55 protein-coding genes (2 of these 55 running past the window's edge) are annotated in these 55191 nt (G+C 68.4%); 18 read left to right on the forward strand and 37 right to left on the reverse strand.

Features of this window, described 5'->3' with window-relative positions; translation table 11 throughout:
• The 9 genes from grxD to purB form a co-directional block, all read right to left on the reverse strand.
• Positions 1-321, reverse strand: partial view of a Grx4 family monothiol glutaredoxin gene (gene grxD, locus AAC691_RS02565; protein WP_176639990.1) — the 5' portion only. The gene continues 15 nt to the left of window position 1, outside the view; only the first 321 of its 336 coding nucleotides appear in the window; the start codon lies at positions 319-321; its stop codon lies beyond the left edge, outside the window.
• A 68-nt stretch (positions 322-389) separates the two neighbouring features.
• Positions 390-632: a BolA family transcriptional regulator gene (locus AAC691_RS02570; RefSeq protein ID WP_342628841.1), complete on the reverse strand. Its 243-nt coding sequence runs from the start codon at positions 630-632 to the stop codon at positions 390-392.
• A gap of 113 nt (positions 633-745) precedes the next feature.
• A complete protein-coding gene (gene purL / locus AAC691_RS02575; protein WP_408906090.1) occupies positions 746-2920 on the reverse strand; it encodes a phosphoribosylformylglycinamidine synthase subunit PurL in 2175 nt (724 codons plus the stop codon).
• A gap of 50 nt (positions 2921-2970) precedes the next feature.
• On the reverse strand, positions 2971-3672 hold the full coding sequence (gene purQ / locus AAC691_RS02580; RefSeq protein ID WP_342628843.1) for a phosphoribosylformylglycinamidine synthase subunit PurQ: 702 nt from the start codon (positions 3670-3672) through the stop codon (positions 2971-2973).
• Positions 3669-4046, reverse strand: coding sequence for a Rap1a/Tai family immunity protein (locus tag AAC691_RS02585; RefSeq protein ID WP_342628844.1), 378 nt, complete (start codon positions 4044-4046; stop codon positions 3669-3671). The genes purQ and AAC691_RS02585 overlap by 4 nt, the downstream gene beginning before the upstream one ends.
• Positions 4047-4054: 8 nt before the next feature.
• Entirely contained in the window at positions 4055-4297 is a 243-nt protein-coding gene (gene purS / locus AAC691_RS02590) for a phosphoribosylformylglycinamidine synthase subunit PurS (protein WP_176641344.1), read from the reverse strand.
• Positions 4294-5058 (reverse strand): phosphoribosylaminoimidazolesuccinocarboxamide synthase, encoded by a 765-nt coding sequence (gene purC / locus AAC691_RS02595; protein WP_176641343.1) that lies wholly within the window; start codon positions 5056-5058, stop codon positions 4294-4296. Before purC ends, purS begins: the two co-directional genes overlap by 4 nt.
• Before the next feature lie 185 nt (positions 5059-5243).
• A complete protein-coding gene (locus AAC691_RS02600; protein WP_342628845.1) occupies positions 5244-5987 on the reverse strand; it encodes an NRDE family protein in 744 nt (247 codons plus the stop codon).
• Between the two features lie 117 nt (positions 5988-6104).
• Complete coding sequence (gene purB, locus AAC691_RS02605) at positions 6105-7457, reverse strand: adenylosuccinate lyase (protein WP_176641212.1); 1353 nt, start codon at positions 7455-7457, stop codon at positions 6105-6107.
• Positions 7458-7710: 253 nt separating this feature from the next.
• Between purB and AAC691_RS02610 the strand changes: the two genes are divergently transcribed.
• The 4 genes from AAC691_RS02610 to AAC691_RS02625 all read left to right on the forward strand — a co-directional run bounded on the left by AAC691_RS02610 (position 7711) and on the right by AAC691_RS02625 (position 11528).
• Entirely contained in the window at positions 7711-8316 is a 606-nt protein-coding gene (locus tag AAC691_RS02610; protein WP_342628846.1) for a YjbE family putative metal transport protein, read from the forward strand.
• Positions 8298-10466, forward strand: a complete 2169-nt coding sequence (locus tag AAC691_RS02615; protein ID WP_342628847.1) for a lytic transglycosylase domain-containing protein — start codon at positions 8298-8300, stop codon at positions 10464-10466. Before AAC691_RS02610 ends, AAC691_RS02615 begins: the two co-directional genes overlap by 19 nt.
• Positions 10463-10939 carry a phosphatidylglycerophosphatase A gene (locus AAC691_RS02620; protein ID WP_176641518.1) on the forward strand — a complete coding sequence of 159 codons (477 nt, stop codon included), beginning with the start codon at positions 10463-10465 and terminating at the stop codon, positions 10937-10939. The genes AAC691_RS02615 and AAC691_RS02620 overlap by 4 nt, the downstream gene beginning before the upstream one ends.
• Before the next feature lie 61 nt (positions 10940-11000).
• The gene (locus AAC691_RS02625) at positions 11001-11528 is read left to right on the forward strand and encodes a CinA family protein (RefSeq protein WP_408904562.1); all 528 of its coding nucleotides are present in this window, start codon (positions 11001-11003) and stop codon (positions 11526-11528) included.
• Between the two features lie 205 nt (positions 11529-11733).
• Here the strand turns inward: AAC691_RS02625 and aqpZ are convergent, their stop codons facing one another.
• The 14 genes from aqpZ to AAC691_RS02695 all read right to left on the reverse strand — a co-directional run bounded on the left by aqpZ (position 11734) and on the right by AAC691_RS02695 (position 27228).
• Positions 11734-12465, reverse strand: a complete 732-nt coding sequence (aqpZ, locus tag AAC691_RS02630) for an aquaporin Z (RefSeq protein WP_342628848.1) — start codon at positions 12463-12465, stop codon at positions 11734-11736.
• A 353-nt stretch (positions 12466-12818) separates the two neighbouring features.
• On the reverse strand, positions 12819-13109 hold the full coding sequence (locus AAC691_RS02635; protein WP_342628849.1) for a hypothetical protein: 291 nt from the start codon (positions 13107-13109) through the stop codon (positions 12819-12821).
• A gap of 125 nt (positions 13110-13234) precedes the next feature.
• A complete protein-coding gene (locus tag AAC691_RS02640; protein ID WP_323991068.1) occupies positions 13235-13729 on the reverse strand; it encodes a type II toxin-antitoxin system RatA family toxin in 495 nt (164 codons plus the stop codon).
• Positions 13729-14733 (reverse strand): lipoyl synthase, encoded by a 1005-nt coding sequence (gene lipA / locus AAC691_RS02645; RefSeq protein WP_323991069.1) that lies wholly within the window; start codon positions 14731-14733, stop codon positions 13729-13731. Before lipA ends, AAC691_RS02640 begins: the two co-directional genes overlap by 1 nt.
• 229 nt (positions 14734-14962) lie before the next feature.
• Positions 14963-16372 carry a dihydrolipoyl dehydrogenase gene (gene lpdA, locus AAC691_RS02650; RefSeq protein WP_342628850.1) on the reverse strand — a complete coding sequence of 470 codons (1410 nt, stop codon included), beginning with the start codon at positions 16370-16372 and terminating at the stop codon, positions 14963-14965.
• Between the two features lie 225 nt (positions 16373-16597).
• Positions 16598-17878: a pyruvate dehydrogenase complex dihydrolipoamide acetyltransferase gene (locus tag AAC691_RS02655; RefSeq protein ID WP_342628851.1), complete on the reverse strand. Its 1281-nt coding sequence runs from the start codon at positions 17876-17878 to the stop codon at positions 16598-16600.
• A 15-nt stretch (positions 17879-17893) separates the two neighbouring features.
• Positions 17894-19237, reverse strand: a complete 1344-nt coding sequence (locus AAC691_RS02660) for a pyruvate dehydrogenase complex E1 component subunit beta (protein ID WP_342628852.1) — start codon at positions 19235-19237, stop codon at positions 17894-17896.
• Between the two features lie 4 nt (positions 19238-19241).
• The gene (pdhA, locus tag AAC691_RS02665; RefSeq protein WP_176641226.1) at positions 19242-20252 is read right to left on the reverse strand and encodes a pyruvate dehydrogenase (acetyl-transferring) E1 component subunit alpha; all 1011 of its coding nucleotides are present in this window, start codon (positions 20250-20252) and stop codon (positions 19242-19244) included.
• A 153-nt stretch (positions 20253-20405) separates the two neighbouring features.
• Positions 20406-20921 carry a cyclic pyranopterin monophosphate synthase MoaC gene (moaC, locus tag AAC691_RS02670; protein WP_342628853.1) on the reverse strand — a complete coding sequence of 172 codons (516 nt, stop codon included), beginning with the start codon at positions 20919-20921 and terminating at the stop codon, positions 20406-20408.
• 2 nt (positions 20922-20923) lie between these two features.
• Positions 20924-21775 carry an indole-3-glycerol phosphate synthase TrpC gene (gene trpC, locus AAC691_RS02675; protein ID WP_176641483.1) on the reverse strand — a complete coding sequence of 284 codons (852 nt, stop codon included), beginning with the start codon at positions 21773-21775 and terminating at the stop codon, positions 20924-20926.
• Positions 21776-21783: 8 nt separating this feature from the next.
• Positions 21784-22971, reverse strand: a complete 1188-nt coding sequence (gene trpD / locus AAC691_RS02680; RefSeq protein WP_342628854.1) for an anthranilate phosphoribosyltransferase — start codon at positions 22969-22971, stop codon at positions 21784-21786.
• 7 nt (positions 22972-22978) lie between these two features.
• Positions 22979-23575, reverse strand: a complete 597-nt coding sequence (locus AAC691_RS02685; RefSeq protein WP_342628855.1) for an aminodeoxychorismate/anthranilate synthase component II — start codon at positions 23573-23575, stop codon at positions 22979-22981.
• Positions 23576-23719: 144 nt separating this feature from the next.
• Complete coding sequence (gene trpE / locus AAC691_RS02690; protein WP_342628856.1) at positions 23720-25300, reverse strand: anthranilate synthase component I; 1581 nt, start codon at positions 25298-25300, stop codon at positions 23720-23722.
• The gene (locus AAC691_RS02695) at positions 25297-27228 is read right to left on the reverse strand and encodes a peptidyl-prolyl cis-trans isomerase (RefSeq protein WP_342628857.1); all 1932 of its coding nucleotides are present in this window, start codon (positions 27226-27228) and stop codon (positions 25297-25299) included. Before AAC691_RS02695 ends, trpE begins: the two co-directional genes overlap by 4 nt.
• Before the next feature lie 255 nt (positions 27229-27483).
• On the opposite strand from AAC691_RS02695, the gene tpiA reads away from it, so the two are divergent.
• The 4 genes from tpiA to kdsA all read left to right on the forward strand — a co-directional run bounded on the left by tpiA (position 27484) and on the right by kdsA (position 31210).
• Positions 27484-28227 carry a triose-phosphate isomerase gene (gene tpiA / locus AAC691_RS02700; RefSeq protein ID WP_176640278.1) on the forward strand — a complete coding sequence of 248 codons (744 nt, stop codon included), beginning with the start codon at positions 27484-27486 and terminating at the stop codon, positions 28225-28227.
• Between the two features lie 35 nt (positions 28228-28262).
• Positions 28263-28604 carry a preprotein translocase subunit SecG gene (gene secG, locus AAC691_RS02705; protein WP_342628858.1) on the forward strand — a complete coding sequence of 114 codons (342 nt, stop codon included), beginning with the start codon at positions 28263-28265 and terminating at the stop codon, positions 28602-28604.
• Between the two features lie 147 nt (positions 28605-28751).
• Complete coding sequence (locus tag AAC691_RS02710) at positions 28752-30383, forward strand: CTP synthase (RefSeq protein ID WP_176640276.1); 1632 nt, start codon at positions 28752-28754, stop codon at positions 30381-30383.
• Complete coding sequence (gene kdsA / locus AAC691_RS02715) at positions 30380-31210, forward strand: 3-deoxy-8-phosphooctulonate synthase (protein ID WP_176640275.1); 831 nt, start codon at positions 30380-30382, stop codon at positions 31208-31210. Before AAC691_RS02710 ends, kdsA begins: the two co-directional genes overlap by 4 nt.
• Positions 31211-31228: 18 nt before the next feature.
• Here kdsA and AAC691_RS02720 read toward each other — a convergent pair whose 3' ends face one another.
• Positions 31229-31729: a DUF3429 domain-containing protein gene (locus AAC691_RS02720; RefSeq protein ID WP_342628859.1), complete on the reverse strand. Its 501-nt coding sequence runs from the start codon at positions 31727-31729 to the stop codon at positions 31229-31231.
• Positions 31730-31916: 187 nt separating this feature from the next.
• On the opposite strand from AAC691_RS02720, the gene eno reads away from it, so the two are divergent.
• The gene (eno, locus tag AAC691_RS02725) at positions 31917-33197 is read left to right on the forward strand and encodes a phosphopyruvate hydratase (protein WP_342628860.1); all 1281 of its coding nucleotides are present in this window, start codon (positions 31917-31919) and stop codon (positions 33195-33197) included.
• A 114-nt stretch (positions 33198-33311) separates the two neighbouring features.
• Complete coding sequence (locus tag AAC691_RS02730; RefSeq protein ID WP_176640579.1) at positions 33312-33641, forward strand: septum formation initiator family protein; 330 nt, start codon at positions 33312-33314, stop codon at positions 33639-33641.
• Between the two features lie 106 nt (positions 33642-33747).
• On the opposite strand, the gene rpmG is transcribed toward AAC691_RS02730, so the two are convergent.
• Entirely contained in the window at positions 33748-33915 is a 168-nt protein-coding gene (gene rpmG, locus AAC691_RS02735) for a 50S ribosomal protein L33 (protein WP_176640578.1), read from the reverse strand.
• A 159-nt stretch (positions 33916-34074) separates the two neighbouring features.
• On the opposite strand from rpmG, the gene glp reads away from it, so the two are divergent.
• Both glp and lexA read left to right on the forward strand, forming a co-directional pair.
• A complete protein-coding gene (gene glp / locus AAC691_RS02740) occupies positions 34075-35304 on the forward strand; it encodes a gephyrin-like molybdotransferase Glp (protein WP_342628861.1) in 1230 nt (409 codons plus the stop codon).
• A gap of 229 nt (positions 35305-35533) precedes the next feature.
• Positions 35534-36328, forward strand: a complete 795-nt coding sequence (gene lexA / locus AAC691_RS02745; RefSeq protein ID WP_342628862.1) for a transcriptional repressor LexA — start codon at positions 35534-35536, stop codon at positions 36326-36328.
• A 254-nt stretch (positions 36329-36582) separates the two neighbouring features.
• On the opposite strand, the gene AAC691_RS02750 is transcribed toward lexA, so the two are convergent.
• Positions 36583-37335 (reverse strand): SDR family oxidoreductase, encoded by a 753-nt coding sequence (locus tag AAC691_RS02750; RefSeq protein ID WP_342628863.1) that lies wholly within the window; start codon positions 37333-37335, stop codon positions 36583-36585.
• Positions 37336-37450: 115 nt separating this feature from the next.
• Here AAC691_RS02750 and AAC691_RS02755 point away from each other — a divergent pair, with 115 nt between their 5' ends.
• The gene (locus AAC691_RS02755; protein ID WP_342628864.1) at positions 37451-38335 is read left to right on the forward strand and encodes a LysR family transcriptional regulator; all 885 of its coding nucleotides are present in this window, start codon (positions 37451-37453) and stop codon (positions 38333-38335) included.
• A 75-nt stretch (positions 38336-38410) separates the two neighbouring features.
• Here the strand turns inward: AAC691_RS02755 and AAC691_RS02760 are convergent, their stop codons facing one another.
• On the reverse strand, positions 38411-39871 hold the full coding sequence (locus AAC691_RS02760) for a multicopper oxidase domain-containing protein (RefSeq protein ID WP_342628865.1): 1461 nt from the start codon (positions 39869-39871) through the stop codon (positions 38411-38413).
• A 99-nt stretch (positions 39872-39970) separates the two neighbouring features.
• Positions 39971-40312, reverse strand: a complete 342-nt coding sequence (locus AAC691_RS02765; RefSeq protein ID WP_176639638.1) for a hypothetical protein — start codon at positions 40310-40312, stop codon at positions 39971-39973.
• A 175-nt stretch (positions 40313-40487) separates the two neighbouring features.
• Here AAC691_RS02765 and AAC691_RS02770 point away from each other — a divergent pair, with 175 nt between their 5' ends.
• The 3 genes from AAC691_RS02770 (at position 40488) to AAC691_RS02780 (ending at position 43812) form a co-directional block, all read left to right on the forward strand.
• The gene (locus AAC691_RS02770) at positions 40488-40712 is read left to right on the forward strand and encodes a hypothetical protein (protein WP_342628866.1); all 225 of its coding nucleotides are present in this window, start codon (positions 40488-40490) and stop codon (positions 40710-40712) included.
• Between the two features lie 33 nt (positions 40713-40745).
• A complete protein-coding gene (locus tag AAC691_RS02775; RefSeq protein ID WP_342628867.1) occupies positions 40746-41225 on the forward strand; it encodes a GNAT family N-acetyltransferase in 480 nt (159 codons plus the stop codon).
• Positions 41226-41469: 244 nt separating this feature from the next.
• Entirely contained in the window at positions 41470-43812 is a 2343-nt protein-coding gene (locus tag AAC691_RS02780) for a TonB-dependent receptor (protein WP_408906049.1), read from the forward strand.
• Between the two features lie 72 nt (positions 43813-43884).
• On the opposite strand, the gene bioD is transcribed toward AAC691_RS02780, so the two are convergent.
• Genes bioD through AAC691_RS02795 form a run of 3 tightly spaced genes read right to left on the reverse strand, consistent with a single transcriptional unit; the run spans position 43885 to position 47275 of the window.
• Positions 43885-45306: a dethiobiotin synthase gene (gene bioD, locus AAC691_RS02785; protein ID WP_342628868.1), complete on the reverse strand. Its 1422-nt coding sequence runs from the start codon at positions 45304-45306 to the stop codon at positions 43885-43887.
• Positions 45303-46049 (reverse strand): alpha/beta fold hydrolase, encoded by a 747-nt coding sequence (locus AAC691_RS02790; RefSeq protein ID WP_342628869.1) that lies wholly within the window; start codon positions 46047-46049, stop codon positions 45303-45305. Before AAC691_RS02790 ends, bioD begins: the two co-directional genes overlap by 4 nt.
• Positions 46046-47275, reverse strand: a complete 1230-nt coding sequence (locus AAC691_RS02795; RefSeq protein WP_342628870.1) for an 8-amino-7-oxononanoate synthase — start codon at positions 47273-47275, stop codon at positions 46046-46048. Before AAC691_RS02795 ends, AAC691_RS02790 begins: the two co-directional genes overlap by 4 nt.
• An 85-nt stretch (positions 47276-47360) precedes the next feature.
• Between AAC691_RS02795 and AAC691_RS02800 the strand changes: the two genes are divergently transcribed.
• A complete protein-coding gene (locus AAC691_RS02800; RefSeq protein ID WP_342628871.1) occupies positions 47361-48626 on the forward strand; it encodes an adenosylmethionine--8-amino-7-oxononanoate transaminase in 1266 nt (421 codons plus the stop codon).
• A gap of 87 nt (positions 48627-48713) precedes the next feature.
• Here AAC691_RS02800 and AAC691_RS02805 read toward each other — a convergent pair whose 3' ends face one another.
• Positions 48714-49163 carry a DUF4167 domain-containing protein gene (locus tag AAC691_RS02805; protein WP_342628872.1) on the reverse strand — a complete coding sequence of 150 codons (450 nt, stop codon included), beginning with the start codon at positions 49161-49163 and terminating at the stop codon, positions 48714-48716.
• A 277-nt stretch (positions 49164-49440) separates the two neighbouring features.
• Positions 49441-50367 (reverse strand): peptide chain release factor N(5)-glutamine methyltransferase, encoded by a 927-nt coding sequence (prmC, locus tag AAC691_RS02810; protein ID WP_342628873.1) that lies wholly within the window; start codon positions 50365-50367, stop codon positions 49441-49443.
• A 39-nt stretch (positions 50368-50406) separates the two neighbouring features.
• On the opposite strand from prmC, the gene AAC691_RS02815 reads away from it, so the two are divergent.
• Positions 50407-50883: a hypothetical protein gene (locus AAC691_RS02815; RefSeq protein ID WP_374729374.1), complete on the forward strand. Its 477-nt coding sequence runs from the start codon at positions 50407-50409 to the stop codon at positions 50881-50883.
• A gap of 151 nt (positions 50884-51034) precedes the next feature.
• Here AAC691_RS02815 and prfA read toward each other — a convergent pair whose 3' ends face one another.
• The 4 genes from prfA to AAC691_RS02835 all read right to left on the reverse strand — a co-directional run.
• Positions 51035-52105: a peptide chain release factor 1 gene (gene prfA, locus AAC691_RS02820; protein ID WP_342628874.1), complete on the reverse strand. Its 1071-nt coding sequence runs from the start codon at positions 52103-52105 to the stop codon at positions 51035-51037.
• Between the two features lie 14 nt (positions 52106-52119).
• Positions 52120-53367, reverse strand: a complete 1248-nt coding sequence (gene hisS, locus AAC691_RS02825; RefSeq protein WP_342628875.1) for a histidine--tRNA ligase — start codon at positions 53365-53367, stop codon at positions 52120-52122.
• A gap of 127 nt (positions 53368-53494) precedes the next feature.
• Positions 53495-54643 (reverse strand): flavodoxin-dependent (E)-4-hydroxy-3-methylbut-2-enyl-diphosphate synthase, encoded by a 1149-nt coding sequence (ispG, locus tag AAC691_RS02830; RefSeq protein WP_323991101.1) that lies wholly within the window; start codon positions 54641-54643, stop codon positions 53495-53497.
• A gap of 114 nt (positions 54644-54757) precedes the next feature.
• Positions 54758-55191, reverse strand: partial view of a RodZ domain-containing protein gene (locus AAC691_RS02835; protein ID WP_342628876.1) — the 3' end only. The gene runs 724 nt beyond the window's last position; 434 of the gene's 1158 nt are visible here — the last part of the coding sequence; its start codon lies beyond the right edge, outside the window — the gene reads right to left on this strand; its stop codon occupies positions 54758-54760.

Consider the following 55191-nt stretch of genomic DNA (forward strand, 5'->3'; position numbering starts at 1 on the left):
CACGATGCCCTTCTCGGCGAAGAGCTTTTCCAGCTCGCCGCTGAGGAACATTTCGGTCACGATGTCGCAGCCGCCGATGAACTCGCCCTTGACATAGAGCTGCGGCACGGTCGGCCAGTTGGTGAAATCCTTGATGCCCTGGCGCAGTTCGGGATCCGCCAGCACGTTGGCGGTCTGGAAGGGCACGCCCACATGGCCGAGGATCTGGACCACTTTGGCCGAGAAGCCGCATTGCGGGAACTGGGCCGTGCCCTTCATGTACAGCATGACCGGGTTGGCATCGATGTCTTGCTGGATACGCTGCGTGATTGTGTCAGCCATCGTTCGATCCTGATTGCGACGGGGTTATGATTCGGGTTTATGACCCGGACTTCTATGACTCGGACTTTTTATGATTCGGACTGGGGCACGCTGGTCTGCAGGGCCAGGGCGTGCAGCGTGCCGCCCATATGGCCCTGCAGCGCCGCGTAGACAACCTGGTGCTGGCGCACGCGCGAAAGGCCGCGAAAGGCCTCGCTGACGACCGTGCAGGCATAGTGATCGCCGTCCCCGGCCAGGTCCTCGATGCTGATCGAGGCGTCCGGCAGCGCGGTGCGGATATAGGCTTCGATTTCCTGCGCCGTCATCGGCATCGGCTATTGCTCCTGCGCGTCATGATGGACAAACCAGTCATGACGCACCCTAAAACGTTGTTTCGTAGAGCATCTTCGCGTGATCGGGTGAGGCCACCCGATCACGATCCGCTCTAACGGTCCATCAAGGCCGGGAAAAACGCCGAATTGACCGCGTTCAACCGTGCCGTCGATATTGTGGCGCCGCTGGGCAATGTCAAACCGTCGCCGCCGGAGCGGCCGAGGATGCGGGTTTCGACCCCCGCCGCCGCGGCCGACGCGGTGAAGGCGTCTTCGTCGCGGACGGCGACGACGTAGCGCGACTGGTCCTCGGCGAACCAGAAGGCTTCGGGGCGGATGCCGGAGGGCGGAGCGGCGAGCACGCAGCCCACATTTCCGGCCATGACCATTTCCGCCAGCGTGACCAGCAGCCCGCCATCGGCCACGTCGTGGCAGGCCAGCACGTGGCCGGCTTCGATCTGCCCGCGCACGAAATCGCCGTTGCGCCGTTCGGCCGCGAGGTCCAGCGCGGGCGGCGGCCCGTCCTCGCGCCCGTGGATTTCGCGCAGCCAGAGGGACTGGCCGAGTTCGCCCCGCGTCGCGCCGACCAGGACCAGTGCCGCGTCCGCCGGCATCGACAGCCCGACGGCGCGGGAGACGTCGTCGAGCACGCCGAGACCGCCGATCGCGGGGGTCGGCAGGATGGAGAGCGTGCTGCCGTCGGGGGCGCGGGTTTCGTTGTAGAGGGAGACGTTGCCGCTGACGACCGGGAAGTCGAGCGCGCGGCACGCCTCGCCCATGCCTTCGATCGCCGCGATGAACTGGCCCATGATCTCGGGCTTTTCGGGCGAGCCGAAATTGAGGTTGTCGGTGATCGCCAGCGGACGGGCGCCGGTGGCGACGATGTTGCGCCAGGCCTCGGCCACCGCCTGGGCGCCGCCGGTGCGGGGATCGGCCTTGCAGTAGCGCGGGGTGCAGTCGGTGGTGAGCGCGAGCCCGAGGGACGTGTCCTCGATCCTGACGATCGCGGCATCGGCGGCGCCGGGGCGCTTGACCGTCTGGCCGCCGACCGTGCTGTCGTACTGGTTCCAGACCCAGGCGCGCGAGGCGAGGTCCGGGCAGCCGATCAGCCGGATCAGCGCCTGTTCGATCCCGACCGGGTCGGTGAGCGGGCCCAGCGGCGCGGGGGCCGGCGTGGGGGACGTGGGACGGCGGTAGATGGGGGCCTGTTCGGCCAGCGGTTCGAGCGGGATGTCGGCTTCGACGCGGCCCTGGTGACGGACCACGATATGGCCGGTGTCGGTCAGGTGGCCGATGACCGCGAAATCCAGTTCCCATTTTTCGAAGATCGCGCGGGCCTGTTCGGTCCGGTCGGGCCGGATGACGATCAGCATGCGCTCCTGGCTTTCGGAGAGCATCATCTCATAGGCCGACATGCCGCGTTCGCGCTGGGGCACGGTATCGAGGTCGAGATCGATGCCCACCCCGCCCTTGCCGGCCATTTCGACCGAGGACGAGGTCAGGCCGGCGGCGCCCATGTCCTGGATGGCGACGATGGCGTCGGTGGCCATCAGTTCCAGGCACGCCTCGATCAGCAGCTTTTCGACGAACGGGTCGCCGACCTGCACCGTCGGGCGCTTGGCCAGCGCGTCCTCGTCGAATTCGGCCGAGGACATTGTGGCGCCGTGGATGCCGTCGCGGCCGGTTTTCGAGCCGACATAGACCACCGGGTTGCCCACCCCCGCCGCCGCGGAGAGGAAGATCCGGTCCTGGCGGGCGACGCCGACGGTCATGGCGTTGACCAGCGGGTTGCCGTCATAGGCCGGATGGAAATTGATCTCGCCCCCCACGGTGGGGACGCCGACGCAATTGCCGTAGCCGCCGATGCCGCGCACCACGCCATCGACGATGCGGCGGGTCTGCGGATTGTCGGGCGCGCCGAAGCGCAGCGCGTTGAGGTTGGCCACCGGGCGGGCGCCCATGGTGAAGACGTCGCGCAGGATGCCGCCCACGCCCGTCGCCGCGCCCTGGTAGGGTTCGATGAAGGAGGGGTGGTTGTGGCTTTCCATCTTGAAGATGGCGGCCAGGCCCTGGCCGATATCGACCACGCCGGCATTCTCGCCCGGGCCGTGGATTACCCACGGCGCGGTGGTGGGCAGGGTCTTGAGCCACACGCGCGAGGATTTGTAGGAACAATGTTCCGACCACATGACCGAGAAGATGCCCAGTTCGGTCAGGGTCGGGGTACGGCCCATGATCGAGAGCACGTTGCCCCATTCGTCGGCGGTCAGTCCGAATTCCCGGGCCATCGCCTGATCGACGGGTCGCTGCCCGGTTGCGCTGCTTGTCGTTGCGCTGCTCATCGGACCAGAGCCTCCACCAGCCCCTCGAACAGGGGTTTGCCGTCTTCGCCGCCCATCAGCGGGTCCACCAGGTCTTCGGGATGCGGCATCATGCCGCAGATGCGCAGGTTTTCGCTGAGCACCCCGGCGATCGCGTTCACGCTGCCGTTGGGGTTGGTCCGCAGATCGCCCGCATCGACGCGGCCGTCGGGCCGCGCGTAGCGGAACGCGACGCGGTTGCCGTCCTCGAGCGCGCGGATCGTGTCGGAATCGGCGATGTAGTTGCCGTCGCCGTGGGCCATCGGCGTGCGGAACACGTCGCCCACCCGCCATTTGCGGGTGAAGGGCGTGTCGTCGCGTTCGACGCGCAGGTAACAATCCTGCGACAGGAAGCGCAGGGCGGCGTTGCGCAGCAGCGCGCCCGGCAGCAGCCCGGCCTCGGTCAGGATCTGGAAGCCGTTGCATACGCCCAGGATATGGCCCCCGGCGGCGGCGAAGCGCCGGATGTCGGCCATGATCGGGGCATGGGCGGCCATGGCGCCGCAGCGCAGATAGTCGCCGTAGCTGAAGCCGCCGGCCAGGACCACCAGATCGAGGTCCGGCAGGGCGGTGTCATGGTGCCAGATCATGGCGGGCGCGCGGCCGGTGACCGTCCGCAGGGCGATCGCCATGTCCCGTTCCCGGTTCGTGCCGGGGAAGACGACGATGCCGGCCTTCATTTGCCGCCACCGCAGGGATAGGCGTCATGCAGGGCGGTGAAGACCAGGCCGCCGACCGGGCTGGAGAGCTGGGCGGAATGGCCGCGCAGCCAGGAGACGACACGGCCGCGCATGTCCTGCGTGGGGGTGCCGGCGGGGATGCAGAAGCCGGTCGGCGCGTTGGCGTCGCCCTGGTGGCGGTCATAGACGTGGGTGAGCGCCACCGAATCGGCCAGGCCGGCGATATAGGCGTCGCAGACCGCGGCGCCCTGGGGGCGGGCGCAGATTTCGAGGAAGCGGCCGCCGGGCAGCGTGGAGACGCGCTGGGCCATGGCGGTGCCGGCCGGCAGGGCGGCGAGGCACGCGGCGAGAAGGAGGAAGCGGGTACGGGTCATGTCGCGGGTCATGCTACGACCTCGGTCGTGAAATCCTCGATCACCAGGTTGGCCAGCAGGCCGCGGGCCATGGCGTCGGCCTTGTCACGCGCGGCGGCGGGATCGGTTTCGTCGAGGTCGAGTTCGATGACCCGGCCGATCCGGACCTCGCCCACGCCGGCGAAGCCGAGCACATGCAGCGCGTGGGCGACGGCCTTGCCCTGCGGGTCCAGCACGCCTTCCTTGAGCATGACGGTGACGCGTACTTTCATTGCATGACCTCCGGCCCCTTCATGTCGGAATTCGTGGCCTCGGGCAGGATGCCGAGCCGCCAGGCCACTTCCTGATAGGCTTCCTCGACGCGGCCCATGTCGCGGCGGAAGCGGTCCTTGTCCAGCTTCTCGCTGGTCTTGGCGTCCCACAGGCGGCAATTGTCGGGCGAGATCTCGTCGGCGAGGACGATGCGCATTTCCTCGCCTTCCCACAGCCGGCCGAATTCGAGCTTGAAATCGACCAGGGTGATGCCGATGCCGACGAACAGGCCGGTCAGGAAATCGTTGATCCGCATGGTCAGCGCCACCATGTCGTCCAGGTCGTGGGTGCAGGCCCAGCCGAAGGCGGTGATGTGCTCCTCGCTGACCATCGGGTCGTTCAGGCTGTCGTTCTTGTAGTAATATTCGACGATGGTGCGCGGCAGGCGGGTGCCTTCGGGGATGCCCAGGCGCTTGGCCAGGCTGCCGGCGGCGACGTTGCGGACCACGACTTCGAGCGGGATGATCTCGACCTCGCGGATCAATTGCTCGCGCATGTTCAGGCGGCGGATGAAATGGGTCGGGATGCCGATATCGTGCAGCCGCAGCATCAGATGTTCGCTGATCCGGTTGTTCAGCACACCCTTGCCGGTGATGACGCCCTTCTTCGCGCCGTTGCCGGCGGTGGCGTCGTCCTTGAAATACTGGACGAGCGTCCCGGGTTCCGGACCCTCGAAGAGGATCTTGGCTTTTCCTTCATAGAGCTGACGGCGGCGGGCCATACTCGTCCTTCATGCGGCTGGTGGAGGATGCCGGGGCATCCGTCCGATGAGGGGGCCTGCGAGGTCCCTGTAACGCGACTGCCTCATAGCAACGATTGGTCGCGGAAGATACCATTCCCTTTTCGGGGGCAGGCAGCACATGACGGCGTGCCAGGTTACGGTATGCCGGGCTACGGTATGCTGGGCTACGGTATGCTGGGCGCATCCAGCATGACGGGGGCGTAGCCGACGCGATCGGGCGCGCCGGCCGCGAAGTGCCACGAGGCGGGCGCGGCCGGGTCGGCGGCGATGCCGATGACCGAGGAACTGCAGGTGCCGAAGCCCGAGCGTGGCGGGATGTTGAGTTCGCTGCCGGCGGGCAGCGTGCGGTCGGAGAGCAGACGCGTCCAGGACGCCCAGTCGGGCGGGAGCGGCCGTGCGGCGTCGCAGAAGCGCGGCAGGTGGCGCCCGATCCGCGGGATGGACAGGTCGTCCGGCCCGGTGGTGGCGGCCATGTGTACCCCGGGTTCGAGTTGCGCGACGTCGGGCGTGCCGTAGCCGAGGCCCGATATGTAGTAGGCCGCCCGGCGATCGGCGACGATCATGTTGAACGAGCGCCAGGCCCCGGCATCGAGCGCGGCCAGGGCGCGCGCCGCCTGGGCCGCGGTGGGGTGGTCGAGGGCCAGCAGCGGCAATTCGCCGCGCGAGCGCTTGCCCGGCGTAGGGCCGAGGCTGCCGACGCGGTTCATCACCCCGGCGACGACGCCGGAATCGTTGATGGCCAGCCAGGAACCGCCTGCCAGCCGGTCACGGCCGCCGATGACCTGCGGGCGGTCCGGCCAGTGGCGGCCGGGCGCGTCCCATGGACGGTCGAGCCGTTCGTCGCGGTTGGCGCCGAACAGGAGCGGCCAGGCGGTGTCGGGGGCAAGGGACAGGACGATGGTGCACACGATATCAGTTTGTATACTGCATCACGCGCGCGGTCACGTGTCCCCGGGAAATATGCCCCTGGGAAATATGTCCCTGGGAAATATGCCCCCAGGAAACATGTCCCTCGCGCCCCCGATTTACCCCCGGGCCGGGCCGGGTTCGCCGAACACGCGGGTGAAGCTGCGGTCCAGGGCACCGAGATGGGCGTTGCTGTCCATGGCGGCGTCCAGCACGGCGGCGGGGACGCGGCCCGCGACCTCGGGGTCGGCGTCGAGATTGTCGCGGAAGCTGCGGCCGCCCGGCTTGCCGAGCATGGTCCAGGTGGCCATGGCGTTGCGCTGGACGATACGGTACGCGTCGTCGCGCAGGATGCCCGCGCGGGCCAGGGCCAGCAGCACCTCGCCGGAATGGACCACGCCGCCCAGGCTTTCGAGATTGGCCAGCATCTGGTCGGGATAGACGACCAGCTTGTCCATCATGCCGGCCAGGCGGGCCAGGGCGAAATCGAGCCCGATCGTGCCGTCGGGGCAGATATTGCGCTCGACCGAGGAATGGCTGATGTCGCGCTCATGCCACAGGGCGACGTTTTCCAGCGCCGGGATGACGTGGGCGCGTACCAGGCGGGCCAGGCCGGTGAGGTTTTCCGACAGCACCGGGTTGCGCTTGTGCGGCATGGCCGACGAGCCCTTCTGGCCCGGGTGGAAGAATTCCTCGGCCTCGCGCACTTCGGAGCGCTGGAGGTGGCGGACTTCGATCGCCAGGCGTTCGATGCCGCTGGCGATGACCGCGAGCGTGCAGAAATAGGCGGCGTGGCGGTCGCGGGGGATGACCTGGGTGGAGACCGGCTCGGGCGTCAGGCCGAGCTTTTCGGCCACGTATTCCTCGACCCGGGGATCGACATGGGCGTAGGTGCCGACGGCGCCCGAGATGGCGCAGGTGGCGATTTCGGCGCGGGCGCGCAGCAGGCGGTCGCGGTTGCGGGCGAATTCGGCGTAATGGCCGGCGAGCTTGAGGCCGAAGGATGTGGGCTCGGCATGGATGGCGTGGCTGCGGCCGATGGTGAGCGTGTATTTATGTTCGAAGGCGCGGCGCCTGAGCGCATCGAGCACGGCGTCGAGATCGGCCAGCAGCATGTCGGTGGCCTGGACCATCTGGACCGACAGGCAGGTGTCGAGCACGTCGGACGAGGTCATGCCCAGATGGACGAAGCGGCTTTCGGGGCCGATCTTCTCGGCCAGCCAGGTCAGGAAGGCGATGACGTCGTGGCGGGTCTCGGCCTCGATTTCATCGATGCGGTCGAGGTCGGCTTGAGAGAAGGCGGCCATGGCGGCGTCGCCCTTCTGCCGGACCGTCCGCGCGGCGTCGGCCGGCACGTCGCCGTATTGCGCCATGGCCTCGCACGCCAGGGCCTCGATCTCGAACCAGATGCGGTACCGGTTCTCGGGGGCCCAGATGGCGGCCATGGCGGGGCGGGTATAGCGGGGGACCATCGTGCTCGGCTTCCTGTTGTCGACGAATGAGGGCGGGCCGCCCCTTTAGCGGATTTCGCGCGCCGCGTCTTCCTTGGAAACCCCCTTGGAGAAACCTCCTTGGGGAAACCTCCTTGGAAGCCTCCATCCGGGGAAACCTCGATCCGGCGACGCGTGCCCCTTGCCGGGCCGCCGGGCGGATGGTCAAGTGCGCCGTGTCCGCCGCCGGAGCGGGGATATCGTCCATCGATCCCATCATCCCTACCATCGGAGCATGACCCTGAGCCTTTCCGTTCTTGCGGCGTTGTTGCAGGTCGTACTGATCGACGTGACGCTGGCCGGCGACAATGCCGTGGTGATCGGCCTGGCGGTGCGCGGCCTGCCGCGCGCCCAGCAGCGGCGGGCCATCCTGGCGGGGGTGGTCGCGGCGGCGCTGATTCGCGTTGCGCTGGCGCTGGTGGCCGTGCAGCTTCTTGCGATCATCGGCCTGACCCTGGCGGGGGGAATCCTGCTGTTGTGGGTCTGCTGGAAGATGTACCGCGAGCTGCGGCGACCGGAGCATGCGGACCATGGGGGGGACCATGGGCGGGCCGCGGGCCCGAAGGCGCTGCGGGCGGCGATCGTGCGGATCGTGGTGGCCGATTTGTCGATGAGCCTGGACAATGTGCTGGCGGTGGCCGGCGCGGCCGGCCGGCATATGGGCGTGCTGATCGCCGGGCTGGCGATTTCGGTGCTGATGATGGCGGTGGCGGCGTCGCTGATCGCGCGGCTGCTGGAACGCTATCGCTGGATTGCCTGGGTCGGGCTGCTGATCGTGCTGGGGGTCGCGGTGGAACTGATCGTCAAGGGTGGAGGCGAGGTATGGCGGTCGGTCGTCTGAAGCGGCTGGCATGGGGGGCGGCCTGGCTGGCGGGCCTGCTGTGCGTGCCGGCGGCGGGCCGGGCGGAGAGCGTGCAATCTGGTCACGCGGAAAGCGTGCAGTTCGATACCAGGCGGGCGGAGCCGGGGGACGCGTTGTCCGACGGGGTGCGGGCGGACGTGGCGGCGCGGCTGGAGACCTGGCTGCGGCTGGTTTCGCCCGAGGGGCGTGGCGAGAGCGGCGGCCCGGAGGGCGGCGATATCGGGGTGTATCTGTCATTCCTGGCGGACGCGCCGGACTGGCCGCGCCGGCAGGTCGTGATGAGCCGGCTGCAGCATGCGATGGCCGGCGCGCCGCCGGGCGATGCGGACATGCTCCGGGCCTGCGCGCTGCCGGGAGTGGTCTATGCCCCCGCCCTGGCGGCCTGCGCGCGGCAGGTCGGATCGGGCAGGAACCTGGCGGCGCGGGCGCGGCTGGCCTGGGTGAACGGGAACGACACGCTGGAGGACGAGGCGGCGCTGCTGTCCGTCTTCGGGCCGGCGCTGACGCCCGACGACCAGTGGCGGCGTTTCGAGCGGCAGGAGATGCAGGGGCGGCTGGAGGCGGCGCGGCGCCAGGCGTCGCGGCTGGATCCCGGACGGCAGACGCTGGCGGAGGCGCGGCTGGCGCTGCGGGCCGGCGCGCCCGACGCCCCTGCCCTGCTCGCCCGGGTGCCGGTGGCGCTGCGGGACGATCCGGGGCTGGTGCTGGACCGGATGCGCCGGCTGCGGCGGACGGGGGCGCTGGATGAGGCCTGCGCGCTGTGGCGCAGCGCGGGGGCGGCGGCGGAACGGGCCGGCGGGGCGGCGTCCCTTTTGCCGGAGGCTCTCTGGGCGGGGGCCTTCTGGAGCGAGCGGGATGCGCTGGCGCATGACCTGCTGCTGGCCGGGCGGGACCGCGATGCGCTGGCGGTGGCGCGCCCGACCGACGACCTGGCGCCGCCGGACCGCGATACGGCGCGGTTCCTGGCCGGGTGGATCCTGCTGCGGCGCCTGCATGACCCGTCGGGGGCCGAGGCCGCGTTCCGCGCCCTGTCCGGCGCGCGGGCGCTGATCATGCGCAGCCGGGGGCTGTACTGGACCGGCCGCGCCCAGGCGGATGCGGGCGACATGCGGGGCGCGCGGGCGAGCTGGATCGCGGCGGCGGCGTTTCCCGGCACCTTCTACGGACAGATGGCGGCGTCGCGGCTGGCGGGGGACACGGCCAGCCCGCTGCTGTTTCCCGACCGGTCGGGCCTGCTGCTGCGGGACTGGCTGAAGGCGGCGGAGACGCCGGCGTCGGGACTGGCTGAAGGCGGGAGCCGGGCGGAGGCGGCGCGATTCGCGGACAGCGACCTGGTGCAGGCGGCGCGCCTGCTGGCGGCGCGTCACGACCTGGTTCATGCGCGCGATTTCCTGCTGGCGCAGGACGCGCGGCCCGGCGGGGCGGCGGCGCATGCGCTGGGCGCGGCCCTGGCCTTGCGGCTGGGCATGCCCGATGTCGCGGTGATGATCGCCCGGCGGGCGGGGCGCGAGGGCGTGGCGTTGCTGACCCTTGGCTGGCCGGCGCCGCTGTCGCCGCCCGAGACCGACCTGCCGGCGGGTTTCCTGCTGGCGGTGATCCGGCAGGAAAGCGGGTTCGATCCCGCCATCGTCAGCCCGGCCGGCGCCTATGGGCTGATGCAGCTTCTGCCGGCGGCGGCGCGCGACGTGTCGCGCCAGGCGCGGCTGGCCACCGGCCCGCTGACCGGCGCCAGCCTGACCGATCCGGACCTGAACATGAAGATCGGCAGCGCGTATTTGGCGCGGCTGATGCAGAAATTCGGCGGGTCGGTGCCCTATGTGCTGGCGGCGTACAATGCGGGGCCGCACCGGACGGACCAGTGGCTGGACATGCTGGGCGATCCGGCGCGCGCGCGGCCGACGGCGGATGCGATGCTGGCCACGGATGCGATGCTGGACTGGATCGAGAGCATTCCGTACGCCGAGACCCGGGGCTATATCCAGCGGGTGGAGGAAAACATGGCGATCTATCAGGCATTTGCGGCCGCCCGGTCAGGGGGGGGCGATTCTGGGGGTGCCGATTCCGGGGGTGACGATTCCGTGGCGGCCGATTCCGCCGATGCCGGGATCGGGGCTGGAGGCGGCCGGTGAGCGTTGCCCGGCTGGTCGCGAGTTTCGGCGGGTGCGGATTTTCTCCTCTGGCGCCCGGCACCGTGGGGTCGCTGGCCGCGCTGGCCTGCGGGCTGCTGCTGGTCGGTCATCCGATGATCCTGGGGGCGGCGATCCTGGCGTGCTGCGCCGTCGGCTATCTGGCGACCGCGCGGGTCAGCGGCGGCGAGGATTTCGGCTGGATCGTGATCGACGAAGTGGCGGGGATGTGGATCGCGCTGATGCCGCTGGCGCTGGGCGCCGGGCGGGTCGACCCGTGGCATCCGGACCGGATCGGCATCTTGTGGCTATTGCTGGCGTTTCTGCTGTTCCGCCTGTTCGACATCACCAAGCCGGGGCCGGTCGGCTGGTTCGACCGGCGGCATGATGCGCTGGGGATCATGGGCGACGATGTGGTGGCGGGCGTGCTGGCGGCGGGGGGGCTGACCCTGCTGCGCTATCTGGTCGCGCTGTAACCGGGGGCCGGGCGGACCTGGCTGTCGGGCCCGGATGACGGATCATCGAGGGAGCTGGAGCATGGACATGGTGCTGGATGCGGCGGTGCTGGCGCAGGCGGCCCGGATCCTGGCGGTGCTGGGGGATGCGGGGCTGCGCGTGGTGACGGCCGAGAGCTGTACCGGCGGGCTGGTCGCCGGGGCGCTGACGCAGCATGGCGGATCGTCCGATATGGTCGAGGGCGGGTTCGTGACCTATTCCAACGACATGAAGATGGCCGTGCTGGGCGTGCCGCGCATGCTGCTGGAGCGCCATGGCGCGGTCAGCGCCGAAGTGGCCGGGGTGATGGCCGAGGGCGCGCTGGCCCGCGCGGAGAAGGCCGACATCGCGGTGGCGATTACCGGCATTGCCGGCCCGGGCGGCGGATCGGCGGCCAAGCCGGTCGGGCTGGTCTGGTTCGGCGTGGCCGCCCGCCGGGGCGGCACCCGCGTGGTGTCCGGCCGGTTCGACGGGGACCGGGGAGCGGTGCGACGCCAGGCGGTGGCGCGGGCGCTGGAGCTGGTCGGAGATTGTGCGGCGTCGTGGGGGAGCGTGCGGCCGGACGTCTGATACCAATCCACTTGAGACATTGACCGTTTGGAAGACAGGTCGGGCTCTGCCCGAACCCGGCAGGGGTCACAGACCCCTGCACCCCATTACCCCCAGTTATATTGATAAATAATCGGTTTCCAAAGGCACTGCCTTTGGCGGGGTTCGGGGCAGCGCCCCGAAAAAGAGAGAACGAGACGATTAATCATAACACGTTTGGGGCGCGTCAGGCGGCGGCCGGTGTCTCGGGCGGTGCGGTGTCGAGCGGGGCGATGTCCGGCGCGATGAGCCTGCGCCAGACCAGCGCGCCGAGCGCGGCCCCGGCCAGGGGGGCGAGCCAGAAGAGCCAGAGCTGGCCCAGGGCCCCGGTCTGCGCGAAGAAGGCCACGGCGGTGGAGCGGGCCGGATTGACCGACGTGTTGGTGACCGGGATCGACACCAGGTGGATCACGGTGAGGGCGAGCCCGATGGCCAGGGGCGCGACGCCCACGGGGGCCGTGTCGGCGGTGGCGCCCAGGATCACGAGGACGAAGAAGCCGGTCAGCGTGACCTCGCACACCAGGGCGGAGAACAGGCCGTAATGGCCGGGCGACAATGCGCCATAGCCGTTCGACGCGAAGCCGCCCGCCGCGAAATCGGGAGCGCCGGATGCGATGACATAGAGGATGATCGCCCCGGCGAGGCCGCCGAAGACCTGGGCGACCCAGTACGGCACCAGGTCGGTCCAGGCGATGCGCCCGGCGACCGCGAGGCCGAGCGTGACGGCCGGGTTGAAATGGCCGCCGGAGATGCCGCCGACGGCATAGGCCATGGTCAGCACCGTGAGCCCGAAGGCCAGGGCGACGCCGAGGAAACCGATGCCGTGAAGCGGAAAGGCGGCGGCGAGGACGGCGCTGCCGCACCCCCCGAGCACGAGCCAGAACGTACCGAAAAACTCGGCGGCGAGTCTTCTGACCATTGGCCCCTCCTTGCGGTTTTTTCTTTTGTCGGAGCGTCTTCGGCGGCGTGCGCCACGGCCCTTTATCGCCGGATGATCGCGCGAGTTCCCGCGACACTTACCGCCGGGGTGCTGCAGGGGCGGCCACGCGCGGCACGGGGCGGGCCGCGCGTGGCCGCCCCGTGACCGGACCGGCCGGGTGGCCAGCCGAGCGGATCGACCGGCCGGACAATCGGCCAAACAATCGACCGGGCAATCGGCCGGACGATCGACCGGGCAATCGACCGGGCAATCGGGTCAAATCATAGTCCCGGGCGAACCGGTCGCGGCGCCGGGCCTGCTGAGCCTCCGGGCCAGTCGGTGTCAGTTGCGGCTCATTGGGGGGCCGTCGGGGGCGGCATGGCGGGGGCGGCCGCGGCGGGGGGCGCGGTTTCGCCCGTGCCGGCCGGGACGGCGGGCGTGGTGGCGGGGGGCGTTTCCGGCGCGGAAGGCTGCATGCCCGCGCGGGCCTTGGCGAGGCTTTGCTTGTTCAGGTCCTCGGTCGTGGCGGACCCTTTCGTCATTTTGGAGCCCATATGGCCTTTGTGGTGGTGGTGCGCGGCGTAGGCCGGGGCGGTGGCCAGCATCGCCGAGGCGATGATCGCGGCGCCGGTGGACATCTTCATCAGACTTGCTCCTTTATCTGGGATGCGCCTGGCAGGGGGGACGGGCGGACCAGGCGCGTGGCGTCACGATGGCCTCCGCCTTCCCTGCGCTGGCCATCCCGGCGCCGACGGACACGCAACGCCGGTCAGATGCCAGGAGTTCCAGCGGGTTGCGCGCGAGGGGATTGGCCGAGCGCCGCCTGGCCGGCGGGCGGGCCGTAGACGTCGCGGGCGCGGCGGATGAAGGCCGAGACCATCAGGCGTACCGCCTCGTTGAACACCACGCCGATCGCGGCCTGGAGCAGGCGGGAATGGAATTCGAAATCGACGAAGAAATCGACCAGGCAGCCCCGTTCGTCGGGCGTGAAGGTCCAGACATTGTTCAGATAGCGGAAGGGCCCCTTCTCGTAGCGCACGCCGATGCGTCCGGGACGGTCGAGGGTCACGCGGCTGGTGAAGCTCTCGCGGAACGGGCCGAAGCCGATCGTCAGGTCCGCGACCAGTTCGGTGGCCGTCTGGGTGCGGACCCGCGCATTGACGCACCAGGGCAGGAAGAGCGGGTATTTGCCGACATCGGCCACCAGGTCGAATAATTGTTCCGCCGAATAGGCGATGAGACGGCGTTCCGCGTGGGTCGGCATCAGGAGGGCTCCGCCCTGGAATCCTGGTCGGAGACCGCGCCGCCGCCCAGGCGCGCCGCGCGCGCGGCGCGCAGTTCGGCGAAGTCGGAATCGGCGTGGTAGGAGGAACGGGTCAGCGGCGAGGCGCTGACCTGCAGGAAGCCCTTGGCGCGGGCCATGGCCGCGTAGTCGGCGAATTCGTCGGGCGTGACGAAATGCCGCACGGCGGCATGCTTGGCCGTCGGCTGCAGATACTGCCCCATCGTGATGAAATCGACGTCGGCGACGCGCAGATCGTCCATGACCTGCAGGATTTCGGGCCGTTCCTCGCCCAGTCCGACCATCAGGCCGGATTTGGTGAAGATCGACGGATCGAGGCGCTTGACGTCGTCGAGCAGGCGCAGCGACTGGTAATAGCGCGCGCCCGGCCGGATGGAGGGATAGAGCCGCGGCACGGTTTCGAGATTATGGTTGAACACGTCGGGCCGCGCGGCCACCACGACGTCGAGCGCGCCGGGCTTGCGCAGGAAATCGGGGGTGAGGATTTCGATCGTGGTGCCGGGCGACGCGGCGCGGATCGCCGTGATGACGCGGGCGAAATGACGGGCCCCGCCATCGGGCAGGTCGTCGCGATCGACCGAGGTGACGACCACGTGGCGCAGCCCGAGCGTCGCGACAGCGTGGGCGACGCGGTCGGGCTCGCCGTCGTCGAGCGGGTTGGGCAGGCCGGTGGCGACGTTGCAGAAGGCGCAGGCGCGGGTGCAGATCTCGCCCATGATCATCATGGTGGCGTGGCGCTGCGACCAGCATTCGCCGATATTCGGGCAGGCCGCTTCCTCGCACACCGTGACCAGCTTCTGCTCGCGCATCAGGGCCCGGGTTTCGTGATAGACCGGGTGGTTGGGCGCGCGGACCCTGATCCAGTCCGGCTTGCGCGCGATCGGGTTGTCGGGGCGGTGCGCCTTTTCGGGATGGCGGACGGGGGCGCCGCCCTTTCTATGGTCGATCAGCAGGCGCGTGGACATGGCGGCGGATCCCGGAGAACAACAGACAGCCAGAAGTGGAACGGCGCGGACGGGGCGTCAAGCGATCATGCCCCCTGCCCGCGTCGCGCCGATCACAAGCACCGGAGCCCTTGGCACCGAAGCCCTTGGTACCGGAGCCCTGGGCACCGGAGCCCCTGCCCCGCCGCGCGCGGCGCGGAGGGGACGCGGAAACGGGACCCGGGGACGAGGCGCAGGCCGGGGGAACGGATCAGATATGCAGCGCCCCGTCATAGGCCGCGAGCACGGCCTCGTGCATCGTCTCGGAGATGGTCGGATGCGGGAAGATGGTTTCCTTCAGCTCGGCCTCGGTCAGTTCGGAGGTCCGGGCGATGGCGTAGCCCTGGATCATTTCCGTGACTTCGGCGCCGATCATGTGCGCGCCCAGCAATTCGCCGGTCTCGGCGTCGAAGACGGTCTTGACCAGGCCCTCGGGCTCGCCCATCGCGATGGCCTTGCCGTTGCCGATGAAGGGGAAGCGCCCGACGCGGACCTTGCGCCCGGTCGCCTTCGCGCGGGCCTCGGTCAGGCCGACCGACGCGACCTGCGGGCTGCAATAGGTGCAGCCCGGGACGTTGGCCGGGTCGATCGGGTGGACGTGGCGGCCGGCGATGGCCTCGACGCACAGCACGCCCTCGTGGCTGGCCTTGTGCGCCAGCCAGGGCGGGCCGGCCAGGTCGCCGATCGCGTAGACGCCCGGCTCGCCGGTGCGGCAGTGGGAGTCGATCGTGACATGGGTGCGGTCGATCTGTACCGCGGTGCCTTCCAGGCCGAGATTTTCCACATTGCCGACGATGCCGACCGCCGAGATGACGCGGTCGACCGTGATCTCCTGCGTCTTGCCGCCGGCCTCGACCGAAAGGGTGACGCTGTCGGCGTTCTTGCGGATCGCGCCGATCTTCGCGCTGGTCAGGAGGGTCATGCCCTGCTTGGCGAATGCCTTGTGGGCCAGCGCGCTGATCTCCTCGTCCTCGACCGGCAGGATGCGGTCGAGCACTTCGACGACCGTCACCTCGGCGCCCATGTTGCGGTAGAAGGAGGCGAATTCGATGCCGATCGCGCCCGAGCCCACCACCAGCAGGCTCTTGGGCATGGCGGTGGGCACCATGGCCTCGCGATAGGACCAGATCAGCCTGCCGTCGGGTTCGAGCCCCGGCAGGATCCGGGCGCGGGCGCCCGTCGCCAGGATGACGTGCGGCGCGGTCAGGGTCGCGACCGGATTGCCGTCCTTGGTGATTGCGACCTTGCGGCGCGTGCCATCCGTGCCGTCCAGCCTGCCGAACCCGTCGAAGACCGCGACCTTGTTCTTCTTGAGCAGGTGGGCGACGCCGGCCGAAAGCTGGCCCGCGACCTTGCGCGAGCGCTTGACCACCTTGTCGAGGTCGAAGCGGATATTGTCGGCGCTGAAGCCGAATTCGCCGAGATGATGCAGCAAATGGTTGATTTCGGAGGACCGCAGCAGCGCCTTGGTGGGGATGCAGCCCCAGTTGAGGCAGATGCCCCCGAGATGGTTGGCCTCGACCACCGCGGTGCTGAGGCCGAGCTGGGCGGCGCGGATCGCGGCGACATAGCCGCCGGGGCCGCCGCCGACGACGATGATGTCGAATTCTGTCTTGCTCATGAATCTAATCCCCGGAGCGGTGTGGCCGGGCCCGCGGGCCCGACCGCACGCCAGTATCCCGATTCCGAAATCCGCACGTGAATCCTGGAATCAAAAGGACACTGGAATCAATGTTCTAGTCTCCTGCCCTTCGGGCAGGACAAATATTCTAGTCTCCTGCCCTTCGGGCAGGACGCGGGGCGCCTCATGACCGCGCGTCATGATTGCGCGTCGTGACGATGGGCGTCAGACCACCAGGCTGAGCGGCGATTCGACGATCGCGCGGAAGGCCGAGACCCATTCCGCGGCGAGCGCGCCATCGACCACGCGATGATCGACCGACAGGGTGACGGTCATCACCGTCGCGACCGCGACCGCGCCGCCTTTGACCACGGCGCGCTTCTCGCCGGCCGCGATCGCCAGGATGGCGGCCTGCGGCGGGTTGATGATGGCCGAGAATTCCTTGACCCCGAACATGCCCATGTTGGAGATCGAGAAGGAACCGCCCTGGAATTCCTGAGGCTTGAGCTTGCCGGCGCGGGCGCGGGCGATCAGGTCCCTGGCCTCGGCGCTGATCTCGCGCAGCGACTTGCGGTCGGCATTGCGCAGGATCGGCGTGATCAGCCCGTCGGGCACCGAGACGGCGATCGAGACGTCGACATCGTCATAGAGGATCGTCGCGTCCTCGGTATAGGACGCGTTGACCTTGGGCACGCGGCGCAGGGTCAGCGCCGCCGCCTTGATCAGCATGTCGTTGACCGACAGCTTGAAGGCGTCGGGGCCTTCGGCGGGGGATGCGGCGTTGAGCCGGGCGCGCAGGTCGAGCAGCGCATCGAGTTCGACATCCACCGCCACGTAGAAATGCGGAATGGTCGATTTGGCCTCGGTCAGCCGGCGGGCGATGACCTTGCGCATCGTCGAGTTCGGCACCGCCTGGTGCGGGGCGGTGATTCCGGCGGCAGATGGGGCGGCCGGCGGGGCGGATGGGGCGGCAGGCGCGGGCTTGGCGGCCGCCGCCGGAATGGCGGGGGCGGCTTCGACGTCGCGCCGCACGATGCGGCCGTTCGGGCCGGTGCCGGTGATGCCGGCCAGGTCGATGCCCTTCTGCGCCGCGATGCGGCGGGCCAGGGGGGATGCGAAGATGCGCGCCCCGGCGGGCGCGGGAGAGATTGCGGCCGGTGCCGGTGCCGGTGTCGGTGCTGCCGCCGGAACCGGAGCGGCCGGGGCGGAGGCGGCCGGCGCGGCGGGCGTTGCCGAAGCGGGCGCGGTTTCGGGGACGGCCTCGCCCTCGGCCACCAGGACGGCGATCGGGTCGTTGACCTTGACGCCTTCGGTGCCCTCGGTGACCAGGATGCGGCCGAGCGTGCCCTCGTCGACGGCTTCGACTTCCATCGTCGCCTTGTCGGTCTCGATCTCGGCGATCACGTCGCCGGACTGGATCGCGTCGCCTTCCTTCTTCAGCCAGCGGGCGAGCTTGCCCTCGGTCATGGTGGGCGACAAAGCGGGCATCAGGATATTCACGGACATCGTGCTGCTGCTCCTTCAGACCAGCTTGCGGACCGCATCCACCACCCAGGCCGGGTTGGGAAGGGCCAGTTTTTCAAGATTGGCGGCGAAGGGCATCGGCACGTCCGCGCCCGCGACCCGGGCCGGCGGGGCGTCGAGATAATCGAAGGCGTGTTCGATGACCTGCATCGAGACTTCCGCCCCAATGCCGGCGAAGGGCCAGCCCTCCTCGACGCAGACCAGGCGCGCGGTCTTCTTCACGCTTTCGACGATGGTCGCGGTATCCAGCGGCCGGATGGTGCGCAGATTGATCACCTCGGCCTCGATCCCCTGTTCGGCCAGGATGGCGGCGGCTTCGAGCGCCGTGCCGACCATGATCGAGAAGGCGACGATGGTGACGTCGCTGCCGGCGCGCTCGACCTTCGCGCGGCCGATCGGCAGGATGAAATCCTCGTCCACCGGGCAGGGGAATTTATGGCCGTAGAGGATTTCGTTTTCCAGCACCACGACCGGGTTCGGGTCGCGGATGGCGGCGCGCAGCAGGCCCTTGGCGTCGGCCGAGGACCAGGGGGCGACGACCTTGAGCCCCGGGACGTGGCCGTACCAACTGGCATAGCATTGCGAATGCTGGGCGCCGACGCGCGAGGCGGCGCCGTTCGGACCGCGGAAGACGATCGGGCACGAGACCTGGCCGCCCGACATGTAGCGGGTCTTGGCGGCGGAATTGATGATCTGGTCGATCGCCTGCATGGCGAAATTCATGGTCATGAATTCGACGATCGGCTTGAGCCCGGTGAAGGCCGCGCCCACCGCCATGCCGGTGAAGCCGTGTTCGGTGATCGGGGTGTCGATCACCCGCTTCTCGCCGAATTCGTCGAGCAGGCCCTGCGAGACCTTGTACGCGCCCTGGTACTGGGCGACTTCCTCGCCGATCAGGAAGACGTCCGGGTCGCGGCGCAGTTCGGCGGCCATGGCGTCGCGCAGCGCCTCGCGCACCGTGATCTCGGCGGTTTCGCCCCATTCCTTCTCGGGCGCGGCGGCGGGGGCCGGCGGGGCGGCCAGGGAGGGGGCTTCGGGCGCGCGGGCGGCGGGAGCCGGGGCCGGCTGGGAGGCCGGGGATGGCGCGGGGGCGGCGGCGCCGTTGGTCTTCAGCGTGGCGATCGGCGTGTTGACCGCGACGTTCTCGGTCCCTTCGGCCACCAGGATGTCACCCAGCGTGCCCTCGTCGACGGCCTCGACCTCCATCGTCGCCTTGTCGGTCTCGATCTCGGCGATCACGTCGCCGGCGGCGATCGGATCGCCGCTGTTCTTCAGCCAGCGCGCGAGCTTGCCCTCGGTCATGGTCGGCGAGAGGGCGGGCATCAGGATCTGTGTCGTCATGGGTTCAGCCTTCCACCAGCACGTCGGTCCACAATTCGGACGGATCGGGCTCGGGGCTGCCCTGCGCGAAATCGGCGGCGTCCACAACCACGGCCTTGACCTTGTCCTCGATCGATTTCAGTTCGTCCTCGGCGACGCCCAGGGCGAGCAATTCGTGCCGGACCCGGTCGATCGGGTCATGATGCTTGCGCATTTCGTCGACTTCGGTGCGGGGACGGTATTTGGCCGGGTCGGACATCGAGTGGCCGCGATAGCGGTAGGTCGACATTTCAAGCAGGAACGGGCCCTTGCCCTGCCGGCAATGGGCGATCGCCTCGCGTGCCGCGTCGCGCACGGCCTCGACATCCATGCCGTCGACCTTGCGGCCCGGGATGCCCCAGGGTTCGCCGTTGCGCCACAATTCCTTGGACGCCGAAGCACGCTCGACGCTGGTGCCCATGCCGTACTGATTGTTCTCGATCACGAAGACGCAGGGCAGCTTGTGCAGGGCGGCGAGGTTGAAGCTTTCATAGACCTGGCCCTGGTTGGACGCGCCCTCGCCGAAATAGGTGACCGAGACTTCGTCCGTGCCGCGATATTTGTTGGCGAAGGCCAGGCCGATGCCCAGCGAGACCTGGGCGCCGACGATGCCGTGGCCGCCATAGAAATGTTTTTCGGTCGAGAACATGTGCATCGACCCGCCCTTGCCGCGGGAATAGCCGCCCTCGCGCCCCGTCAGTTCGGCCATGACGCCGCGCGGATCCATGCCGGCCGCCAGCATCTGGCCGTGGTCGCGGTAGGAGGTGATGATCTTGTCGCCGTGCTTGAGTTCCATCTGCACGCCGACGACGACCGCTTCCTGGCCGATATAGAGGTGACAGAAGCCGCCGATCAGCCCCATGCCGTAGAGCTGGCCGGCCCGTTCCTCGAACCGGCGGATCAGCACCATGTCGTGGAAGGCGCGCTGCAGGTCGTCCTTGCCCATGGACGGCGCGTTGCGTCCGGCCTCGGTCTTGGGTTTGCGAATTTCGCCCATTCTGAAACGTTTCCCTCTTTATTGTTATGACGGAATTGTTAAGACGACGTGGTCGTTATGACGGAGCCGATCGCGGGACCGGGTCACCGGCGGGCCGGGCGGGGCCCCGAGGCCGGTGAGCGGCCGCCGGCGTGCCGTCCGGCGGGTCGCGCGTCATTCCGTCTGTTTCGATAATGCGCCCGCCCCCGCTCTTTCATAGGGGCCGGAACGCCCGCCCGTCTTGCGCACCAGGCATATCGCCTCGATCGTCATGTCGCGGTCGACGGCCTTGCACATGTCGTAGAGGGTCAGCGCCGCCACGCTGACCGCGGTCAGAGCCTCCATTTCGACGCCGGTCTGTCCGGTGGTGCCGACATGGGCCGCGATCTCGACCCCTGCCCCGTCGGCGGCGGCCGCCAGTTCGACCCGGACCGACGTCAGGGGCAGCGGATGGCAGAGCGGGACCAGGTCGGCGGTCTTCTTGGCCGCCATGATGCCGGCGATCCGCGAGACGGCGAGCACGTCGCCCTTGGGCACGCCGCCGGAAAGGATGAGGGCCAGGGTTTCGGGCCGCATCGTCACGCGGCCGCGGGCTGTGGCCTGGCGCACGGTCGCCGGCTTGGCGGACACGTCCACCATCACGGCGTGGCCGCCGGCGTCGAGATGGGAGAGTTCGGCCGCTGCCGCCATGTTCAGGCGGGACCGAGCAGCGCGCGGGCCGCGTCGCCGGGAGAGGGCTGGCGCAGCAGGCTCTCGCCGACCAGGAATCCGCTGGCGCCGATCTCGCTGAGCCGGACGACGTCCTCATGCGTGCGGATTCCGCTTTCGGAGACGACGATCCGGTCGGGCGGCACCAGGGGGGTGAGTTGGATCGTTGTCTCAAGATCAGTCTTCAATGTCTTGAGATTGCGGTTATTTATGCCGATCAGCGACGTGTCCAGGGCCAGGGCCCGGTTCAGTTCGGCTTCGTCATGCACCTCGACCAGAACGTCCATGTCCAGGCCGCGGGCGATATCGAGCAGTTCCGATGCCTCGGTATCGGTCAGGGCGGCCATGATCAGCAGGATGCAGTCGGCGCCGATGATGCGGCTTTCATGGACCTGCCACGGGTCGAGGATGAAATCCTTGCGCAGGATCGGCAGGCGGCTGGCCTCGCGCACCCGCTGGAGGTCCTCCGCACAGCCATGGAAGCATGACCCCTCGGTCAGGACGGAGAGGCAGGCGGCGCCGGCTTTCTCGTAGTCGGCGGCGATGCCGGCGGGGTCGTATTCGGGGCGGAGGATGCCGGCGGAGGGCGAGGCCTTCTTGATTTCCGCGATCAGGCCGATCTGGCGATCGGCGGTGCGCTGCTTGAGCGCCTGGCCGAACCCGCGGGTGGGGGTATCGACCTCACGCGCGCGGGCGACGATGTCCTTCAGCGGCGTGATGGTGGCGCGCTGGGCGACATCCACGCGCGTCCGGGCGCAAATTCGGGCCAGGACGTCCGGAAGGACATCCGGGTCGGGGACGGTACCGCAATCGGCATGAACCTGATTCGTCGGCATGTCGGTCATCATACGCTCTGTATACTCTCCTCCGCGCTGCCCGGCCGGGGGGCGCGTGCGGAATTCAATGCGGCCAGTGCCGATCCGTCATCGAGGACGCGGGCGGCGTCGGCAACCAGGGCACGCAGGGCGTCCGTTCTGATCGCCCCATCGTGAAGCACTTCACCCCGGCCCGCAACGTGCAACGATATGGCGGCGTTCAGCAGCACCGTGTCGCGATAGGCGCCGTGCGCTCCGCCCAGCAGGGCCGCCAGGGCGCGGGCGTTCTCGGCCGGGTCGCCGCCGGCGATCGCCGCGATCGGCGCCGCGCGCAGGCCGGCATCCTCGGGCTGGAGGGTCAGTTCATGGATCCGGCCGTCCTGCAGCGCCACGATGTCGGTCGGGCCGGCCAGGGTGAGTTCGTCCACGCCCCTGCCCGGCTGCGCGCCGCGGTTTTCGCCGCAGTTCCCGTGGACCGCCCAGACGCGTTCCGAGCCGAGGTCGCGGAGTGTCTCGACGACCGGGCGAAGCCAGGACGGGTCGTACACCCCGATGAGCTGGCGCCTGACCCCGGCCGGGTTGCTGAGCGGCCCGACCAGGTTGAACAGGGTGCGGATGCCCAGCGCGGCGCGCACCGGCGCGGCATGGCGCATGGCAGGGTGATGGGCCGGCGCCGCCAGGAAGGCCAGATGGTCGTGCGTGATCCGCGCGGCGATCAGCGCGGGATCGTCGGACAGCGGCACGCCCAGTTCACCCAGCACGTCGGTGGCGCCGGAGCGCGAGGAGAGCGCGCGGTTGCCGTGCTTGGCCACCGGCACGCCGAGCGCGGCCAGGACGAAGGCCACGGCGGTCGAGATATTCAATGTGCCCAGCCCGTCGCCGCCCGTGCCGCAGACGTCGATCGTGCCGGCGGGTACCGGGCCGACCCGGCGCATGCGCGCCCGCATGGCGCGGACCGCGCCCAGCAATTCGGCGGGCCGCTCGCCACGGACGCGCAGCGCCATCAGGAAGGCGGCGATCAGCGTGTCGGGGATCGCGCCGTCCATGATGAGGCCGAAGACCGTCTCGGCCTCGGCCTCGGTCAGGATGTCGCCGCGGGCCAGCCGGTCCAGGATGGCGCGGAAGGCGCCGGCGGGGTCGGGAGCCGGAGAATGGGTGGCCGGGGAAGCTGCCGCCGGAGGGGGAGAGTCTGCCGAAAGGGGCGGAATGCCGTCCATGGGCGGGTCAGGCGGCCTTGCGGGGCGCGTTGCGCCCGCGGACGATGGCCATGAAATTGGCCAGGATGTCGTGGCCGTGTTCGGACGCGATGCTTTCGGGATGGAACTGGACGCCGAAGATGGGCAGCGTGCGGTGGCGGAGCCCCATGATCACCCCGTCCTGCGTGTGCGCGACCGGGGCGAGTTCGTCCGGCAGGCTGGAGGGGTCGATCGTGAGGCTGTGATAGCGGGTGGCCATGAACGGGTCGGGCAGTCCCGCGAACACCCCGCTGCCGTCGTGATGGACGGCGCTGACCTTGCCGTGCATCGGGACAGGGGCGCGGACGACGGTGCCGCCGAAGACCTGGCCGATCGCCTGGTGGCCCAGGCAGACCCCGAAGACGGGAACCCGGCCGGCGGCCTTGCGGATCAGGTCGCAGCAGATCCCGGCCTCGTTGGGCGAACAGGGGCCGGGCGACAGGACGATCGCCTCGGGCCGCAGGGCCAGCGCGTCCTCGGACGTCAGAGCGTCGTTGCGGCGGACGTCGCAGACCTCCCCCAGGTCGCCCAGATAATGGACGAGATTGAAGGTGAAGCTGTCGTAATTGTCGATCAGCAGGATCATGGCAATATGATGAACTCGTGTTTCGGCCCGGTCAAACGGCAGATCCGAATTTAACCGAAATAATCTTTGACGTGCAAAAAGCGGGAGTTTGTTGCGCTCATCCGGGCCGGTTGCGCAATTTTGTGACGGGTTGCGGGTGCTGCGTCATCCTGCCCCGCCATGCCCCGCCGCGGTTCCATTGCGACCCAGGGCGAACTGAACTGCTTCCTCGGCGGCGCGGAACAGGGCGCGGGCCTTGTGGCGGGTTTCCTCATATTCGGCTTCGGGTACGCTGTCGGCGACGACGCCGCAGCCGGCCTGCACGTGCATCTGGCCGTCCTTGACCACGGCCATGCGCAGCCCGATGCAGGTATCCATCTCGCCGTTCGCGCCGAAATAGCCGATGCAGCCGGCATAGGTGGCGCGGCGGGTCGGTTCGACCTCGTCGATGATCTCCATCGCGCGGATCTTCGGCGCGCCGGTCAGCGTGCCGGCCGGGAAGCCGGCGATCAGCGCGTCGATGGCCTCGAGCCCCGGGCGGAGCGTGCCCTCGACGTTCGAGGAGATGTGCATGACGTGGCTGAAACGCTCGATGACGAATTTCTCGGTCACCTTGACCGAACCGATCTCGCAGACGCGGCCGACATCGTTGCGGCCGAGATCGATCAGCATCAGGTGTTCGGCCAGTTCCTTGGGATCGGCGAGCAGGTCGCGTTCGAGGGCCTGGTCTTCCTCGGGCGTGGCGCCGCGGGGGCGGGTGCCGGCCAGCGGGCGGACGGTCATGCGGCCGTCGCGCAGGCGCACCAGGATTTCCGGCGAGGAGCCGACCAGGCTGAACCCGTCGAACGCCAGGTTGAACAGGAACGGCGCGGGGTTGATGCGGCGCAGCGCGCGGTAGAGCGCGAGCGGCGGCAGGGTGAAGGACGTGGAGAAACGCTGGCTGGGCACGACCTGGAAGGCGTCGCCGGCGGCGATGTAGTCCTGGATGCGCCGGACGGCGTCGCAGAACGCGTCCCTGGTGAAGGTCGAATGCGGCGGGTCGAGCGGGCCGGTATAGCGTGGCGCGATCTCGTGCAGGGCCAGCGGTTCGGACAGGCTCTGTCGCGCGGTGGCCAGCAGGTCCTGCGCGGCCTGCAGCGCCTGTTCGGGCGCATGCCCGGCGCGGGGGCGGATCGGCGCCGCCAGGGTCAGTTCGTCGCGCACCGTGTCGAAGACCGCGAACAGGCGGGGGCGGATCATCACGCCTTCGGGCAGATGGAGGTCGTCGGGCGGCATGTGGGGCAGATGTTCCATCTGCCGGACCATGTCGTAGCCCAGATAGCCGAACAGGCCGCCGATCATCGGCGGCAGGCCGGCCGGAAGCGCCATGCGGGAATCGCGGATGACGGCGCGCAGCGAATCGAGCGGTGCGGCCGCCGCCGGGGTGAAGGCGGCCGGGTCCGTGTCGGCGGTCGCGTTGATCGCGGCGTGGCCGCCATGGCAGCGCCAGATCAGGTCGGGCAGCAGGCCGATGACCGAGTAGCGGCCGCGGGCGACGCCGCCCTCGACGCTTTCGAACAGGAAGGCATTGCGCGGGGCGTCGGTTTCGGTCGCGCCGGCCAGGCGGGCGAGGCGCATATAGGCGGAGACCGGGGTGAGCAGGTCCGCGGCCTCGACGCTCCACAGGATCGCGGCGCGTCCCTGGCCGAGTGCGGACAGGATCTCGTCGCCGCCGGAGGCGGGCGAAAGAGCGGGCGCGGTCGTCACGGGCTGGACTCTCCGGCGCCGCTCGGACCGGCCACGGAGGACAGGACCGTATTCAGCGCGCTGGCATTGATCTTGGGTTTGGCGGATTTCTGCAGCGCCATGGCGTAGGCGATGCCGATATCGTCCTGCATCGACTGGCTGAGGCCCGTGCGGATGCGCTGCATCTCCATCGGCTGGGCCGCCGGGTCGGGCTGGGTGATGGCCGTGAGGGTCGCGACATAGAATCCGTCCGGTTGGTCGAGCATCACCGTCTGTCCCGTCCTGGGGAGGCGGAAGACGAGCTGGGCCAGTTCGGGCGGCACATTCTCGACCGGCCGGGTGCGGGTCAGCGGCGCGGGGTGCTCGACCTGCTGCCCCGGCGCCGCGGCCGCCGCCACGCCGCCGCGACCCTTGGCCGTCAGGTAGAGCGAGGTGGCCTGGAGGTCGGCGGCGTGGCGGCGGGCCGCGTCCAGCCAGGCCGCGCGGACGCTGTCGCCGACGGTGTCGAAGGGCTGGAGCCGGCCGGGGGTGACCGTGTCGACCGCGACGGCGTACCAGCCATTGTCCGGGCCTTGCACCAGTGTCGGGTTGGCGCCTTTCGCCTGGCTGAAGATTCGCGCCGCGATCGCCTGGCGCAGGGCGTCGGAGGCGGGGATCGGGGCCGGCGTGCCGTCGGGCGTGCGGCCCTGGGCGTCCAGCGTGCCGGCGATGGCGACGGCGCCGAGATTGTCGGGGATATGGTCCAGGCCGCCGCCGGCGATCGCGTCCTGCAATTTCTGGACGCGGGGACCGACGAGCGCGCCGGCCTGGGCATGGGCGATCTGGTCGCGCAGTTCGGTCCGGGCGGCGGCGAAATCGGTGTCGTGGGGCGGCGTTACCTGCGTCACCTTGAAGATGACCCAGCCGGTGTCGGTCTGGCTGGGACCCTGCAGCGCGTTCGCGGGGGCCGCGAAGACCAGTCTGGCCAGGGCCGGGGACGGGATCGCGCTTTCGCGCACGCTGTTCATTTCCACCGTGGCGCTGTCCTTGGCGCCGGCCTGGAGTGTCGCCCAGTCGGCGCCGGACTGCCACTGCGCCGCGATGGCCTGGGCGCGGGCCTGGCTGGGGGCGGTGACGATCTGCACGTCGCGGGTTTCGGGCACGTGGTATTTCGCCTGTTCCGAATCATAGAGCTTGCGCAGCTCGGTGTCGGGGATCTCGATCGAGCGGGCGACCGTGTCGGGGGACAGGATGACGATCCGGGCGTGGCGGTATTCCGGCGCGCGGAAGAGCCACGGGTGGTTGTCATAATAACGGTGCAACTGAGCCGCGTCGGGGGTTGGCGCCGGCTGGTCGCCGTCGAGCACGCGCACCAGGTCGATGGTGCGGGCCTGTGCGTCGAAAGCGAAGGCGCGGCGGACCAGGATGTCGGGGGCGGTGGCGCCGCCCTGGAGCGGCTCGGCCAGGCCGCGCACGGCGATGTCCTGGCGCACCAGGTCCAGCAGGCGGGATTCGGTCATGCCGATCTGGCGCAGGCGGGCGTCGAAGAGGCTGCGGTCGAAGCGGCCGTCCGTGCCCTTGAAGACCTGCATGCCGAAGATTTCGTCGCGGACCGCCGCGTCGGGCACGATCAGCTTGAGCCGGTCGGCCGCGCGCACCATCTCGGATTGCATGAGCAGGCGCTGCAGGGCCTGCTGCGCCACCTGCCGGCGGGTCGCGGGCGGGAGTTGCGACGGATCGGTGACGCCGAACTGTCGGGCCGTCTGCTGCAGTTCGTTCTGCGTGGCGGAGAGCAGGGCGTCCGTGGTGATCGTCTGGTCGCCGATGCGGGCGACGACGTCGGCGCGTTCGCTGCCCATGTTCGTCAGCACGTCGCCGACTCCCCATCCGACGAAGGCGAGGAAGAGCAGGCCGGCAATGATGCGGCCCAGCCAGGAATCGACGAGAACACGGCGGAGGAAGGAAATCATGAAATCCAGGGTCCGGACGAGAGCGGCTTGAGGCGTGCGGCCGCGCGCGGCCACCTTTTCGGCGGGGCACCATAGGGATACCGTTGCCGCTTGACCAGAACCCTGTTCACGGCCGCGCCAGCAGGGGCTTTGCGGCATTGCACCATGCGCGGCCGCATGGTGTAGGGTATCAGAACCTGGTCGGCCTTCCCCCTGAAAAGACGAGACCGCCGGCGGCCGGGTGGAAGGGCGGCGTTGGCACAGGATGGGAACATTATGAGGCAGATGGTCGTCGGCAACTGGAAGATGCATGGGCTGAGTGCCGCGTCGCGCGATCTGGTCGGGGCGATCGCCGACGGGCTGGGCGCCATTCCCTCGCCGCCGCAGGTCGTCGTCTGTCCGCCTTTTACCCAACTGGCCCTGCTGGCGCCGATCCTGAAGGGAAGCGGGATCGCGCTGGGGGCGCAGGATTGCCATCAGGCGCCGATGGGCGCGCATACCGGCGACGTGTCGGCGCCCATGCTGGCCGAACTGGGTGTCGAATATGTCATCCTGGGGCATTCCGAGCGGCGGCGCGACCATGGGGAGCTGGACGAGACGGTGCGCGAGAAGGCCCAGGCGGCGATGGCGGCGGGGCTGACGCCGATCGTCTGCGTGGGCGAGAACGGCGACCAGAAGGCGGCGGGCGAGGATCGCGACGCGATCGGCTGGCAGATCAAGGGGTCGCTGCCCGACGGGTTTTCGGGGATCGTGGCCTATGAACCGGTATGGGCCATCGGGTCGGGCGTGCCGGCGTCGCGACAGGACATCGCGGACATGATGGGCTTTATCCGCGCGGAACTGGTCCGGCAGTTCGGCGCGGCTGGAAAAACCATGCGGATCCTCTATGGTGGGTCGGTGAATGCGCGCGACGCCGCGAGCATCCTGCCCATCGCGGAGGTCGGCGGCGCGCTGGTCGGTACTGCGAGTCTGCAGGCCGAGACGTTCCTGCCGATTGTCCGGGCCGCCGTGGATCTGTAAACGGTCGGTCTGCTGCGTGTTATCTGGAAGCTAGTATGATCACCGTCCTTCTTTTTCTGCATCTGTTCGTGACCCTGGCGCTGATCGGGACAGTCCTGATCCAGCGTAGCGAGGGGGGCGGCCTGGGAATCGGCGGCAGCCAGGGCATGGGGGCGTTCATGTCCGGGCGGGGGACGGCGAACCTGCTGACGCGCACGACCGCGATCCTGGCCGGGATCTTCATGCTTCTGTCGCTGACCCTGGCGGTGATGAATCGCGGGGCCTCGACCGGCGGTGGCCATGACATCCTGGCCCAGCCGCCCGCGCCGGCCGGCGTTCCGGCCCCTGCCCCTGCTCCGGCTTCCACCCCTGCTCCGGCGCCCGCGCCGACGCGCTGAACGGGGCGAACGGATCGGAATGGCCGCTCCCGCCGGTCGGCGGGGGCGGCCATTTTGTTTATATTCTTCTATTCTTCTCGGGCGGGTGGCGATGGGGCCGGATATAGGCTTTCCACCATGACGGGAAACGGTGTAGGAAGGCGCTCCATGACGCGGTTTGTATTCATCACTGGCGGCGTGGTTTCCTCTCTCGGTAAAGGCATTGCCTCGGCAGCCCTGGCGGCGCTGCTGCAGGCGCGCGGATACCGGGTTCGGCTGCGCAAGCTCGATCCTTATCTGAACGTCGATCCGGGCACCATGAGCCCGTATCAGCATGGCGAAGTCTTCGTGACCGACGATGGCGCGGAGACGGACCTGGACCTGGGCCATTACGAGCGCTTTACGGGCGTGCATGCGACCCGGGCCGACAATGCCACGACGGGCCAGATCTATTCCGACGTGATCGCGCGCGAGCGGCGCGGCGATTACCTGGGAGCGACCGTCCAGGTCATTCCCCACATTACCGACGCCATCAAGGAAGCGGTGGTCGCCGGGACCGATGCGCTGGATTTCGTGCTGGTCGAGATCGGCGGCACGGTGGGCGATATCGAGAGCCTGCCGTTCCTGGAGGCGATCCGGCAGTTGCGCAACGATCTGGGCGCCGGCACGACGATGTTCGTGCACCTGACCCTGCTGCCGTGGATTCCCTCGGCGGGCGAGCTGAAGACGAAGCCGACGCAGCATTCCGTCAAGGAACTGCAGAATGTCGGCATCCAGCCGCAGATGCTGCTGTGCCGGTCGGACCGGCCGATTCCCGATACCGAGCGGCGCAAGATCGCCAATTTCTGCAATGTGCGGCCAGAGGCCGTGATCGCGGCGCTGGATGTCGACACGATCTATGCCTGCCCGATTTCGTACCATGCCGAGGGCATGGACACCGAGGTGTTGCGCCATTTCGGCCTGCCCCATGACCAGGAACCGGACCTGACGGCGTGGAAGAACGTGCTGGAGGCGATGCGCCATCCCGAGGGCGAGGTGCGCATCGCGGTGGTCGGGAAATATACCGCGCTGCTGGATGCCTATAAGTCGCTGATCGAGGCGCTGCAGCATGGCGGCATCGCGAATCGGGTGCGGGTGAAGCTGGACTGGGTGGAGGCCGAGATCTTCGAGAAATCGGAGACCGCGATCGAGGCGCTGCGCGACGCGCATGCGATTCTGGTGCCCGGCGGATTCGGCGAGCGCGGGGCGGAGGGCAAGATCCAGGCCGTGCGGTTTGCGCGCGAGCACCGGATTCCGTTCCTGGGCATCTGTTTCGGGATGCAGATGGCCGTCATCGAATGCGCGCGGAACCTGGCGGGCCTGCCCGATGCGTCGTCGACCGAATTCGGGCCGACCCCGGAGCCGCTGGTGGGGCTGATGACCGAATGGGCCCGCGGCAACGAGCTGCTGCGCCGCCGCGAAGGCGGGGAAATGGGTGGGACGATGCGCCTGGGCGCCTATCCCGCCAAGCTGGCCGAGGGGTCGCGGGTGGCCGGGATCTATGGCAAGACCGAGATCCGCGAGCGGCATCGCCATCGCTATGAGGTCAATGTCCATTACCGTGCGGTGCTGGAAGAGGCCGGGCTGAAATTCTCGGGCATGTCGCCGGACGACATCCTGCCGGAAGTGGTGGAATATCCGGATCATCCCTGGTTCGTCGCCGTGCAGTATCATCCTGAATTGCTGTCCAAGCCGTTCGATCCGCACCCGCTCTTCTCGGGCTTCGTCGGGGCGGCCGTGAAGAAGATGCGTCTGGTATGAGCCATTCAAGATCCGTTTCGGTCGGCGAACTGGTCGTCGGCAATGATCGTCCGCTGGTGCTGATCGCGGGGCCCTGCCAGATCGAATCCGAATCGCATGCGATGGAGATGGCCGGGGCGCTGGACGGCATCGCCCGGGAGTGCGGGATCGGGGTGATCTATAAAAGTTCGTTCGACAAGGCGAACCGTACCAGCCTGGGCAGCGCGCGCGGTGTCGGCATGGCGAAGGGGCTGGAGATCCTGGCGCGGGTGCGCGAGCGGTTCGGCATGCCGGTGCTGACCGACGTGCATGCGGCCGAGCAATGCGCGCCGGTGGCCGAGGCGGTCGACGTGCTGCAGATCCCGGCCTTTCTGTGCCGGCAGACCGACCTGCTGCTGGCCGCGGGCGAGACCGGGGCTGCGATCAACGTCAAGAAGGGCCAGTTCCTGGCGCCGTGGGACATGAAGAATGTCGCGGCGAAGATCGCCTCGACCGGCAATGAGCGCATCATGCTGTGCGAGCGGGGCACCAGCTTCGGCTACAACACGCTGGTCAACGACATGCGCGGCCTGCCGATCATGGGCGAGACCGGCTATCCGGTCGTGTATGACGCGACCCATTCCGTCCAGCAGCCGGGCGGGCTGGGCGGCGCGTCGGGCGGGCAGCGGGAATTTGCCCCGGTGCTGGCGCGCGCGGCGGTCGCGATCGGGGTGGCGGCGGTCTTTATCGAGACCCATGAGGACCCGGACCGCGCGCCCAGCGACGGGCCGAACATGATCCCGATCGGCGAGATGAAGGATCTGGTGACCCGCCTGCTGCGCTTCGACCGGCTGGCGAAGGGCGGCTGAGCGGGTGCCGTGCCGCTGTCATGCCAGGCGGGTCAGGACGATGAGCGCCAGGCATGACAGGGTGACGGCGGTGATCCACAGGCGCAGGGCGAGATAGCCGGACGGGAGTTCGCCCCGGCGCCAGGCCGCGCGTTCGGCCGCGAACAGGCCGCCGAATCCGGCCATCAGGATGATGAGGCCGGCGACGGCGTGGCCCATATAGAGTATCTGGATGCCCAGCCAGGCGACCGGCAGCGGGATGGCGCCGGTCAGCAGGCGGCGCGTGTCGGCGGACGCGGTGCCGGATGCGGCGAGCAGGACCGGCCGGTCGAGGGCAAGCCCCCAATGGACCGCGCCGCCGAATGCGAGAAGCAGGCCGCAATAGGCGGCGAGCGCCATCATCGGCCCCGATGCGGCCCCCGTTCCGGCGCCCGGCGCGGGCTGGCCGGCGGGGAAAAAAATGACCCCGGCGCCGAACAGCAGGGCGGGCGCGGGGCTGGCGATCGCCAGAATGATGGCCAGGAGCGGCAGGCGCTTCATGTTCTTCTCCGTTTCGTGCTGCTATGATCCTGCCCGTGACCGGAAACGACCCCACCATAGCGGCTTCGGCCGGCGGAGCGACGCGTCCTGTCCCTGTCCGTACGCGGGAGGGAGGGAGCCGGTCGCCGTTGCGCATCCTGACAGACGCCGCGACGGCCCAATATCCACATAATGAGGAAGCAGACCCATGAGTGCTATCGTCGATATCATTGCGCGTGAGATCCTGGACAGCCGCGGCAATCCCACCGTCGAGGTCGATGTCGAGCTGGCGTCCGGCGCGCAGGGACGGGCCGCGGTGCCGTCGGGCGCCTCGACCGGCGCGCATGAGGCGGTCGAGCTGCGCGACGGCGACAAGTCGCGCTTCGGCGGCAAGGGCGTGCTGAAGGCCGCCGAGAATGTCGAGAAGGAGATCCTGGAGGCGCTGCAGGGCGTCGAATCCATGGACCAGGTCGCGATCGACGAGGCGATGATCGACCTGGACGGCACGCCGAACAAGGGGCGCCTGGGTGCCAACGCCATCCTGGCCGTGTCGCTGGCGGTGGCCAAGGCGTCGGCCGAGGAATTGCAGATCCCGCTCTATCGCTATGTCGGCGGGGTCTATGCCCGCACGCTGCCGGTGCCGATGATGAACATCGTCAATGGCGGCCAGCATGCCGACAACCCGATCGACATTCAGGAATTCATGATCCAGCCGGTGGGCGCGCCGACCTTCGCCGATGCGGTGCGCGTGGGCTCGGAGATCTTCGCCCAGTTGAAGAAGAACCTGTCGGCGGCCGGGCACAACACCAATGTCGGCGACGAGGGCGGCTTTGCCCCCGGTCTGAAATCGGCCGACGAGGCGCTGGGCTTCATCACCAAGGCGGTCGAGGCGGCGGGCTATCGCCCCGGCGACGATGTGACGTTCGCCCTGGATTGCGCGTCGACCGAGTTCTATCGCGACGGCCGCTATGTGATGGAAGGCGAAGGCAAGACCCTGGATTCGGCCGGCATGGTGGCCTATCTGGCCGACCTGGCCGCGCGCTATCCGATCGTGTCGATCGAGGACGGGCTGGCCGAGGACGATTGGGAAGGCTGGGCCGCGCTGACCGCCGCGCTGGGCAAGACGGTGCAACTGGTGGGTGACGATCTGTTCGTGACCAATCCGGAGCGGCTGCGCCGCGGCATCAAGGCCGGCATCGCCAATTCGCTGCTGGTGAAGGTGAACCAGATCGGCACGCTGAGCGAGACGCTGGAAGCCGTCGAGATGGCGCAGCGCGCGGGCTATACCGCCGTGATGAGCCATCGTTCGGGCGAGACCGAGGATTCGACGATCGCCGACCTGGCGGTGGCGACCAATTGCGGGCAGATCAAGACCGGGTCGCTGTCGCGGTCGGACCGCACGGCGAAATACAACCAACTGATCCGCATCGAGAACGAGCTGGCCACGGCGGCCCGTTATGCGGGCCGGACGATCCTGAAGACGGCCTGAACGGCCTGAAGGGCAAAAAATACCGCGATCCGGCGCGTCCGGCGGGAAATTCTGTTTTCCGCCAGCGCCGGATCGGGAATACTTCGGGACGAATCGGAGAGGGACTTATCGACCATGCAGATCGGCCGGATGATTCGGCGGGCAATCCGCATGGTCGTTCCCCCTGCCCTGTTCATCGGGCTGACCGGTTATTTCGGCTGGAACGCCATGCAGGGCGATCATGGCATGCACAGCTATCAGGCGCAGCTCCGGCTGCTGGATGAGGCGCGTGCCGCCCAGCAGGACGCGATGTCGGAACAGCTTGCCTGGGCCCGGCGGGTGCGGGGACTGAAGGAAAACGCGCTGGACCGCGACACGCTGGACGAGCGGGCGCGGGCGATGCTGAACCTGTCGCGCTCGAATGAGCTGGTCGTTCCCTATGGGGCGCACGACCGGCTTTATTGAGGATCGGGCGTTTCCGTCAGGCGAGGCGCAACGCAAAAAGCCGGGGCCCCGTGGGGCGCCCGGCTTTTTTGTCGCATCCGTGGGTGAGACCCGTGGATGCGGCCGATTATTTGATCTTCGCTTCGCGGAAGGCGACGTGCTTCCGCGCGACGGGATCGTATTTGCGCATCTCGAGCTTGCCGGTCTGGGCGCGGGCGTTCTTCTTCGTCACGTAGAAGTAGCCGGTGTCCGCCGTCGAGACGAGCTTGATCTGAATGGTGTTGGTCTTGGCCATGGAATCCTCAGCACTGCTCCGCCGCTGCTGGAACAATCAGGTGCAGCAGTGGTTCAAGTCGGCGGAAAATGCGCATACAGAGGCCCGAGGTCAAGCATTAGTCGCACGAATCGCGCAGATTCAGGGTGTGCGGCGCGCGGCGGAGGGAGAACGGGAGCCATGCTGAGCGTATCCGAGGCGCAGGAGCGGATTCTGGCGGACCTGTCGCCGACCGGGCCGGAACTGGTCGCGCTGGCCGATTCATGGGGGCGGGTGACGGCGGGGGAGATCGCGGCCCGGCTGGACAATCCGCCCGCCGACATATCGGCGATGGACGGATATGCGGTGCGGGCGGAGGATGCCCGTGCGGGTGCTGTGCTGAATCTGGTGGGGGAAAGCCCGGCCGGCCATCCCTTTGCCGGCGCCGTGCCCGAGGGGGGCTGCGTGCGGCTGTATACCGGCAGCGTGATGCCGGCCGGGGCCGATTCGGTGCTGATCCAGGAAAACACGATTGCCCAGGGTGGAGCGCAGGATGACGCTGGGGGTGGGCGGATCGGCGTGACGGCGGATGTGCGCGCCGGGCAGCATATCCGGCGGCAGGGGCAGGATTTCGCCCGTGGCCAGGTCGTGGTCGGACAGGGCCGTGCGATCCTGGCGCGGGAAGTCGGGCTGATCGCGGCGGCGAATCATGCCTGGGTGCCGGTGCATCGGCGGCCGGTCGTCGCGATCCTGTCGACCGGCGACGAGATCGCCTTGCCCGGCAATCCGATCCCGCCGGGCGGGATTGCCAATTCGAACGCCCCGATGCTGGCCGCCCTGGTGCGGGCCAGCGGCGGGGTGCCGGTGATTCTGCCCGACGCGCGGGATGACGAGGCCGAGATTGCCCGGCTGGGCCAGGGGATCGCACGGGCCGACATGCTGCTGACCGCCGGCGGCGCCAGCGTGGGACGCTATGACCTGGTGCAGCGCGGGTTGGAGCGGATCGGGCTGGCGGTCGATTTCTGGAAGATCGCGATGCGGCCGGGCAAGCCGCTGATGTTCGGACGCATCGGCACGGTGCCGGTGCTGGGGCTGCCGGGCAATCCGGTCGCGGCGCTGGTCTGCGGCATTGTCTTCGCCCTGCCGGCGATTCGGGCCCTGAGCGGACGGAGCGACCGGCTGGTGATGCCGGAACAGGCGGTGCTGGGGGGCGACCTGCCGGAGAACGACCAGAGGGCGGACCATCTGCGCGCCACGCTGCGCCGCGATGCCGGCGGGGCGCTGGTCGCGACCGCGTTTTCCCGCCAGGATTCGGCGATGCTGCGGACCCTGGCCGACAGCCAGGCGCTGATCCTGCGGCCGCCGCATGCGCCGGCGGCGCGCACGGGTGCGCCGTGCCAGGTGCTGCGGCTGGACAGCCTGTCGATCTGAGACGCGCGTTTTCTGCCGGCCGCTCTGGCTTGCTAGCACGGCTTGTAAAACGGCCTCGGCGCGGTCTTTTTCGTGTGATCCGGGGGCCGGGGCGGGCCGGTGCTGTTGACGGACGGGTGGGAACCAATATAGAACAACATCAATAGGTTTCCTGTTTGTTCCCTGCCCTGGTAACGGATCGGCCAACCACGCGTCCAATAAGTCGCTCAATTCGGTCACGGGGGTGCCAATGCTGACACGCAAGCAACATGAGCTGCTGCTGTTCATCGACAGGCATCTGAAGCAGACCGGTTTTTCGCCGTCGTTCGATGAGATGAAGGATGCGCTGAACCTGCGGTCGAAATCGGGCATTCACCGGCTGATCTCGGCGCTGGAGGAGCGCGATTTCCTGCGGCGGCGCCATCATCGTGCCCGGGCGCTGGAGGTGCTGCGCCTGCCGGAGGTCGTTACGGCCGACGGGAGGGCCATGGGGGCGCAGATGGCGGAGGAAGCTGTTTCCTCCCCTGCCCCTGCCCCTGCCCCCGGCCCCGTTCGGGAGACGGAGGCGGCACGGGCGCCGGCTGCCGATCCGTTCGTGCCCAATGTGATCCGGGGCGATTTCGCCGGGCGGCTGGCCGGGGCGCCCGTGGCGACGGAAGCGGGGTCGATCAACCTGCCCTTCTATGGCCGGATCGCCGCCGGCCAGGCCATCGAGGCGCTGCGCGAGACCGGGTCGCAGATCGCGGTGCCGCTGAACCTGCTGGGGCATGGCGCGCATTACGCGCTGGAAGTCACGGGCGATTCGATGATCGAAGCCGGAATCCTGGACGGGGATACGGTGATTATCCGCGAGGGGGAGTTCGCCGAGAACGGGCAGATCGTCGTGGCGCTGATCGACGACCAGGAAGTGACCTTGAAGCGGCTGCGGCGGAAGGGCGGCGCGATCGCGCTGGAGCCGGCCAATGCGCGCTATGAGACGCGCATCGTGCCGTCGGATCGGGTGCGCATCCAGGGCAGGCTGGTGGGGCTGCTGCGTCAGTACTGAGCAATATTGCGCGGGAGATTTGGCAGCCCCTGCGGGCCGGGGGTTATGCTTGCAGCGTGTTGGACGCATGGCGTCCAACACGAGCAGCGGCATGCAGTCCGTCAGATCAAGCGCAGACATCTACACCTGATGTCGCCCAAGCCATCCGAAATGGGCGATGTCGGCAATGCTATCCCCTCGGCAACTGCGCCGGCCGAACGAAACGTCATGACGTCGTGCTGGCCATTCAGCGACGGGGCGGTGGGCGCTATGGTTCAGATCTGCTTCTGGCCGCCGTCGACAAACAGTTCGATGCCATTGACGAAGCTTGCGTCGTCCGAGGCGAGGAAAAGCACCGCGCGCGCGATTTCCTCGGGCTGCGCGATGCGTCCGGCGGGAATCAGGCCCGCTAGGTAGTTTTTGGTTCCTTCAGCCTGCGCGCCGCCGCCGAACAGATGATCGAGGCCCGCGGTCTCGGTGACGCCGGGGCTGATCGCATTGACCCGGATGTGGCGATCCTTGAGGTCGAGCATCCAGTTGCGTGCGAAGCTGCGCACGGCGGCCTTGCTTGCGGAATAGACGCTGAATGAGGGTGTCCCGGCCGCGCTGACGTTCGATGCGTTGAGGACGATCGACGCGCCGTCGCGCAGCAGCGGAAGGGCCTTCTGGACCGTGAACAGGACGCCTTTGACGTTGCCGTCGAAGGTCGATTGATAATGCGCCTCGGTGATTGCGCCGAGTGGTGCGAATTCGCCGCCACCGGCATTGGCGAAGAGGACGTCGATCTGGTCGTGCTTCTGCCGCACGGCCTCATAGAGACGGTCGATATCCTCGAGGCGACCCATATCGCCCCGCACGCCCGTTACCCGGCCGCCGATGCTGCGGACAGCGGCATCGAGCGTCTCCTGGCGCCGGCCGGTGATGAAGACGAAGGCGCCGTCGTCGGCGAACGCCTTCGCGGTCGCGAGACCGATGCCGCTCGTCCCTCCGGTGACCACCACGACCTTGTTTTCGAGCCTGTTTGTCATTGTCCTGTCTCCTTGTCTTCGACGCTCGTGCGTCGGTGAGACGAACATGATCCTGGAACGATGATGCGATAAGTCGTCGTTTGTGGCACGCAGCGTTCACTAGGAGGAACGATGCATGAAATCCGACCTGAACGACTTCTTCTATTTCGCGGAAATCGTCCGCCATGGCGGCTTCGCGGCTGCCGGCCGAACGTTGCGGGAGCCCAAATCGAAGCTCAGCCGACGCGTCGCGGCCCTGGAAGCGCGCCTCGGGCTGCGGCTGATCGAACGGACGAGCAGGCGTTTCCGCGTGACCGAGATCGGCCAGGCCTTTTACGAGCGCTGCAGACTTATCATGACGGAAATGGAACAGGCGGAGTCTCTTGTGGCACAGGCCAAGAGCGAACCGCAGGGTCGCATCCGCTTCAGTTGTCCGACTGGAATGATCGAGGAGATCTCGGACGCCGTATCGGGTTTCCTGGCCCGCTATCCGAAGGTGCGGCTTCAGCTTGTCGCGGTCGATCGCGCGGTCGATCTGATTGCGGAGCGCGTCGATGTCGCCCTGAGGATACGCACGGCGCTGGTTGGCGATGCAGCCCTGACGATGCGCGCGCTGGGCAATTCCACGCGTATTCTCGTCGCCGCGCCAGGGTTGGCCGGACGGTTGCAGGACATCGACGATCTTTCCTCGGTGCCGACGCTCTCCACGTCCGATGAGGATGCGATCTGCGAATGGTACCTGCAGACCGATGGGGGGCGATCCCATATCGCGCGTCATGAGCCCCGGTTGGGCTGTGCCGATTTTGCCGCCGTGCGGCAGGCGGCTGTTGCCGGGCTAGGTGTGGCGCTCCTCCCGGATCACCTTTGCCGCCAGGCGCTTGACCAAGGCGAACTTGTTCGCGTGCTTCCGGAATGGCGCGGCCTTCATGGCATCGTGCATCTTGTCTTCACGACCCGGCATGGTTTGACCCCGGCCGTACGGGCCTTGATCGATCATCTCGCGACCGTCAGGTTTCGATGATTGAAGAGGACAAGTCTGGTTTAGCAGACGCCCGGTCAGGAGCGCGCGGATCAGTCGGCGGACCGGATAATAATTCTACGCATAATTGAACAGAGCCATGAATCCGAAATCCATGTGCAGTTGCTGGTGGCAATGGAACAGGGTCGGTCCGGGGTTGTCGGCCGTGAAGTCGAAGGACAGTTCCTGGAAGCCGCCGAGCATCACCACGTCCTTGATGAGTCCGGCGGTGGGTTTTCCGCCGATATGGGTCAGTTCGAAACTGTGGCGGTGCAGGTGCAGCGGATGGATGTCGTCGCTGGCATTGCGGAACGTGCACCGGTAGCGCCGGCCCCGGTGCAGGGTGTAGGCGGGCTGTCTGGTATCCATCGAGAAGGCGCGGCCGTTGAGCGTCCAGCGGTTGAAGCCGTTCAGGGCGCCGTTCTGCTTGACGATCAGGATTTCGATCGTCTCGTCCGGCGGAGGCAGCATCGCATCGGGCCTGCCGAAGCGTGCATAGTCCCAACGGAACGGCTGCGGCCGCGTCCATTGCGGGCTGCCCGTCATGCCGGCATATTCGACCACGATGCCCATGCCGCGCTGCCGGTCGTCGTCGGCCAGGTCGCCCATGATCCAGATGCCGGGGTGGGTCATGTCGACGATGGCCGAAACCCGTTCGGCCGCGCCCAGCCAGAGCACGGGGACGTCGCGCGGCGACGGCACCGGGTTGCCGTCGAGCGCCACCACCCGGAAATTATGGCCGGGCAAGGCGAGGCTGCGGATTTCGCCGGCGCTGGCGTTCAGGACGTGGAACAGCACGCGCTCGCCCTGCCGGACGCGGATCGGATCGCCATGACCCAGCATCCGGCCATTGACGGCGAAAAGCGCGTAGCCGACCTCGTAGCCCTTGGGCCCGTTGAACTGCCTGTCGGCCTGCCGGCCGATCCGCTGCAATGCGGCGAGCGGCGCGCCGGCGAGCGCGTCGACCGCCATGTCGCCGCCGCGGCTGAAGGAGGGCAGGAATTCCTTCAGCACCAGGAAGATTTCTCGGTCGTAGGCGCCGGGATCCGCCGCCGGTTCGATATAGACCGGTCCGGCGAGGCCGGTATAGGTGCCGCGGCTGAGATCGGCGCCGGGCACGATATGGGTATGGTAGAAACGCAAGCCCGCGGGCTGCGGCACATAGGCGATGCGGCGCATGGCGTGCGGCGGGATGAAGGGGGTGCCTTCCTCGGCCGCGCCGTCGATGTCGCTGGGTACGAACTGGCCATGCCAATGGACGAGTTCGGGCGTGTCGGTGTCGTTGACGATGTCGACCACGACCCGCCTGCCCTGTTTGAGCCGCAGCAGCGGTCCGGGGAACTGGCCGTTATAGAGCGTGGTCGAGACGATGTGGTCGGGCGCGAGTTCGACCAGTCCGGGGGCGATCCGCAGCGTGTAATCGGGCTTCTGCCGCGCCATTTCTTCCGTTGCATCCCGGGCGCCCGCCATGCGCGGCGCGGCGCCGATTGCCGGGCCGAGGGCGGCGAGCTTCAGCAGCGTGCGGCGGTCGATGGGCATGGCGAGCCTCTTGCCGGGGTGTCGCTGTTCCTGGATGGTGGGAATGTCTGACGGCGGGAAGGGTTCGATCCGGGCGGTCAGCCGGAGGTGTCCTGGCGTTCAGTCGCGAGACGGCGGCGTTGCAAGGCCCATCCAGCGTGGGTGACGCATTTCGATCCAGCAGAGGAGCCGATCCCTGACGCGCCGCATGGGCGGCAGGTCGTCGGCCAGCAGCAACAGCCCCAGCGGCAGCATCCACAGCCCGAAGACCGGCAGCAGAGACAGGAAGCCGCCGAGGATCAGGAGAACGCCGACCGGGATTCGCACCCAGCGTGCCGCCGGCTGGCGCAGCCGGTGGATGGCGGGCCGCATCCATTCGGGGAGTTGCCCGATCAGAAGCGCGATCCGCCGTTCCGGGGTGCCGCCATAGGCGCGATCCGCATCGGAACCGTCCTTGTCCATGCATCATGCTCCCCGTGCCATCTGTCGTGCCATCCATGACATGAGCACGTCGCCATGTCCCGGCAAGGGCGGCGGGTCCGGGCGTCGATGGGGGCCGTCATGGCCCCTGCCCCGCGTCATCGTCGTATCCGGTCGGGAGATTGCCGCGTCCGGTGCGGCATCGTAGCGTCGGGACATGACGCCCCATATCCGGCTGGCACGACCTGACGACCTGGCGAATGTGGAGGCGGTCGTGAAGGCCGCTTATGGACATTATGTCGCCCGGCTGGGCCGCGCGCCTGGCCCGATGCTTGCCGATTATCGCACGCTGATCGCCGCGCGGATGTGTCGTCAGAAGGCGCAGATCCGGTATGAATTTCTTCGGTTCGGCCAGCAATGTGGATTTGGTGATATGATATAATAGAGAATAGTTGGGGGCGATATGGAGAAAAGAATGTACGGCCAAACAATTGCAATTAGAGAAGCCGTTGAAGCCGATACTGTCTGGATCCGCCCGTTTCTCGAGAGTCGATGGGGCGACGCGACAATGGTCGTGTCAGATGTACGCGTTGATCTAATGAAAGTGCCCGCCTTGATCGCGGGAAACAACGAGGGTCTTCTTACATACAGGGTCGTGGACGACGAAGTGGAGATCCTGTCTCTCGACGCCATAGTGGCTCAGAAGGGTGTCGGGACCGCTCTCGTGACGCATTTGTGTGACTCTTTCAGAGAACTCGGGTCGAAAGCGATCATTGTTTCGACGACGAACGACAACCTCGATGGCCTGCGGTTCTATCAGACGAGGGGATTTCAGATAACTGAGGTGAGATGTGGCGCCATTGGAAAGGCCCGGCTGATCAAAGCAAGCATTCCGCTTACTGGTGCATACGGAATACCGGTTTCTGACGAGATAAAACTGCGTCGGCCCCTGTGACGCCTAAGCGCGCGTGTTCTGTGGTCAGCGGTATGCTGCCCAGACCGGCCAGTTTGTGCGAGCCTCGCCGCGTGCGGACCGGGGATTCAGTAGTGATGCCCGGTGCCGCCCCGGAGCCGTCGCTTCGGGCCGGCGCGGGATTTGTTGCGGATCGTCAAAGTAAGCTTTGAAAGCTTCCGATCGAACGGCGGGCGGATTTCGTTCTTGGATGAGAACAACGCCATCCTCATCGAACGAGAGCCTTATGCGACATCCTGCCGGTTTTCAGTGCCCTTCCTGCCTGCCGCGACGGGGACGGCGCGTGCTGTTCAGCGCGGTGCTGCTGGCTGGGGTCAGTTCGATGGCCGCGCATGCGGCGCCGGCCGGGGCGCAGGCGCCCGTCCTGCATTCCGGCCCGCCTTCCGCCCTGCATGCCGCCCCAGCCTTGGGGCACCCCGCACGGCCTGGCCTTGCGGTGGGCCGGGCGGTGGGCCGTGCGGTGCGGCGGCCGACATTGGAGGCGATTACGGTCACCAGCGCGCGGACGGCGCGGTTTCATACGATGGCCAATACGGTCGACACCATCAGCGGCCGCGAATTGCAGGAACTGCATATCGTCAGCCCCAAGGAGATCGCGGCCTTCGTGCCCGGGGTCACGGCGGTGAACGCGACGTCGGGCAGCACGCCGATCTTCTCGATCCGGGGCATCGGGCTGGACGATTATATCGGCACCAATATGGGCGGGATCGGGATCTATCTCGACGGGGTCTTCGCGCCCTATCCGGTATTCTATAACGGCCAGATGTTCGACGTGCAGACCGTCAGCGTCGAGAAGGGGCCGCAGGGGTTCGAATATGGCCGCAGCACGACCGGCGGCAGCATCAATGTGGAATCCATCAAGCCGACCGATCATTTCGGCGGGTATCTGGACTGGGGCTATGGCAGCTATGGCACCAATACCGCGCGCGGCGCCGTCAACGTGCCGGTTGCGGACAATATCTATAACCGTTTCGCCTTCAGCTATATCAACGGGGATGGCTGGCAGCACGATATCCATACCGGCCGGCTGTACGGCGCGCAGGATTTGCTGGGGCTGCGCAACCTGACCCAGTTCGTCATCGACGACCGGTCGTCGCTGATGCTGAACATCCATTATATCCGCGACAGGGGAACCCCGGTGTCGCCGCAGGACGTGGATGGCGACGCGGTCAACGGCCTGCCCGACCGCACGATCGGCGTGGGGCCGAATGCCAGGGCCAATGCGGTCAATGTCGGCGACAATGCGGCGTCGCGCGACGAGAATGGCGGGGGGATCGGCGTCAACTATACGCGCGCGTTCGATTTCGGCACCTTTACCTCGGCCACCGGGATCGATTTCTACCGGCGCGACGATTACGACAATTATGATGGCGAATCCGTCCATGTCGGCGATTATCGCTGGAACGACACCGCGATCGTGCAGTCGCACGACATGCATCTGCGCATGCGCCTGGCGCGGCGCCTGACCGTGACGGTGGGGACGTACGAGTCCTGGGACAGGATCGACGGCGCCTATACGAGCTATCGCTCCTTCCTGCTGGGGGCGCCGAACGCGAACCTGACGGACCGGTTCGTGCAGCAGAACATATCGGCGGGGCTGTACGCCAACACCGTCACCACTATCGTCAAGGGGTTGGATTTCATCGCGGCCGGGCGCGTGTCCTATGACAGCCGCGGGTTCGACGGGGGCACGATCGACGATTCCGGCGCCGTCACGGGGGTTGCGGGTTCGCACCTGTCGTACCTGAACACGGCGCATGATTATGGGCGCCTGACCGGCCGGGTGGGCCTGCGCTATACGATCATGCCGGGGACGCTCGTCTATGGCACGATTTCCAACGGCTATAAGGCCGGCGCGTATTTCGCCGCCCCCGTGACCGCGCCGCAGGCGCTGGATTACGTGCGGCCGGAGAATTTGACCGCCTATGAGATCGGCGCCAAGACCAGCCTGCTGCGCAACAGGGTGCAGCTTGAAGGGGCGCTGTTCGATTATGAATATCATAATCGCCAGACCCTGTTCGTGGCCGAGATGCCGCGGGGGATTACCTCGCTGAGCCTGGGGCCGATCCCGCGCGCCCGCTCGCGCGGCGGCGAGATGTCGGGCACGCTGCATGAACTGGTCCCGAATTTGGATTTGCGCGGGTCGTTCGCCTATCTGGATGCTCAGGCGATCACGCCGGTCACCAATATCGGCGGGCTGCCGCTGCTGTCGAACGTCACGGCGCATTCGGCCATCCCGTTCGCGCCGCGATTCTCGTGGGATGCGGTGGCGCGCTACGGGATCGATGCCGGACCGCGTTATCGCGTGACGGTGCAGGCGAGCTATACGTGGAAGGACAATATGCTGGTCGCGCTGGGCGATCCGAACGGAAAGACCAGCAAGATCGGTTCGTTCGGCATGCGCATGGAAGTGGGGCCGAAGAGCGGCAAGTGGACCGCCGCACTCTATGTCGACAACATGCTGGACAAGCATGGCGACACCTATTCCTTCACCGGCAGCGACAATAGCCGGGTGCAGTATCTGCAGACGCCGCGCTGGGTCGGCTGCGACCTGCGGTATAATTTCTGAATAATTTCTGGATAATTTTTGGCGCGTGCCGGAGCGGGACGGGGCTGATGGTCCGTCCCTTCGGCCCTCCTTTTAGTCCCGCGTGCGCCAGATCGTCGCGAAATCGGGCAGCGTGCGGGCCAGGGTTTCGACCTGCTCCGGGCCGATCCGGTCCAGATGGGGGAATTCGGCCAGGATGCGGGTGTGGCCGAATTGGGTGACCGCCCGGCGGGCGGCGGCGGAGGGCGGGCCGTTGAGCACGATTCCGGCCACGGCGATGCCGCGTTCGCGCAGGGCCTGCAAGGTCAGCAGCGTGTGGTTGATCGTGCCGAGCCCGCTGCGCGCGACCAGGATGACCGGCAGGGCGAAGCGGGCGATCAGGTCGATCATCATGCAGTCCGCCGTGACGGGGACCATGACGCCCCCTGCCCCTTCGACCACCAGGGGGCGGGGATCGGCGGGCGGAGGCAAGGCGATGCCGGAGACGTCGAGCGGCGTGCCGGCCAGTTCGGCCGCGTCGAGGGGCGAGAGCGGGGCGGCCAGCGTGGCGAAGGCGGGATGGATGGCGGCGGGCGCGCAGGCGCCGAGCGCCGCGAGCGTGTCGGCGTCGGCGGTCTCTTCGGCGATGCCGGTCTGCAGGGGCTTCCAGTAGCGGGCGCCCCAGGCGCGGACGAGGCAGGCCGAGACCAGGGTCTTGCCGACCCCGGTATCGGTGCCGGTGACGAACACCCCCTTTTGCGGCGGCGCGCGGAACATGCCGTAGCCGATCCGATATGTCATGACAGGCGCGCCCTGGGAAGCGCCTCGGGCATCCAGCGCGGCCAGCAGGCGGCGCATGGTGCCGGCACCCAGCGGCCGGGCGCCGTCCTGTGGCAGGGAGGCGCCGATCTGGCGCAGTTCGCGCAGGAAAGCCAGCGGTGACGCCGGCCGGTCGATGACGGTTTCGGTCTGCCACCTGCCCTGCCCCGGCCAGGGCCAGTCCGCCTGCAGGGTGGCGGTATCGGGATAGGCCGGGGTGGCGCAGGGTACGCCGGCGGCCTGGTGCACGGCGCGCCATTCGGCGAAGCTGCCGGCGCAGAGGGTGGAAAACCCCATCATGCCGCCGGGCGCCAGCAGGGCGGCCAGCCGTGCCAGGGTAGTCGCGCGGTCGGCGAACCACTGCATGGACAGGCTGGAGCAGATCAGATCATAGCCGCTGCCGGCGGCGGCCGGGTCTTCGGCGTCCAGGGTCAGGAACCGGGTCTTGCCGTCCTCGCCCAGCCTTTGGCGGGCGCGGGCGACCATTTCGGGCGCCAGGTCGGTGACGGTGAGGTCCGCGTCGGGGAACAGGCGGCGCAGATGGGCGCCGAGAAAGCCGGTGCCGCAGCCGAGTTCGAGGATGCGGGCCGGCGGGGGGGCGCCGGCGGCGATGCGTTCGGCCAGGCGGGCGGCGACCAGGTGCTGGATGCGTGCCGCGCCGTCATATTCGGTGGCCGCGCCGAAGCGGGCGGCGAGCTGGTGCTTGCGTGCCGTCATGGGTGATCTTTCGCGGGATCGGCGCCCCGAGCCGGCGGTATCGCGGCCAGCAGGTCCGCGATGAGGGCGGCGCAGCGTGCCGGATGGGTCAGCGGCAGGAGGTGGCCGCCATCCTCGACCCAATCGACGGGAAGCGGGGCGGGGAAGCTGGCGGTGGTCATGTCGGGCGGGACGATCGGGTCCTGCCGGCCGGCGAGGATGCGCAGGGTCGCCATTCCGTCCGGCGGGAGAGTCGTCCGGGCGTCGGCGTCGCGCAGCAGGCGCAGGGCGTGGGCCAGCCGGTCGGCCCGGGCCGGGGCGGGTGCCGGGGTGGTGATGCCGGCGCGGGCGCGGAACGTGGCGACGACGTCGTCGGGGTTGCTGTCCAGTCCGTGCGCCATGCGGTCGATGATGCGGGGGGCGACGCCCGCCGGATAGTCGGGGGCGGCGCCGAACCGGGCGAAGCCGTTGAGCAACACTATTCCCACGCAGGGACCGGCGCCGGGGGCGGCCCGGGGGCCGATGCGGGCCTGCGAGCGGTGCAGCAGCAGCCAGAGCGTGCCGAGCGAATGGCCGACCGCGACGAAGGGGCGGGTTGGGCGCGCGGCGAGCGAGTCCGGCCCGAAGAAGCCGAAATCGAGCGTGACGGGATCCGGATGGTCCAGCCGGTCCAGGACCGGGTTCCAGAAATCCGGGGTGAATCCCCAGCCATGGACCAGCAGCAGGCCGGGGCGTTCGGAGGGGGCGGGAACCGGCGTCGTCATGCCGGCCCGGTTCCCGCCGCGAGCGCCCGCAGCAGGCGGTCGATCATCGAATCATCATGCGCCGCGCTGAGGGCGAGGCGGATGCGGGCGGTGCCGGCGGGGACGGTCGGCGGGCGGATGGCGCTGCCGAGGATGCCGTGGTCGGTGAGGGTGCGGGCGAGTTGCAGCGTGCGGTCGGCGGGGCCGACGATGACCGGGACGATCTGGGTGGTCGAGGCGCCGGTGTCCCAGCCCAGGGCGGCGATGCCGGCGCGGACCCGGTCGGAGATCGCGGACAAATGGGCGCGGGCCGCGTCCATGGTGGGCACCAGGTCGAGTGCCGCGTCGATCGCGCCCAGCAGGCCGGGCGGCAGCGCGGTGGTGTAGATGAAGCCGGAGCAGGTGCTGACCAGCCAGTCGCACAGGGCGCGCGAGCCCGCGACATAGGCCCCGAAGCTGCCCATCGCCTTGCTGAACGTGCCCATGGCGAGATCGGCCCCGCCGGATGGGTGGGGGCCGCTCTGGATACTCGCGCTCGGGATACTCGCACTTTGGGCGGACAGGCCCCTGCCCTGCGGCCCCAGCACGCCGGTGGCGTGGGCTTCGTCGAGATAGAGGAAGGCGTCGTGGCGGTCGGCCAGGGCGCGCAGGCCGGCGATGTCGGCGCGGTCGCCATCCATGCTGAAGACGCTTTCGGTGACGATGAAGCGCAGGCCGGCCTGACCCCGGCGCTGGGTCAGAAGCTGATCGAGATGGTCGAGATCGTTATGGGCGAAGCGGATCTGCCGGACGCCGGCGGCCTGGCAGCCATGGTGCATGCTGGCATGGTTGAGGCGGTCGGTGAAGACCAGCGCGGGGGCGCCCGCCTGTTCGCGCGACAGGCGGAACAGCGACGGCAGCACGGCGGCGTTGGCCTGCCAGCCCGAGGCGAAGAGGAGCGCGGCCTCGGTCCCCTTGAAGCGGGCGAGCTTTTCCTCGACCAGGCGATGCTGGTCGGTGGTGCCGGTGACCAGGCGCGAGGCGCCGCTGCCGGTGCCGAAACGGCGGGTCCAGTCGATGGCGCGCTCCCGCAAGATGGGATGGCGGGACAGGCCGAGATAGTCGTTGGAGGAGAAATTCAGCAATTCCGCGCCGTCGCGCCGGACGATGGCCGGGCCGTGATGGGCGAGCGGCGCCAGGTCGCGCCGGAGATGCTGCCGGGACAAGGCATCGAGCGCCGACTGGAAATAGGGATCGAAACGGGTCATGAAGCGGTGTCTGCCATGAAGCGACGTTTTCTGCCGGACCGCCGGGGGCCGGTCAATTGCGGACCTGGGTCCGGGGAGAGTGACGATGAGCGGACCGGACTGGCTGGGGGCCGGGCTGCCCCATATCTGGCTGCCTTATACCCAGATGCGCACCGTATCGCCGCCGCTGCCGACGGTGGCGACCGAGGGGTGCCGCATCCGGCTGGCCGATGGGCGGGAACTGGTCGACGGCATCGCGTCGTGGTGGACGGCCTGCCACGGCTATAACCATCCGCATATCCGCCAGGCGGCGATGGCGCAGTTGGCGCGCATGCCGCACGTGATGTTCGGCGGGCTGGTGCACGAGCCGGCGCTGCGCCTGGCGCGGCGGCTGTCCGACCTGCTGCCGGGCGACCTGGAGCGGGTGTTCTTTACCGATTCGGGGTCGGTCGCGGTCGAGGTCGCGATCAAGATGGCGGTGCAGTACTGGCTGAATCGCGGCGTGCGCGGGCGGAGCCGGCTGGTGGCGTTTCGCGGCGGGTATCATGGCGACACGCTGGCGACCATGGCGGTATGCGACCCCGAGGAAGGGATGCACAGCCTGTTCGCCGGCGTGCTGCCCGAACATTTCATTGCCGACCTGCCGCGGGACGACGCGTCGCGCGACGCGCTGGAGCGGCTGATGGCGCGCGAGGCGGGACAGGTGGCGGCGATTCTGGTCGAGCCGCTGGTGCAGGGGGCCGGCGGCATGCTGTTCCATGACGCGGCGAGCCTGCGTTTCCTGCGCGACCTGGCGGACCGGCATGGGGTACTGCTGATCCTGGACGAGGTCTTTACCGGGTTCGGGCGGACCGGCAGCCTGTTCGCCTGCGAGCAGGCCGGGATCGTCCCCGACATCATCACCTTGTCCAAGGCGCTGTCGGGCGGCACGGTGCCGCTGGCCGCCACCGTGGCGCGGCGGCATGTCTTCGCGGCCTTCCTGTCGGATGATCCGTTGCATGCGCTGATGCATGGGCCGACCTTCATGGCCAATCCGCTGGCCTGCGCCTGTGCCAATGCGTCGCTGGACCTGTTTGCCGGCGAGCCCCGGCTGGAACAGGTCGCGGCGATCGGCGCGCAGATGCGCGCGGAGCTGGAGCCGTGCCGCCACCTGCCTGGCGTGCGCGACGTGCGCGTCATGGGCGCGATCGGCGTGGTGGAGCTGGAACGGATCGGCGACATGAACCGGCTGAAGGCCCGGCTGGTCGAGCAGGGCGTCTGGGTCAGGCCGTTCCGGACCATCGTCTATCTGACGCCGTCCTTTACCATCACGCCCGGCGAGCTGGCGAAGCTGACCGGGGCGATCAGGACCGTGCTGGCCGATCCGCCGTGAGCCCGCGCGGCCCCCGCCGCCGCGCCGGATCGGGTCTTGGGATCAGATCTCGTGGGGTCAGATCTCGCGGGGTCAGATCTCGTGGGGTCAGATCTCCGCTGGGGCGAACTGGATGTCGGGTTTGTCCTTGTCGACCGGCGGGTCGTCCGTGGCGGCGGGGTCAGCCGGATCGCCTTCATCGGTTTCGACCGCGTTGGCGCGGTGGCGGGGCTGGCGGTCCTGACGCTCCTGGCGTTCCTGCTGCGATTGCTGCGCCGCCTGGGTCATGGCGTTAAGAATGCGGAAATAATGTTCGGCGTGCTGGAAATAAGCCTCGGCCATCACGCGGTCGCCGGAGCCGCTGGCGTCGCGGCCGAGCTGAAGATATTTCTCGAATAGCTGCTGCGCGGTGCCGCGGATGCGCAGATCCGGACCGTTACTGTCGAAGACATGGTTCCGGTTGAGAGGGATCTGGCCGTTATGCTGGCGCGTACTGCCGCCGCCGCCGTTGCTGCCGCCAGAGCGATGGTGCCGGCCCCGCATGCGTTTCATATTCATAAGTGTCGCAGCACTTTCCTGTTAACGATCGCCGCTGTTCCGCGACCGCCGGGACCGTCAGTCCCCTATTGTCCTAGTTGGCGCCCGGCTGCCGCCCGGCTTACGATCCCGATTCCGCTATGCGGGATATGCACGACCCTGCCCGCAATGGCGATCATACCTGTCGTCATGTGGTCAGGATCCGGGATGCGGCAGTTTCATGAGGGTCAAGGCCCCTGCCTGCATTCCCTGGTCAATTTATTCTCTCATCCTACGTCTGCCAAATGGTTTTTTTGGCTCAGGCCGTAGCGCGTTGCATCAGGACGGCGCGTGGGATGCCCCCGAGATCGGTGCGGATCGCGGCGATGTCAAGGCCCGCTGCGCGCGCGAGGGCGGGCATATCGCGATCCTGGCCGATTCCGACTTCGAAGATCGCAATTCCGCCGGGGGCCAGCAGCGACGGCAGCAGGAAGGTGAGATGGCGGTAGGCATCGAGTCCGTCCGGTCCGCCATCGAGCGCGCGCATGGGTTCGTGATCGCGGACATCGCGCATCAGGCCGGCCAGGTCGCCCCTGGGGATGTAGGGCGGGTTGCTGAAGACGACGTCGAAGCGCCCCTGGAGCGGCGCGGCCCAGTCGGCGGCGAGCATGGCGCAGCGCCCCGCGAGCCCGGTGCGCCGGGCGTTGCGCGCGGCGAGCGCCGCCGCCGCCGGGGCGAGGTCCACCCCGACGCCCCAGGCGCCGGGATATTCGCCGAGGGCGGCGAGCAGCAGGCAGCCCGTGCCGGTGCCCAGATCCAGGATGGTGCGCACGGCGGCGCGGTCCGGCCGCTGGGCCAGCAGGGCCTCGATCAGCGTTTCGCTGTCGGCGCGGGGGATCAGCGTGGCGGGCGAGGTTTCCAGGTCCAGCGACCAGAATCCGGCATGGCCGGTGATGTAGGCCATGGGTTCATGCGCCACGCGGCGGGCGAGCGCCGCGCCGAAGGCCGCATGCTCGGCGGCGTCGAGCGCGCCCCGCGCCAGCAGGCCGGCCAGGTCGGTGCCCAGGACATGGGCCATGAGCAGCCGGGCCTCGCGCCGGGGGGTGTCGATCCCTGCCCCGGCCAGCCGCGTGGTGGCTTCGGCCAGCACCGTGGGAAGCGCCAAAGACGATAGCGACTGGGACGATTCGGCCGGTGTCGCGGGTGCTTCAGGCGATGCGGGCGATGCCGGATCGTTGATCTTCATGTCAGGGGCGATCCGTCCTAAGCTGCCTGCATGAATCGTATGAGCGGGTCATCGGGAATCCTTGCAGTTCAGGGGGCGATTCTTGGCGCGGTCACGGCGGGTTGCGCCATCCTGGCGCCGATGAAGCCGGCCCTGGCCGGGTCCTTTACCGTGGTCGACGGACGGGCGGCGACCGAGATTTCGGAAATATCGCGTTTCTATATCGACGACCAACTGGCGGCCACCATCCGGCTGGATGCCGGGACCCCGCAGCGCATCGTGCGGATCGAGACCCCGGCGGGACGGCTGAACCACAGCTATGTCCTGTGCGGCGAGATTACCATACGCATGCCCGACGGGCATACCGAGACGCACGAGGTCAATGGCGAAGGGGTGCTGCATCATCCCGACGGGCAGGTGCTGAACGCGCTGGGCACGCGGAACTTTACCGAATTCTATCTGGCCGATCCGGATGACCCGTCGGTGGTGGAGCGCCGTCCGGGCCGCGCCGGCCTGTGCGCCGCGCCGACCTCGTAGCCTGGAGCGTGATTCCGCCTCATCAGGATCTGCTCCAGTGTCCTGATTCCGAAATTCGCAAGCGAATTTCGGAATCGAAAGGCCACTAGAATCAATATCTTAGTGGCCTGCTGATCCGAGAAATTCTCATGAGAATTTCTCGGGCCGGACACTATATTCCCTCGGTGGCCAGCAGGCTGGCCTGGTCGTCCTGGATCAGCGCGTCGACGAATTCGTCGAGTTCGCCCTGCATGACGCGGTCGATCTTGTAGGCCGTGAGGTTGATCCGGTGGTCGGTTACCCGGCCCTGGGGGAAATTGTAGGTGCGGATGCGTTCGGAGCGGTCGCCGGTGCCGACCTGCGACTTGCGGTCGGCGGCGCGGGAGGCGTGGGCGGCGGCGCGCTCGCGCTCATAAAGCCGCGCCATCAGGATCTTCATCGCCTTGGCGCGGTTCTTGTGCTGGCTCTTTTCCTCCTGCATCGCGACCACCAGGCCGGTGGGCAGGTGGGTGATGCGCACTGCGCTCTCGGTCTTGTTGACGTGCTGGCCGCCGGCGCCCGAGGCGCGGAAGACGTCGATGCGCAGGTCGTCGTCATTGACCTGGACGTCCACCTCGTCGGCTTCGGGCAGGACGGCGACGGTGATCGTCGAGGTGTGGATGCGGCCCTGGCTTTCGGTGGCGGGGACGCGCTGGACACGGTGCACGCCCGATTCGTATTTCAGCCGCGCGAACACGCCGCGCCCGGTGATGTTGGCGATGCCCGAGCGCAGGCCGCCCAATTCGGATTCGTCGAATTCCATCACCTCGAACCGCCAGCCGCGCAGGGCGGCATAGCGGCGATAGGCGTCGAACAGTTCGGCGGCGAACAGGGCGGCCTCGTCCCCGCCGGCGGCGGGCCGGATTTCGAGGATCGCGCTGCGTTCGTCGGCCTCATCCCTGGGGAGCATGGCGATGCGGATGTCCTGGCGCAGCGCGGGGATGCGCGCGCGCAGGGCGTCGAGTTCGGCCTGGGCCAGTTCGCGCAGGTCGGGGTCGGCCAGCAGGGCCTGGGACTGGCGTTCCTCGCGTTCGGCCTGGCGCAGTTCGCCGATGCGCGCGACGATCGGTTCGAGTTCGGCATATTCGCGCGAGGCCTTGCTGAAGGCCTCGCCGTCGAGGCCCTGGGCCAGGCCCTGGGACAGCATGGCCTGCAGTTCCTCGGACCGGGCGGCGATCCGGTCCAGCCTGTCGTCGAGTTCCATGGCGCGCGTTCCCGTCAGCCGTCCCGCCCGGCCAGGTAGGGCGCGACGGCGTCCAGGGCGAGTTCGGCCTGGGTGCCGTCATCGAGCGCCTTGACCTGCGCCACGCCGCGCGCGACCTCGTCCTCGCCGATCAGGATGGCATGGGTGGCGCCGATGCGGTTGGCGCGTTCCATCCGCCGCTTGGCGTTGCCGCGATAGGCGATTTCGGCCCGGACGCCCCGGGCGCGCAGGGATTGCAGCAGCAGCAGCGCGGTGGCCGACGCGCCCTCGCCCAACGGGACCACCGCGACGGGGCGCGGTGCCGCCGGGGTGGCGTCCAGCAGCATGGCGAGCCGTTCGATGCCGCCCGCCCAGCCGATGGCCGGGGTGCGCGGGCCGCCCATTTCGGCCACCAGCCCGTCATAGCGGCCGCCGGCCAGCACGGTGCCCTGGGCCCCGAGACGCTCGGTGACGAATTCGAAGGCGGTGTGGCCGTAATAATCGAGGCCGCGCACGATGCCCGGATTCTCGCGGAAGGGCACGCCCAGCACGTCCAGCGCGGAGCGCAGCCCGTCCCAGAAGGCGCGGGCGGATTCGGTCAGGTAGGCGCCGATCCGCGGCGCGTCGGCGACCAGGGCGCGGTCCTGCGGCGCCTTGCTGTCGAGGATGCGCAGCGGGTTGCGTTCGAGCCGGGCCAGGCTGTCCTCGGACAACTGGTCGCGCAGGTCGGTGAAATAGGCGATGAGGGCGGCCCGCCAGGCGGCGCGGCTTTCGGCGTCGCCCAGCGTGTTGAGTTCCAGCACCGTGTCGCCGGCGATGCCCAGGGCGGCGAGGATGTCGCGGCCCATGGCGATCGTCTCGGCGTCCGCCAGGGGTTCGGCGGCGCCGATCAGCTCCGCGCCGACCTGGTGGAACTGGCGGTAGCGCCCCTTCTGCGGCCGTTCGTAGCGGAACATCGGGCCGGCATAGAACACTTTCTGCGGCAGGGACTGGGTCAGGCCGTTGGTGACCAGGGCACGGCAGATGGCGGCGGTGCCCTCGGGCCGCAGGGTGAGCGATTCGCCGCCGCGGTCCTCGAAGGTGTACATCTCCTTCGACACCACGTCGGAGGTGTCGCCCAGCGAGCGGGAGAAGACGCGCGTATCCTCGAAGATCGGGGTCGTCCATTCGTCGAACCCGTACAGCCCGGCGATCCGGCGCGCGGTCTGGACCACATGGGCGTGGCGAAGCTGGGCCTCGCCGATCAGGTCATGGGTGCCACGGACGGGTTGCAAGCTGCTCACGGAGACGAGATTCCTGAATCTGGGCCTGAATTCGGGTGCCCCCGAATTGGCATGGCCGGGGCGGACGGCGCCGCGCCCGGGACCGCGAGCGGTACCGGGATGCGGCGAAGGGCGAGCGGGTTCGGCCCTATCGGGCCGGGGCCAGGGCGGATTCGGCCTCGGCCTTGGCGGCCTCTTCCTCGGCGCGGATCAGCTCGGCCTTCTGCTCGACCAGGTCGACGATATGGTCGATCATCGAGTCGGCGGCAATGGTGTGGTCCTGCCGGCCGGCGGAATAGACCATGTGGCGGCCCGAACCGCCGCCGGTCAGCCCGATATCGGTCATCAGCGCCTCGCCGGGGCCGTTGACGACGCAGCCGATGATCGACAGGGTCAGCGGAGTCTGGATATGAGCCAGGCGTTCTTCCAGCGTCTGGACGGTCTGGATCACGTTGAAGCCCTGGCGCGCGCAGGACGGGCAGGAGATGATCTTGACCCCGCGATGGCGCAGGCCCAGCGATTTGAGGATGTCCCAGCCGACCAGCACTTCTTCCTCGGGCTCGGCCGAGAGGGAGACGCGCATCGTGTCGCCCACGCCGGCCCACAGCAGGTTGCCCAGGCCGATCGAGGATTTGACGGTGCCGGCGCGCTTGGACCCGGCCTCGGTGATGCCGATATGCAGCGGGTGGTCGCAGATTTCGGCCAGTTGCTGGTAAGCGGCGACGGCGAGGAAGACGTCGGAGGCCTTCACGCTGATCTTGAATTCGTGGAAATCGTGATCCTGCAGGATTTTGGCGTGTTCGAGGGCGCTTTCGACCAGCGCGTCGGGGTTGGGCTCGCCGTATTTTTCCAGCAGGTGCCGTTCCAGCGAGCCGGCATTCACGCCGATGCGGATCGAGCAATTATGGTCTTTGGCGGCGTTCACGACCTCACGCACGCGTTCGGCGCTGCCGATATTGCCGGGATTGATGCGCAGGCAGGCGGCGCCGGCCTGGGCGGCCTCGATCGCCCGCTTGTAGTGGAAATGGATGTCGGCGACGATCGGCACGTTGACCTCGCGCACGATCTCGGCCAGGGCGGCGGTGCTTTCCTCGTCGGGGCAGGAGACGCGGACGATGTCGACGCCGGCCAGTTCGGCGCGGCGGATCTGCGCGATGGTCGCCGCCGCGTCCGTGGTCAGGGTGTTGGTCATGGTCTGCACCGAGATGGGCGCGTCGCCGCCGACCGGAACCTTGCCGACATGGATCTGCCGCGACTTGCGGCGTTCGATATATTGGTACGGACGATAGCTGCTCATGGTCTGCCCTCCGGATGAGGCTGATAACACGGTTCTATCCGACGGCCTGACGGATGGCCGCATACCCGTTTGGTGCTTCCTGCCAAAAAGCGGCGGGTTTGGCCAGAGTAGTCGCTAATGCGGGATGGTCGCCGGCGGGGTGGTGGCAGTGGCGGCTGTTGGCGCGCCGGCTGTCGGGTCGCCGGCCGGCGCGGGCGCGGCGATGCTGCCGTTGCGGATGGCGTCGGGCGAGAGGACGAGATTGTGCCGCACCGCGCCGGGGCGGCCCAGCGGCGGCGTGGTGATTCCGTCCATGGTCAGGACCAGGCCGCCGGCATTGCCGACGGTCAGCAGGACGTTCGCCTTGTCCGGCGGGATCGACCAACTGTCGCCCGGCTGGAGGACATGTTCGTAGAGGACAGGGCCGGCCGCCTGCCGCAGGCGGACCCAGGTGCGGGCCGTGGCGGTGAGCGTGATCTGGCCGGGCACGGGCGGCGGCGCGAGGCTCGGTCCGGCGAGGTCGGGGCCAGGTATTGTGGTGGGCGTTGTAGTGGGCGTTGCGGCGGTTG

The organism is Nguyenibacter vanlangensis (genome assembly GCF_038719015.1).
Classification (GTDB): Bacteria; Pseudomonadota; Alphaproteobacteria; order Acetobacterales; family Acetobacteraceae; genus Gluconacetobacter; species Gluconacetobacter vanlangensis.

Bases quoted from the DNA above. Each gene is read 5' to 3' on its own strand.
- pdhA (WP_176641226.1), bottom strand. From the start codon at position 20,252: ATGGGCGAAATTCGCAAACCCAAGACCGAGGCCGGACGCAACGCGCCG.
- purB (WP_176641212.1), bottom strand. From the start codon at position 7,457: ATGGTCCCCCGCTATACCCGCCCCGCCATGGCCGCCATCTGGGCCCCC.
- AAC691_RS02760 (WP_342628865.1), bottom strand. From the start codon at position 39,871: ATGCCCATCGACCGCCGCACGCTGCTGAAGCTCGCCGCCCTCGGCCCG.
- AAC691_RS02655 (WP_342628851.1), bottom strand. From the start codon at position 17,878: ATGTCCGTGAATATCCTGATGCCCGCTTTGTCGCCCACCATGACCGAG.
- AAC691_RS02770 (WP_342628866.1), top strand. From the start codon at position 40,488: ATGACGCCCCATATCCGGCTGGCACGACCTGACGACCTGGCGAATGTG.
- trpC (WP_176641483.1), bottom strand. From the start codon at position 21,775: ATGCCGACGAATCAGGTTCATGCCGATTGCGGTACCGTCCCCGACCCG.
- lpdA (WP_342628850.1), bottom strand. From the start codon at position 16,372: ATGAGCAAGACAGAATTCGACATCATCGTCGTCGGCGGCGGCCCCGGC.
- rpmG (WP_176640578.1), bottom strand. From the start codon at position 33,915: ATGGCCAAGACCAACACCATTCAGATCAAGCTCGTCTCGACGGCGGAC.
- AAC691_RS02720 (WP_342628859.1), bottom strand. From the start codon at position 31,729: ATGAAGCGCCTGCCGCTCCTGGCCATCATTCTGGCGATCGCCAGCCCC.
- AAC691_RS02685 (WP_342628855.1), bottom strand. From the start codon at position 23,575: ATGATCCTGCTGATCGACAATTACGACAGCTTCACCTTCAATCTCGTC.
- purL (WP_408906090.1), bottom strand. From the start codon at position 2,920: ATGGCCCGGGAATTCGGACTGACCGCCGACGAATGGGGCAACGTGCTC.
- purS (WP_176641344.1), bottom strand. From the start codon at position 4,297: ATGAAAGTACGCGTCACCGTCATGCTCAAGGAAGGCGTGCTGGACCCG.
- lexA (WP_342628862.1), top strand. From the start codon at position 35,534: ATGCTGACACGCAAGCAACATGAGCTGCTGCTGTTCATCGACAGGCAT.
- prmC (WP_342628873.1), bottom strand. From the start codon at position 50,367: ATGAAGATCAACGATCCGGCATCGCCCGCATCGCCTGAAGCACCCGCG.
- AAC691_RS02765 (WP_176639638.1), bottom strand. From the start codon at position 40,312: ATGGACAAGGACGGTTCCGATGCGGATCGCGCCTATGGCGGCACCCCG.
- aqpZ (WP_342628848.1), bottom strand. From the start codon at position 12,465: ATGGTCAGAAGACTCGCCGCCGAGTTTTTCGGTACGTTCTGGCTCGTG.
- bioD (WP_342628868.1), bottom strand. From the start codon at position 45,306: ATGACGGCACGCAAGCACCAGCTCGCCGCCCGCTTCGGCGCGGCCACC.
- lipA (WP_323991069.1), bottom strand. From the start codon at position 14,733: ATGTCCACGCGCCTGCTGATCGACCATAGAAAGGGCGGCGCCCCCGTC.
- AAC691_RS02815 (WP_374729374.1), top strand. From the start codon at position 50,407: ATGAGCGGGTCATCGGGAATCCTTGCAGTTCAGGGGGCGATTCTTGGC.
- AAC691_RS02730 (WP_176640579.1), top strand. From the start codon at position 33,312: ATGCAGATCGGCCGGATGATTCGGCGGGCAATCCGCATGGTCGTTCCC.
- AAC691_RS02610 (WP_342628846.1), top strand. From the start codon at position 7,711: ATGACCCTGAGCCTTTCCGTTCTTGCGGCGTTGTTGCAGGTCGTACTG.
- AAC691_RS02625 (WP_408904562.1), top strand. From the start codon at position 11,001: ATGGACATGGTGCTGGATGCGGCGGTGCTGGCGCAGGCGGCCCGGATC.
- AAC691_RS02790 (WP_342628869.1), bottom strand. From the start codon at position 46,049: ATGACGACGCCGGTTCCCGCCCCCTCCGAACGCCCCGGCCTGCTGCTG.
- AAC691_RS02780 (WP_408906049.1), top strand. From the start codon at position 41,470: ATGCGACATCCTGCCGGTTTTCAGTGCCCTTCCTGCCTGCCGCGACGG.
- AAC691_RS02775 (WP_342628867.1), top strand. From the start codon at position 40,746: ATGTACGGCCAAACAATTGCAATTAGAGAAGCCGTTGAAGCCGATACT.
- secG (WP_342628858.1), top strand. From the start codon at position 28,263: ATGATCACCGTCCTTCTTTTTCTGCATCTGTTCGTGACCCTGGCGCTG.
- kdsA (WP_176640275.1), top strand. From the start codon at position 30,380: ATGAGCCATTCAAGATCCGTTTCGGTCGGCGAACTGGTCGTCGGCAAT.
- AAC691_RS02710 (WP_176640276.1), top strand. From the start codon at position 28,752: ATGACGCGGTTTGTATTCATCACTGGCGGCGTGGTTTCCTCTCTCGGT.
- AAC691_RS02585 (WP_342628844.1), bottom strand. From the start codon at position 4,046: ATGACCCGTACCCGCTTCCTCCTTCTCGCCGCGTGCCTCGCCGCCCTG.
- AAC691_RS02750 (WP_342628863.1), bottom strand. From the start codon at position 37,335: ATGACAAACAGGCTCGAAAACAAGGTCGTGGTGGTCACCGGAGGGACG.
- prfA (WP_342628874.1), bottom strand. From the start codon at position 52,105: ATGGAACTCGACGACAGGCTGGACCGGATCGCCGCCCGGTCCGAGGAA.
- purQ (WP_342628843.1), bottom strand. From the start codon at position 3,672: ATGAAGGCCGGCATCGTCGTCTTCCCCGGCACGAACCGGGAACGGGAC.
- AAC691_RS02640 (WP_323991068.1), bottom strand. From the start codon at position 13,729: ATGCCGACCCACGCGGAACGCCGTCTCATCGCCTATTCGGCGGAACAA.
- AAC691_RS02755 (WP_342628864.1), top strand. From the start codon at position 37,451: ATGAAATCCGACCTGAACGACTTCTTCTATTTCGCGGAAATCGTCCGC.
- AAC691_RS02695 (WP_342628857.1), bottom strand. From the start codon at position 27,228: ATGATTTCCTTCCTCCGCCGTGTTCTCGTCGATTCCTGGCTGGGCCGC.
- AAC691_RS02800 (WP_342628871.1), top strand. From the start codon at position 47,361: ATGAGCGGACCGGACTGGCTGGGGGCCGGGCTGCCCCATATCTGGCTG.
- trpD (WP_342628854.1), bottom strand. From the start codon at position 22,971: ATGGACGGCATTCCGCCCCTTTCGGCAGACTCTCCCCCTCCGGCGGCA.
- AAC691_RS02635 (WP_342628849.1), bottom strand. From the start codon at position 13,109: ATGAAGATGTCCACCGGCGCCGCGATCATCGCCTCGGCGATGCTGGCC.
- AAC691_RS02570 (WP_342628841.1), bottom strand. From the start codon at position 632: ATGCCGATGACGGCGCAGGAAATCGAAGCCTATATCCGCACCGCGCTG.
- glp (WP_342628861.1), top strand. From the start codon at position 34,075: ATGCTGAGCGTATCCGAGGCGCAGGAGCGGATTCTGGCGGACCTGTCG.
- AAC691_RS02615 (WP_342628847.1), top strand. From the start codon at position 8,298: ATGGCGGTCGGTCGTCTGAAGCGGCTGGCATGGGGGGCGGCCTGGCTG.
- ispG (WP_323991101.1), bottom strand. From the start codon at position 54,643: ATGAGCAGCTATCGTCCGTACCAATATATCGAACGCCGCAAGTCGCGG.
- moaC (WP_342628853.1), bottom strand. From the start codon at position 20,921: ATGGCGGCAGCGGCCGAACTCTCCCATCTCGACGCCGGCGGCCACGCC.
- AAC691_RS02795 (WP_342628870.1), bottom strand. From the start codon at position 47,275: ATGACCCGTTTCGATCCCTATTTCCAGTCGGCGCTCGATGCCTTGTCC.
- AAC691_RS02660 (WP_342628852.1), bottom strand. From the start codon at position 19,237: ATGACGACACAGATCCTGATGCCCGCCCTCTCGCCGACCATGACCGAG.
- eno (WP_342628860.1), top strand. From the start codon at position 31,917: ATGAGTGCTATCGTCGATATCATTGCGCGTGAGATCCTGGACAGCCGC.
- purC (WP_176641343.1), bottom strand. From the start codon at position 5,058: ATGGCCCGCCGCCGTCAGCTCTATGAAGGAAAAGCCAAGATCCTCTTC.
- AAC691_RS02805 (WP_342628872.1), bottom strand. From the start codon at position 49,163: ATGAATATGAAACGCATGCGGGGCCGGCACCATCGCTCTGGCGGCAGC.
- tpiA (WP_176640278.1), top strand. From the start codon at position 27,484: ATGAGGCAGATGGTCGTCGGCAACTGGAAGATGCATGGGCTGAGTGCC.